This is a genomic window from Celeribacter neptunius (assembly GCF_900113955.1).
In the GTDB taxonomy this organism is placed as follows: Bacteria; Pseudomonadota; Alphaproteobacteria; order Rhodobacterales; family Rhodobacteraceae; genus Celeribacter; species Celeribacter neptunius.
Genome location: NZ_FORH01000008.1, coordinates 1 through 55,624, shown reverse-complemented (window position 1 = coordinate 55,624; position 55,624 = coordinate 1). Strand labels below are relative to the sequence as shown.

Genomic DNA, 55,624 nt, shown 5'->3' with positions numbered 1-55,624 from the left:
CCACGGTCGAACTGCATGCCTTCGACCACGGTGGTCTCGGTTTCCATGCCTTTGTTCTCTTCGACGGTGATCACACCGTCATTGCCGACTTTCTGCATCGCGTCGGCGATCTGCTGACCGATCTCGTGTTCGCCGTTGGCGGAGATGGTGCCAACCTGGGCAACTTCTTCCGAGTCGGCAACCGGACGGGCGGCGGCTTTGATCGCTTCGACGACATTGGCGGTGGCGAGATCGATACCGCGCTTCAGGTCCATCGGGTTGAGACCGGCAGCAACCTGCTTGAGGCCTTCCTTGATGATCGCCTGGGCGAGCACGGTGGCGGTGGTGGTGCCGTCGCCGGCCTCGTCATTGGTGCGGGAAGCGACTTCCTTCACCATCTGAGCGCCCATGTTTTCGAACTTGTCTTCGAGCTCGATCTCTTTGGCAACCGACACACCGTCTTTGGTGATGCGCGGGGCGCCGAAGGATTTTTCGAGGACCACGTTGCGGCCTTTCGGGCCGAGGGTCACTTTCACAGCATCGGCGAGGATGTTCACGCCCTTGAGCATGCGGTTGCGTGCGTCGACGTCAAACTTGACTTCTTTAGCCATTGTTCACTCCGTAAATTCTTGAGTTCAGGTCAGACGGGCTCAGGCGATGATGCCGAGGATGTCCGACTCTTTCATGATGAGCAGCTCTTTGCCGTCCACGGTGATTTCCGTGCCGGACCATTTGCCGAACAGGACAACGTCGCCTTCCTTGACGGAGGGGGCGATCAGCTCGCCGCTGTCTTTGCGCGCGCCTTCACCGACGGCGACAACTTTGCCCTCGGCGGGCTTTTCTTTTGCGCTATCGGGGATGATGAGACCACCAGCGGTCTTTTCGTCGCTCTCAACACGTTCGACCACAACGCGGTCGTGCAGCGGTTTGAATGCCATCTTCGAGGCTCCTTCGCTCAAAGTTTCAGTTATACGGGCCGCCCCTCCCGGGCGGTGTAAATTTGCCGTTAGCACTCACCTAAGGCGAGTGACAACGCCGCATAGTTAGGAAGAGGGATGGGGTGAGTCAACAGGGGAGATGGGGAAAAATCCGCCGCGGCGCGGCGAGGGAGCGGAAGCCTATCAAGACATGTTAGAAGCAGATACCGACGTGCCAGTTGCTTGATAATTTCTTAGAACGACAGAATTGAGCCCTTACCAGACATTCGCACGTAGCACCCTCGTGCGGAATCAAGGCCGTAGGCCGCCGCACATCGCTGACGCGTCCCGCGCGGCGGCGATTTTGTCAGGTTCAGGCAACGTGTTGAGCTTATTCGGATTTGGCTGAGATAAATCGAGAGGTTCAGCGGACAAGCTCGCCACCGCCCGCGTCATCGAGGTGCGGCTTCCGCCCAAATAACGAACGTCCACTTCGTCCGCAAACCTGACTTTCACTCCATCGCCCCATAAACCCCCGTCTCAACCTTTTCAAACCAGCCATAATGATTGTCCCGCATCATCCGGGTGGCGTGTTTGACGCCGGTGGCCTTCGCCACTTCCGCCCCTTTCGAGGGCCCGTGCTCCATCAGATAGGCCCGGCATTTCTCGGCATCTTGGCGGTAAGCGGTGACGCGTCCGCCCGCCGGCGTTCCGCCGAGGTTCGGGTCGCCGTCGCGTTTGTGGAACTCGGCCAGAAGTTTTTCGGTCTTGGCCTTGCTCTTGCGCGGCACAAAGGGACGCGGATCGTGATGGACCTGCACAGTGCCTTTCGCTGGGCCTTTCGCTGTCCCCCCCGCGACATGCACCGAGATCACGCCCAAGCCCAGCCGCTTGCACAGCCCAAGGTTTCCCTTGAACATCCGCCAACCGGCCTTGCCCTTCCACCGGGGCACGGCGAGATAGACGTGATCAGACATCGCCTGCCGCGCCACGCCTTGTTGCAAAAGCTGGAGGGTAAAGCCGGTTTTCAGCTCGACGATCACCGGAGGCTCACCGTCCTTCACCGCCACCACATCGGCGTCGCGTACCTCGGCTTTCACCTGATAGCCCAGCGCCTCGAAATGCGCTTTCACGGGCGGGTAGAGATCGGTTTCACGCAGCTTGGTCATGGCATCCGTGATACAGGCAAGCCGTGAGCGCTCACAAGTGGTGACAAGCCATGCTGCACTGCCTATAAGGCCGGTAAATTGACCATTTGCGAAGGACAGATCTGCATGACCACGCTTGTTTTCGGCCACAAATCCCCCGACACCGATTCCACCGGTTCGCCGCTCATCTGGGCCTGGTACCTCAATGAGGTGAAAGGCGTCGACGCCAAAGCCGTCCTTCTGGGCGAGCCGAACACCGAGGCCGCTTTCGTCATCGAGAAATGGGGTTTCGAGAAGCCGGAGATCATTTCCGAAGTGGCCGAAGGTCAGGATGTCGTCATCGTCGACACCAACAACCCGGCCGAGCTGCCCGACGCGATCAACGCCGCCAATGTGACCGCGATCATCGACCACCACAAGCTGGTCGGCGGTCTCGAGACCAAAGGCCCGATCGACATCACCATCCGTCCGCTGGCCTGCACCGCCACCATCATGTACGACCTGATGGGCGATGATGCCGACAAGATGCCCGACAATATCAAGGGCGCGATGCTGTCCTGCATCCTCTCCGACACGCTCGAGTTCCGCAGCCCCACCACCACCGACGTGGACAAGGCGCTGGCCGAGAAACTGGCCTCCGAGCTGAACATCAACTTGGGCCAATACGCGTCTGAAATGTTCGAAGCCAAATCCGACATTTCCGCCTTCTCCGACGCCGAGCTGATCCGCATGGACTCGAAGGAATACGAGGTCGAGGGCACCAAGTTCCGCGTCTCCGTTCTGGAAACCACCGCGCCGAAACTGGTGCTCGACCGCAAGGCCTCGATCATGGAGAGCTTCAAAGCGGTGGAAGCCGAAGATGGTGTCGATCAGGTGCTTCTGTTCGTCGTCGACATCCTCAACGAAGAAGCCACCTTCTTTGCTCCGAACGATCTGTGCAAAACCGTGGCCGAGAAAAGCTTCGGTGCCACCGTCGAGGGCGACAGCGTCGTGCTGCCGGGCATCATGTCCCGCAAGAAACAGATCATCCCGAACCTCAAAGTCTGATCGACTTTGTCCCGGCGATACGATTGAAAGGGGTGCGGTATCCGCGCCCCTTTTTCATTTGCCCATTCGAGAGCCCCCATGTCCGCCCCCCTGTTGTTCCGCCTCACCGCCTATCTGGCTTTCGCGCTCTGTGCCGCGCTGCTCATCGCCCCCGGGCTGTTTTCCGCGATCTTCGGGCTGGACGCGTCGACCGGCGGCGAGGTCATGGCGCGGCGAGCCGGCGTGCTTTTTGCGCCGATCGGGCTGATCTATCTGCAATTGGGCGCGTCCGGGAACCAGCAAGTGCGGCGCGCGCTTTTGTCGGCCGGGACGCTGTTGATGATCGCCATGGCCCTCCTAGGCCTCACCGAGCTGATCCTTGGCCGTGCCGGCCCCGGCATTCTCGTGGCGGTGTCCGTCGAGGTCATTCTCGCGGCCCTCTATTTGAAAGTGACCCGAGATGCTTAAATCCCCCGATTTCATGCGCGAGATGAAACGTGGCGAGGAGAGCGCCGTGAGCGCGCTTCTGACCGATGCTTTCGGGCAAAAAGACGAAGCCGCGCTGGTCGAAAGCCTGCGCAAATCGCGCGCCATCGCCGGCGAAATGGTTCTGCCGATGCGCACAGAAACAGGCACTGAGATGATCGGCTACGCGGCACTATCGAAAATGACCTCCCCCAAAGGCTGGCTCTGCCTCGCGCCGGTGGCCATCCGCCCGGACCTGCAAGGCCGAGGCTATGGCAAGCGTCTGGTGGGCATGATCACGCAATGGGCGGAACTGTCCGGCCAGACGTTGGTGGTGCTGGGTGACCCGGAGTTCTACAGCCGCTGCGGCTTTGCCCCCATCGCCGAGGGGTTCACCTCGCCCTACCCGCTCGACCACACGCTCACCGCCGGACCGGCCAAGACCAAGGTGAAAAGCCTGACCTATCCGAAAGCCTTCGGCTGAGGATTCGGCGGGGGATCAGTTCCGCGCGATTTTCGCGACAACCGGCTGATAGCCGCTGGCGATCTGTGCTTTCATCCCGCCGCTCACCGAGACGATCCGATTGGGGATCGTGCCGGCCAGAAGCTGTGCCGCGCGGCGGGTGCGATTGCCAGACCGACAGACCAGGATCAGGTCACGCCCGTCGGCAAGCTCCGGACCGATTTTGGCGAGAAAGCTCTCGGGATCGTTGAACGTGGCGAGTGTCGCGCCATCGATCACCCCGGTCTCGGCCCATTCCTCGGGCGTGCGGATATCGACGATCAACCCACCCGTGTCCTTCATCTGCGCCACGGTCATCACCTGTTCCTCAAACCCCGCAGGCTTGTGGCGCGCGCCCATGAAACCGAAGACGGCCGCGAAAACCGCGGCACCGCCGAACACGAGAAAGCGGCGTTTGCCCTGATCCGTCATGCGTATCTCCTTTGCATCCGGAAGAATTTGCCCGCAGTGCATCGGACAGGCAAGTCCCAAGGTGTCGCAGGGCGTGTCGCAGAAGCTATCACAGGCTTTCGCCCGCCTTCGAAGCTGACACTTTTCTTTCGCGCAACAGCCCTATAGCAAGGGGTCGAACCGAATACGGAGCCCGCACATGACCCGCCTGATCCAAGAGCTGTCCGAGATTTCCACCAATTACGACGCGCTGTTCGTCGATCTCTGGGGCTGCGTCCACAATGGCGTCACCGCCTTTCCCGAAGCCTGCGCGGCGCTGCAGAAATATCGTGCCGGCGGCGGCAAGGTGGTGCTGGTGACCAACTCGCCGCGCCCCTGGCGCTCGGTCGCCGATCAGATCCGCGACTTCGGCGTGCCGGACGACGCTTATGACGCCATCGCCACCTCGGGCGACTCCGCCCGCATGGCGATGTATCTCGGCGTCGTCGGCCAGAAGGTCTGGCATATCGGCGAGATGTTCGAGGCGGATTTCTTCCAGCCGATGGATATTCTCGACGAGGCGCTCGACGTGCAGGTGGTGCCGCTGAAAGAGGCCGAGGGCATCGTCTGTTCCGGCCCCGAGGACCCGCTGGCCGATCCGGAGCTCTACCGCCCGCAATTCCTCTACGCCAAACAGAAGGGGCTGAAGCTCTTGTGCGCCAACCCCGACATTGTCGTAGATCGCGGCGAGGTCCGCGAATGGTGCGCCGGCGCGCTGGCGGCGCTCTATACCGAAATGGGCGGCGAGAGCCTGTATTTCGGCAAGCCGCATCCGCCGATCTACGATCTGGCGCGGCGCCGTCTGGCACAGATCGCCCCCGTGGATGACAATCGCATCCTTTGCATCGGCGACGGCATCGGCACCGATGTCATGGGCGGCATCGGCGAAGGGTTCGACGTGTTGTTCATCACCGGCGGTCTGGCGGCGCAGGAATTCGGCCCCGACCCGGTGAACCCGGACCCGGAGCGCCTCAAGATCTGGCTGGCGGATCAGAACCTGTCGCCGACGGCGGCGATCTCGTTTCTGCGGTGAAGGGCTGTTTGGCGGAACCTTGCCCCGGTTCGAACGGCGCGGCAGCGCCCGGAATCAAGACGAAGCTGCCGGCAGGCCTGACACCACATTCGCGCAACATGCGGTCACCACGTAATTTTTGACCCAATATAGCGCCAACATAAAAATTTTATTGCGCGCAATATTGTTTCTTGGTGAATTCTTCGCTATGCTGCACCGCAACATACGAAGGATTCGGAGATCATGTTGGACAATCAGCCCCGCGGAACCATCTGCATCGAGGACATCGAGATCGGCATGACGCGCTCTTTGCGCAAAACCGTTACCGATCATGACATCGAGCTGTTCGGAGAGGTTTCGACCGACCATAACCCGGTGCATTTCGACGATGCCTATGCCAAGGACACGATTTTCGAAGGCCGGATCGCCCATGGCATGCTCACCGCCGGGCTGGTTTCCGCCGTGATCGGCGAACAGCTTCCCGGCCACGGCTCGATCTATCTCGGCCAGACGCTGAAGTTCATGGCGCCCGTGCGCCCCGGTGATACCGTAGTTGCGCAAGTCACCGTGACCGATATCGATCACGCGAAACGCCGGGTCGGCCTTGATTGTCAGTGCACAGTGGGCGATACCGTGGTGCTGAAAGGCGAGGCAAAAGTGCTTGCGCCGAGCCGTAAATTCGACTGACGACGCGGGGGCTCCCCGCGAGGAGCCCCATGCAGATCTACACGCACTGGACCGATATTCCTGAAACGGCGCGCGGTTGTTCCGCCGCCATTGGCAATTTCGACGGGGTCCACCGTGGCCACCGCCACGTGATCGATCTGTCACGCAATGATACGCCGCAGAAAAGCCCGCTTGGGCTGGTGACCTTCGAACCGCATCCGCGCGAATTCTTTGCCCCCGGCGCCCCCCCCTTTCGCCTGATGAATGCCGAGGCCAAGGCCAACCGGCTGGCGAAACTCGGCATCGAGCATCTGTTCCAGCTGCCCTTCGACGCCGAACTGGCCGCCATGTCGCCCGAAACCTTCGCCCGCGAAGTAATCGTGGAAGGGCTTGGCCTCTCTCATGTGGTCGTCGGCGCGGATTTCCGCTTTGGCGCGAAACGCGCGGGCACGGCCGAGGCGCTCAAGGCCTTTGGGGCCACCATGGGCTTTGACGTCACCATCGCCGAGCTTCTGGAAACCGACAGCGGCGTGTCGTCTTCCTCGGCGATCCGCGTCGCACTGGCCGAGGGCGAGCCGAAGAAGGCCGCGGATATGCTCGGGCACTGGCACCGGATCGAGGGCAAGGTCGGCCATGGCGACAAGCGCGGTCGCGAACTGGGCTTCCCGACCGCAAACATGTCGATCGAAGGGCTGCACGCCCCGAAATTCGGGGTCTATGCGGTCTTTGTCGATGTGCTCACCGGTCCGCACAAGGGCCAGTATCAGGGCGCGGCGTCGCTCGGCGTCAAACCGACTTTCGGCGCCAATCTGCCCTGTCTCGAGACCTTCATTTTCGACTTTTCCGGCGATCTCTATGACGAGCATCTCTCGATCGCCTTCGTCGAGTACCTGCGCCCCGAACTGGTGTTCACCGGGCTGGAGCCGCTGATCGAACAGATGAATGCCGATTGCGATCAAGCGCGCGAGATCCTCAAGGCGCACGCATGAGCCTGCGCAAGAGGTTCTGGGAGACCGTTCCCCTCAGCAAGATGAGCGAAGAGGAATGGGAAGCGCTCTGTGATGGTTGCGGCAAATGCTGCCTCAACAAGATCGAGGATGCGGACACCGGCGAGGTGTTTCTGACCCGCGTCGCCTGTCGGCTTCTGGATGATTATTCCTGCCAATGCGGGCAGTATCAGATCCGCAAGAAGCTGGTGCCCGAATGCATCCAGCTCAGCCCCTCGAATATCGAAGAGCACGCCTATTGGATGCCCGCCACCTGTGCCTACCGGCTGTTGTGGCAGGGCCGTTCCCTGCCCGAGTGGCACCCGCTTCTGACCGGGGACCCGGAAAGCGTCCATGCCGCCGGAATTTCCGTGCGCAACCGCACCGTGCCGGAATTCGAGGTCGACGAGGAAGATTGGGAAGATCACATCATCGAGGAGCCCAGCTGATGCAATTTGCCTCTGACAACACATCCGGCGTCCATCCGAAACTCATGGAAGCGCTGGCGAAAGCCAACGAGGGCTATGCCCCGGCCTATGCGGGGGACCGCTGGACCGCCGAGCTGACCGAACGTCTGCGGGACATGTTCCAGGCCCCCGATGCGCTGATCTACCCGATGACCTCGGGCACCGGCACCAATGCCGCGCTGCTGGCGGCGATGTCCCCGCCCTGGGGCATTCTCTATTGCCACAAGAGCGCGCATATCGAAGTGGACGAGCGCAATTCCGTGCCCTTCTATTCCGGTGGCGCCAAGCTCAAACCCCTGCCCGGGGTCGGCAGCCGCCTTGACCCTGAGGAGCTCAGGCAGGCGGTGATCGCGGACAGCGCCAAGGACGACATCCACGCCAGCCCACCTGTGGGCGTCTCGATCACCAACCTCACCGAATTCGGCGAATTGTACCGCCCGGCGGATATTGCCGCTCTGGCCGATGCGGGGCGCCTGCCGCTGCATCTCGATGGCGCACGCTTTGCCAATGCCATCGCCGCCTCTGGCACCTCGCCCTGGGAAATGACCCGCGAGCTGTCCGCGCTCTCGCTTGGCGCGACCAAGACCGGGGCGATGGCCGCAGAGGCCGCGGTGATCTTTGACCCAAGCCTCAAACAGGCCTTCGAGAGCCAGCGCATGCGCGGCGGGCATAACCTGTCGAAAGCCCGCTATGTCTCGGCGCAGATGCTCGCATGGCTCGAGGATGATCTCTGGCTGGAGCTCGCGACGCAGGCCAATGCCATGGGCGCGCGTCTGGCCAAGGGGATCAAGGAGATCGGTGGCGAACTGGCCTACAAGGTCGATGGCAATCTGGTCTTTGCCCGCCTGCCCCGCGCCGCCCATCTCAAGGCCAAGGCGAAAGGCGCCGCCTATCACCTCTGGGGCACTGGCACGGCGCTCACCGGCGATCCGGAAGAGCCGCTTCTGGCGCGTTTCGTGGCGAGCTGGTCGACCACCGAAGCCGATGTGGACGCGCTCTTGGCGGCACTAAGCGACTGAGGCGGCGGCGCTCGAACCGGCAGCGATGCGGGACTTTCCTGCCATTTGAACGAAGTGGTGTTCGGCACGGAACAAGGCCGAAGGCCGCCGCGCCTGCGCCTGCCCATCCCGGCGGGCTGGCGCATTGTCATCCGCGCGCAGACCTCAGATCATCGATGTATTTTGCACCATAAAGTGACCCGCTCAGCCGTTTGAGCGCCACCCCACGGGCAGGCTTGTCACGGCTTGAGCAGAAGGGGCAATGTCCCCAAAGGGCTCAATGCCGCCATCGGGCAAACACCCTCACAAACTCCCCAGATACGCGTCGAGCATATCGAGACGGTCCTGCCCCCAGAAGCGTTCATCCGTGTCGGTGATGATGTAGAAGGGCGAGCCGAAGACGCCGACACTCACCGCATCCTCGAGGTTCTTCGCATAGGTCTCGGCGCCTTTGAGCATGCCGGTCATCGACAGCATCGGGTCGAAACCGCTGGCTTTCAGCGCCTCGGTGATCACCGCGTCATCTGCGATGTCGCGATCCTCTTCCCAAACGGCTTTGAGCAGGCGCTGCACCAATCCGTCGAGATCGCCCTCGGCGCCATTCTCCAGCGCCTCCTGCGCCGCAATCACGGCATAGGAGCCAGGCGCCGCATTGGTCGGCCAGAAGGCCGGCTGAAACTTCATCGGCTTGCCAGCCTGCGCCGCGAAACGCTTGAGCTCCTGCATGCGGTAGATCTTGCGCCCTTCCGGGCGGTCCGCCGGGCGCGGGGCACCGAGACGGTCGAACATCGTCAGAATGTCGAAGGGCTTGTAACGCACCGTTGCACCGTGTTTTTCCGCAATTTCGGCAAAGCGGTCGCCAGCGAGATAGGTGAAGGAGGAAAGCAGGGAAAAATAATAGTCGATATGGGCCATTTGCGCGCTCCAGGGGCTGCCAGATGTTTGCAAGAAGCTAGCGGGGTGGTAAGCGGTGTCAACGTTACGATTCCGTGACGGTCCCCGCGCCAAATACGCCAAAACACCTTGGGAAAAGCTGCCATGCCCACATCTCATGAACCGAAACTCATCTCCGGCAATGCCAACCGCACGCTCGGCAATGCCATTGCCCGCCGCCTGTCGATGCATCGCGGCATGTCGATCGACCTGTGCGACGCCCGTGTCGAACGGTTCAACGATGGCGAGATTTTCGTCGAGGTCTACGAGAACGTGCGTGGTGAGGACATGTTCGTCATTCAGCCGACATCCAACCCGGCCAATGACAATCTCATGGAACTCTTGATCATCACCGATGCGCTGCGCCGCTCTTCGGCCGGTCGCATCACCGCCGTGGTGCCCTATTTCGGCTATGCCCGCCAGGACCGCCGCACCAAGGCCCGCACGCCGATCACCGCCAAGCTCGTCGCCAATATGATGGTCGAAGCCGGCATCGAACGGGTTCTCACCCTCGATCTGCACGCGACGCAGATCCAGGGCTTCTTCGACATTCCGGTCGACAACCTCTATGCTTCGCCGGTCTTTGCGCTCGACATCAAACATCATTTCAAGGACGGGCTCGAGGACATCATGGTGGTCTCGCCGGACGTCGGCGGTGTGGCCCGTGCCCGTGAGCTTGCCAAGCGCATCGACGCGCCGCTGTCCATCGTCGACAAACGCCGCGAAAAGCCGGGTGAGGTCGCCGAAATGACCGTGATCGGCAATGTCGAAGGCAAGAAATGCATCATCGTCGATGACCTCGTGGACACCGCTGGCACGCTCTGCAAAGCCGCCGATCTGCTGATGGAAAAGGGTGCGGCCGAAGTCCACGCCTATATCTCGCACGGTGTGCTCTCCGGCCCGGCGGTCGAGCGCGTGACCAACTCGAAACTCTCCTCGCTGGTGATCACGGATTCGATCGAAGCCACCGAAGAAGCCGCGAAATGCAAGAACATCCGCGTGGTCCCCACCGCGCCCTTGTTCGCGCAGGCGATCATCAACACCTGGAACGGCACCTCGGTGTCCTCGCTGTTCGAAGACAAGACGCTGGTGCCGCTCTATGAGGGTGTCTATCACCCGTAAGGCTTATGCAGCCCTGCCGGAAAAGACGACAGCGCGGAGGGCTCGGCCCTTCGCGCTTTTTATATGGGTCTGCTGTGCGGATGGGGCGGACGATTGAGAGGAGGGCCATTCGGCCGGAACAAGGCAAAGCCCCCGCGCACGCCCTCAGTACAGCTCCCAGTCATCCTCATGGCGCACCGGGCCGAAAGCGGTCCAGTCGGCGCGAACGCGGGCAATCTTTGTGTCGCCCCAGGTGCGGAAGACGATGACGAACCCGTCCTCGGTCACCATCTCGGCGGAAATATCGACGCGGTGATTGGTGGACTGATCGATGTCGAGCATCGACAGACTGGTCTGAACCACGGGCGGGCAGGTGAAATGCTCGTCGAACTCGACGATGCGGCGCAGCTCACGCGGCCCCTTGCCGGTCCACATCGCGCCCCCGTCCTGAAAATCGGAAAAGAGCAAAAGGGATCCCTGCGCAATCCCCAGCTGATGACTGTCAATTCTCAACATGCGTTTCTTGGTCTCATACCCCGAGGGCAGATTGCCCCGAAACGCGGGCGAAAGGGAAGAGGGAAAGGGTTAACGAGACCCGATCCTCAGAACTGCGGCTTTCCCGCATGTTTGGCCCGGATCTTGGTGATGATCTCGGGCCGGTCGATGCGGTCGAGTTCCTGTTGCCCCTCCCCCGTCATGTCGAGCCCGTTTGTGGCACAGAGCGACGCCAGGGTGACCATCACCCCGCCCACCTCTTGTGCCGCATCGCCGGGCGGGCGCGAGAACACATAGTCCACCAGCTGATGGGCAAACGCGCGCGTCGCCCCGAGCGATTGCACCAGCTCCAGGGATTCCTCGAGAAAGCGGCGGTTGCGCTCTGCCCCATCCATGGCCACCTCTTCGCCAAAACAGGCAAGCACCCAATCGTGGACCCGGTCCTGATAGTTCTTGTCCATTTCTCTCCCTCAAAACCGCGCCAAGATCCGCGCAAACAAAGCCGGAAATGCTCAGTTCAACAACCCGTGACTCTGTGGGGATACTCCAAAGGGCCCCGCCTCTCCGCGCACAGTAAGTGTCTGCCCGGGACGGGCGGCCTTCTCAAGCGCAGCCCCAACACAAACGATCCCGGTTTCCGTCTCCGGGACGAGCTGCACTTTCAAAGGGGTTTTACAGGTGAACTTTGATCGCATGGAAGCGGCCCCAAGCACACGGTACTCATGTGTCTCGACTGGGTTTTCCGTCACAAAGTTGCTGACCCAGACAATCGTACTGGCAGGGCGCATGATGAAGGGGCTCAACAGGTAGATCAGCGTCACCGTCCACGCAAAAATGGGTGTCTTGAGCCTCAAAGCAGGCCCTTCTCCACTGCACGCTTGCGCCCTAAGAAACACCAACAGAAGAAGAACAATGACATAGGCCGCATAGGCAAGGCCAAGAGACTTCATCAATTGAAACCCTCGTTCCGTCGGCAAGCTATGTAGAAAGATACCGCCGTAAATGAAGAACAGCGGCAACAAGGCCAACAGGTTGACCAAAAGACTTAGCCAGCCTTTTTGCCGCACATCCCGACGCGATTTGAACCACCGAAGTTCGCCCAGAATTCCCGGCGGTTTTACCCGTGCCTCCATCCCGCTATAGGCAAGGCCCGGTCGGACATGGCTCAGCAGGAAGCCGAAGGTCACCAGAGGCAAGGCCATCAGTGCAAGCTCCTGAAACCACGGTCCGAACAGATCCACGAAGGGTTGCGATTGAAACGTCAGCATGGTGAAAAACAGCCAGAGGAGAATAAACATCGCGAGCCGCAGGCGCCTGCCGGAGAAATAGCGCTCAAACCTGCTCAAACCAGACTGCAGCAGGAGCAATAGGGCAAACCCGCCCTGCAGCGCCGAAATCGCGGCGCTCAATCCGGCATTTCCCCAGTTTTCGTGATAGACCCAGCGCCCCGCTATTCCCAAAACGACGGATGCGGCCAGAAGGCTCAGCAACCCGGTCAACCAAGCGGAAAGATCGCTGAACAAACGTCTCCAAAGCATCGCATCACATCCAAATCTCTTCTTTCAATGGGCCCATGAAAGTCGGGAGATCTGGCATAAAAAAGGCCCCGGCGTGGTCGACGCGGGGCCTTTCGAATTTGCTGTCCGACCAATCAGAGATTGGTGTGGAACCCGAGATCTTCGGCGATATGCACCAGATCGGCGAGGAAGGAATGCGTGTCCGCCTGCTCTTCCTGAGACGCCTTGTCGTGCTGGGCACGCGCTTTTGCGATCAGATCGGTGACGATCTCCTGAGACATTTCTCCGCGCGGCATGGCCACTTCGGCCAGCACAGAGATGTTCTCCGGAGACAGTTCGGCAAAGCCGCCCGTCACGATGAACTCCAGCTCACCTTCCGGCCCGTTCGCGATCAGGAGACCGGGGCGCAGGGTGAGGATGGTGGGCTCGTGGCCCGCCATCGCAGTGAGTCGACCTTCGGAACCCGGGATCTGCACCGTCTCCACGGGAACGGAAGCCAGCTTCCGCTCAGGCGAGACGAGATCAAATTGGACTGTAGCCATCAGAGGCCTCCTTCCGGGGTTCTATTAAGCAGCTTCCGCGGCCAGTTTCTCGGCTTTCGCGAGCACTTCACCGATGCCGCCGACCATGTAGAAGGCCGCTTCCGGCAGGTGGTCGTATTCGCCGGCCACAACTGCTTTGAAGGACGAGATCGTGTCCTCGAGCGGAACCTGCACACCGTCGGAGCCGGTGAACACCTTCGCCACGTCGAACGGCTGGGAGAGGAAACGCTGGATTTTCCGGGCGCGGGCCACGGTCAGCTTATCTTCTTCCGAGAGTTCGTCCATGCCGAGGATGGCGATGATGTCCTGCAGCGACTTGTAGCGCTGGAGGATACCCTGCACGTCACGGGCAACCTGGTAATGCTCTTCGCCGACGATCTGCGGGTCGAGGATCCGGGACGAGGAGTCCAGCGGGTCCACGGCCGGGTAGATGCCGAGCTCGGAGATCGCACGGTTGAGAACGGTCGTTGCGTCGAGGTGCGCAAAGGTCGTGGCCGGTGCCGGGTCGGTAAGGTCATCGGCGGGCACGTACACAGCCTGGATCGAGGTGATCGAGCCGTTCTTGGTCGAGGTGATGCGTTCCTGCATCGCGCCCATGTCGGTGGCCAGCGTCGGCTGGTAGCCCACAGCGGACGGGATACGGCCGAGAAGTGCGGACACCTCGGAACCGGCCTGGGTGAAGCGGAAGATGTTGTCGACGAAGAACAGCACGTCGGTGCCGGACTGGTCGCGGAACTGTTCCGCGAGGGTCAGACCGGTCAGGGCAACGCGGGCACGGGCCCCCGGAGGCTCGTTCATCTGACCGTAGACCAGAGCCACCTGCGACTCGGACAGGTTGTCCGGCTTGATGACGTTGGATTCGATCATCTCGTGGTACAGGTCGTTGCCTTCACGGGTCCGCTCACCCACACCGGCGAACACGGAGAAGCCCGAGTGCACTTTCGCGATGTTGTTGATCAGTTCCATGATGAGAACGGTTTTGCCCACGCCGGCGCCGCCGAAGAGACCGATCTTACCACCTTTGGAGTAAGGCGCGAGAAGGTCGATCACCTTGATGCCGGTGACGAGGATGGAGGTCTCGGTCGCCTGTTCGGCGAACTCGGGAGCTTCCGCGTGGATCGGACGGGTTTCGGTGGCTTCCACCGGGCCCTTTTCGTCGACCGGCTCGCCGATGACGTTGAGGATACGGCCAAGCGTCGCGTTGCCCACCGGGATGGTGATCGGGCCGCCGGTGTCGGTCACGGACTGACCGCGCACGAGACCTTCGGTCGCGTCCATTGCGATGGTCCGAACGGTGTTCTCGCCGAGGTGCTGAGCCACCTCGAGCACCAGACGGTTGCCGTTGTTGTCGGTTTCAAGCGCGTTGAGAATTTCAGGAAGCGCATCTTCGAACTGCACGTCCACAACGGCGCCAATCACCTGGGTGATTTTGCCTTTTGCGTTTGCCATGTGTCTATACTCCGGGTCTTAGAGCGCTTCAGCGCCCGAGATGATTTCGATAAGCTCGTTGGTGATCACGGCCTGACGCGAGCGGTTATACTCGATGGTCAGCTTGTCGATCATGTCGCCTGCGTTGCGGGTGGCGTTGTCCATGGCGGACATCCGCGCGCCCTGCTCGGAGGCGGCGTTTTCCAAGAGAGCCGAGAAGATCTGCGTTGCCACACCACGCGGCAGAAGGTCGGCAAGAATGCCTTCCTCGGAGGGCTCGTAATCGTAGAGCGCGCCGGCATCCCCCTCTTCGGCCTCATAGGCCGCGGGAATGATCTGCTGTGCGGTCGGGATCTGCGTCACGACGTTCTGGAACTTCGCGTAGAAGATCGTCGCCACGTCGAACTCGGCCTCATCGAATTTCGCCAGAAGATCCTTGGCGATCTCCTGCGCATTCGCATAGCCGATTTTCTTGACCTCGGTGAGGTCCACGTGACCGACGAAAAGATCCGCATATTCCCGTTTCAGCTGTTCCCGGCCTTTTTTGCCGACGGTGAGAATTTTCACCACCTTGCCTTTGGCCTGGAGTTCAGCGATCCGGGTCTTGGCGAGCTTCACGATATTGGTGTTGAAACCGCCGCAGAGACCTTTCTCAGATGTCATGACGACAAGCATTTGCACATCGTCTTTGCCGGTCCCGGCCAAAAGCCGGGGCGCGGTATCGGAGCCACCAACCGAAGCCGACAGCGCACCCAGCACAGCGTTGAAACGCTCTGCATAGGGGCGCGAGGCCTCAGCCGCATCCTGGGCGCGACGGAGCTTGGCCGCCGCGACCATCTGCATGGCCTTGGTGATCTTGCGGGTCGATTTGACCGACGAGATCCTGTTTTTGAGATCCTTGAGGCTGGGCATAAAAGCGTCCTTTAAGGATTAAGCGTAGGTTTTGGCGAATTCGTCCAGAACCGCTTTGAGCTTGTCGGCGGGCTCGCCTTTGATCTTCGGATCCTCGTTGGTGATCCACTCGAGAACATCGGCTTTCTGGTTGCGCATGAAGTCCAGGAGCTGGGCTTCGAACTTGCCGACTTCGGAAACCGGGATGTTGTCCAGGTAGCCGTTGGTGCCGGCGAAGATGGTGACAACGATTTCGGCGTTGGTCAGCGGCGAGTATTGCGGCTGTTTCATCAGCTCGGTCAGGCGCGCACCACGGTTCAGCAGCTGCTGGGTGGAGGCGTCGAGATCGGAGCCGAACTGCGCAAAGGCCGCCATTTCGCGATACTGAGCCAGCGACAGCTTCACCGGACCGGCGACGGAAGACATGGCTTTCGTCTGGGCCGAGGAACCAACGCGGGACACCGAGAGACCGGTGTTCACGGCCGGGCGGATACCCTGGTAGAACAGCTCGGTTTCGAGGAAGATCTGACCGTCGGTGATCGAGATCACGTTGGTCGGAATAAAGGCGGACACGTCGCCACCCTGGGTCTCGATGATCGGCAGAGCGGTGAGCGAGCCGGCGCCGAAGTCTTCGTTCAGCTTGGCGGAACGCTCGAGCAGGCGCGAGTGGAGGTAGAACACGTCACCCGGGTAAGCTTCACGCCCCGGCGGACGACGCAGCAGCAGCGACATCTGACGATAGGACACGGCTTGCTTGGAAAGGTCATCGTAGATGATCAGAGCGTGTTTGCCGTTATCACGGAAATATTCGGCCATCGCGGTCGCGGCATAGGGTGCCATGAACTGCATCGGAGCCGGGTCGGACGCGGTTGCGGCCACGACGATCGTGTATTCGATCGCACCGGTTTCCTCGAGCTTCTTGACGAGCTGAGCCACGGTGGAGCGTTTCTGGCCGATCGCGACGTAGATGCAGTAGAGCTTCTTGTTCTCGTCGTCACCAGCAGCGTCGTTGTAGGACTTCTGGTTGAGAACGGCGTCGAGTGCGACGGCGGTTTTACCGGTCTGACGGTCGCCGATGATCAGCTCACGCTGGCCGCGGCCGATCGGGATCATGGCGTCGACGGACTTGAGGCCGGTCGCCATCGGTTCGTGCACGGATTTACGCGGGATGATGCCCGGGGCCTTGACGTCGGCGATGCGACGCTCGGAAGCCTCGATGGCGCCTTTGCCGTCGATCGGGTTGCCCAGACCGTCGACCACGCGGCCCAAAAGCGCGTCACCGGCCGGCACGTCCACGATGGACTTGGTGCGCTTGACGGTGTCGCCTTCTTTAATGTCACGGTCGGACCCGAAGATCACGACGCCGACGTTATCGGCTTCGAGGTTGAGCGCCATCCCGCGGATACCACCGGGGAATTCGACCATCTCACCGGCCTGAACGTTGTCGAGGCCGTACACACGCGCAATACCGTCACCGACGGAGAGCACGCGGCCCACTTCAGCAACTTCGGCCTCCTGGCCAAAGTTTTTAATCTGCTCCTTAAGGATCGCAGAAATTTCAGCTGCCTGGATTCCCATTATCCGACCTCTTTCATTGCATTCTGGAGGGAGTTGAGCTTGGAGGCGATCGAGGTGTCGATCATCTTCGAGCCCACCTTAACGACAAGACCGCCGATGAGAGTTTCATCCACGGTCGCATTGATGTTCACGGTCTTACCAAAGGTCTCGGAGAGGGTCTTGGCAAGTTTGGTGCTTTGCGTCTTGGTCAGCGCCTTGGCGGAGGTGACCTCGGCCGTCACTTCACCGCGCTCTTCGGCCAGAAGACCGGCGAGCCCGGAGACGAGCTGCGGCAGAGCGAAAAGACGGCGGTTCTGGGCCATGAGCGCCAGCGTGCTGGACACGAAATCCGTCAGGCCGGCCTTTTTGGCAATCGCGGTGATCGCGGCTTCCAGCTCTTCGCGGGTGTAGACCGGCGAAGAGATCAGAGCCTTGAGATCGTCGCTTTCGGAGAGCGCTGTCGACAGCGTCGCCACGTCCCCTTCAAGCGCCTTGATGGCGTTGCTTTCCTTGGCCAGTTCGAAAACGGCCTTTGCGTAGCGTGCGGCAATGCCGCTGGAGATCGAAGCTGGTTCGGACACGTCCACCCTTCCGATGTCTTAGGGCCCGAGCCCTCCCCGACCCTTTGAACAGGCTCTTTGGAAAAGTCCGGGCAGATTGTTTGTCCCGCGCGCGAGCCGCGCAGGCAGCAAAATCAGAGCGGATGTAGCAGAGGCTCCTCCTCCTCGCAACCATGTTGCGCCACTTTAGCGCCAACAGCGTAAAACTTGCTTCATTTACATTTCAGTAGCTTATCGGATTTGCGACACCGTGGCGCAAAAAAATGTCTCAGCCGCGGGCTGAGAGCCTCACGGAATCGTGTGATTCCTCCTGGCTTCGCCGGGAATCCACGTAGCGCGCCATTCAAAATGCCTCAAGATCGGGCAGCACATACGGCGCTGATATATTCGGCTCGATACGCCGTTTGCCCGCAAAAAGAAGCGGGAGCCCGAAGGCTCCCGCGATACCTGTATAGCCTGATATACACACTGCCCGATGAAGCCCCGAATTACTTGATGGCGTAGACCAGCGAGACGCCGAAAGTGTTGTCGGTCTTTTTATACCCGGCGAGGGGATCGCTATGATACTCGGTCAGCAAGGATGTGCGCAGAGCCAGCGGGCCGGACACCGAGACATTGAAGCCGAGCTCGTTGGTCACCGCGGTATCCGCGTCGGAGGTGATGATGTCGGTGTCATTGGTCAGGAACATGCCATTGCCCAGATCGTAGTAGAGTTTGGAGGCAAAGCTGCCCGCAACCTCATCGAGATCGTCGACATTGGCGCCCTCGGCCACTTCCGCGTAGCGCCAGCCCGGCCCGCCCTGAAGCGACCAGGTCACATCCTGGGTATTGACCACACGGTAGCCCAGACCGACGCCGACAAAGGTGTCTGTCTCGTAGGAGCTGAATTCATCATACGTGGTACGGATTTTGCCGTAGCCGTAGAAATCCCGGTTGAACATGCGGGTGTAGTCATAGGCCGCCGCCAGGGAGTTGGCCGTCGAGTCACCGTCATCTTCGCTATAGGTATAGCTCAGAGCGACATCGTGGCCGTTCACACCGTCCCCGTAGCCGAAGCGCGCCCCGACGCCGAGATCGGCCGTGTCGGAATTGCCGCTCGTGCCGTTGGCCGTCGCCGACACAGAACCATACCAGCCGCGCCGGCCGGAGCCATTGCCAAAATCGCGGGATGCGCGCGCATCTGCAAATTCGTCTTTGATATTTTCTTCGAGATCCGTGACGGCATCGTCCACAGAATCGACATTGTTAAAGACCGTGTTTTGCTGCGCCAGGGCAGGCCCCGAAAGCGCGGAGGCCAAGAGGACAGCGAAAGGGAGGGAGGTTTTTTGAAGACCCATTATGGGCTCCTTTCCGTAACTATTACTCAATCACGAGGTTGTCCGAAACAACCGCCGCAAGGCATGAACCTAGAGAAAGAGTTGCGGCAGATTATAGGGTGAGGTTTGAGGATATTTTCTCCCCCCGGAGGGCCAGAATAGGCAAAAACATGCCTAAATTCAGGCACATGAGAGACCTCGTCGGCGGAATTCAGCCATCTCACAGCGAGGTTGAAACCGGACGTCGCGTCACCCTGATCAAGGCCCCCCCGGCACGTAGGCCCGCTTCGCCTCTGGTCGGTTACACCGGCTTCGCCACAGTCTTGATTTATACCGGCTTCGCCACAGTTTTGATTTATACCGGCTTCGCCTCGGGCACCGGTCTCAAGCCCTCGAGCACACCGCCCTTGCGCCGCACCGCTTCAGGGCTGCCTGATCCTGTCTGGGCATAGACCTGTTTCGAGGCTTCGACGATCAGCACCCCGCCCGCCGGACCGCTCGAGATCTGTCGCCCGATCCTTTCCCACACCGGCCCCCAGCGCAGCCAGAAACGTTTGTGCGAGGGTGGTTGGAACAATACGGCGGTGTGGCGCTCCGGCACGAACCGCGCGCGACGGAGCTGGGTCTCGAGCTGCCCCAGCGAATAGGGCCGGCCATAGCCAAACGGCGTGCTGTCCGAACGCGACCAGAGGCCGGCCCGGTTGGGCACGACGAACATCGCCCGCCCGCCGGGTCCCAGAACACGCCAGCATTCTTCCAGAAGCGCATCTGGGCTGTCGCTGACCTCGAGCCCGTGCATCACCAGAAGCTTGTCCACGAAACCGGTCTGCAGGGGCCAGCGCGTCTCCGGCACCAGCGCCGAGACATTGGGCAGGCCCGCGGGCCAATGCATCACGCCCTGCTGATCCGGCATCATGCTGATCACCCGACGCGCATCGGCCAGAAACGGTCGCAAAAGCGGCACGGCAAAGCCGAAACCGGCGACACTCTGACGCGCGGCATCGGGCCAAAGCTGCACGACCTGATCGCGGATTGCCCGCTGAGCCGCACGGCCGAGGCCCGTCCGGTAGTAGAAATTTCTCAGCTCTACGACATCGAGATGCATTGCAATCCGTGGCTCTTGGCCCAATTCATAGGACAAACATAGTCATAAGCGCAGGGAGAACACCATGCTTGAGATCGTCACCATTGCCGCACTTTCCGACAATTACGACTTTCTTGTGCATGATCCTGCAAGCGGGCGCACCGCGCTGATCGATGCCGCAGATCCCGCGCCCGTTCTCGATGCGCTTTCCGAACGCGGCTGGAGCCTCGACGAGATCTGGCTCACCCATCACCATTGGGACCATATCGACGGCGCAGCCGGGATCATCGAGGCCACCGGCGCAAAACTCACCGGCGCCAGGGCCGACCAGCACCGGCTGCCGCCGCTCGCCCGTGTGGTCGAACCGGGCCAGAGTTTTGAGTTTGCCGGCCATGAGGTGCGGGTGATGGCGGCCGACGGCCACACCGTCGGTCACATCGCCTATTATATCGAGAGCGCCAAAGCCCTGTTCACCGCCGACAGTCTGATGGCTCTGGGCTGTGGCCGCCTGTTCGAAGGCACACCGGAACAGATGTGGCAGACGCTCTCGGGCTTTGCCGCCCTGCCTGAGGACACGGTCGTGTATTCAGGCCATGAATACACCGCTACCAATGCACGCTTCGCCCTCACCATCGAGCCGGAGAATACCGCGCTTGTGACCCGCGCCAAGGCGATCGAGGCGGCACGCGCCGAAGGCACGCCCACCGTGCCCTCGGCCCTGTCTCTGGAGCTGGCCACCAACCCGTTCTTGCGGGCAGGTCTCGCCCCGGTGAAAGCCGCCCTCGGCATGGAAAACGCCCCCGATGCGGCGGTGTTCGCCGAGATCCGCGCCCGCAAGGATCGCTTCTGAGAGACCGGAAAGACTCGGGTTTGAAACACTTCTGCCCTTGTTTTCCTGTCAAGTCTGCATAGATATTTTTCAACGAATGAGGGAATGCATCCGCAGAATCCGCCCAAAACTTGACGCCTCACAAAAATTTACGCGCGTTAACCAACTTTTTCCTTGAAGCGCGCGCATTTCAATCGAACTTTAAGAGTATGAGGCCACGGTTGAGGTTGCGGGGCCATCGCAATGCCCCCCTCCAGACCCCGAATGCGAAGGAGCACAGAAGACGTGCCGTCATTTTCGAACACCCTTGAGCAAGCCATCCACGCAGCCTTGGCGCTGGCCAATGCCCGTCGCCATGAACTCGCGACCCTGGAACACCTGTTGCTGGCCCTGATCGACGAGCCCGACGCGGCCCGCGTGATGCAGGCCTGCAATGTCGAGCTTGAGGAGCTGCGAAAAACCCTTCTGGATTATATCGAGGACGATCTTTCGACCTTGGTCACCGATGTCGAAGGCTCCGAGGCGGTGCCCACCGCCTCCTTCCAGCGCGTGATCCAGCGCGCCGCGATCCATGTGCAGTCCTCTGGCCGCACCGAGGTCACCGGCGCCAATGTGCTTGTCGCGATCTTTGCCGAGCGCGAGAGCAACGCCGCCTATTTCCTGCAGGAACAGGACATGACCCGCTATGATGCGGTGAATTTCATCGCCCATGGCGTGGCGAAAGATCCGGCCTTTGGCGAACAGCGTCCGATCACCGGCTCCGACGAGCCGGCGGAAGAGGCGCAGGCGCAACAGGCCCAGCCCGCCGGCGAGGACAAGGAATCGGCGCTGGCGAAATACTGTGTCGATCTGAACAAGAAAGCCATGAAAGGCGATGTCGATCCGCTGATCGGGCGCGCCCACGAGGTGGAGCGCTGTATCCAGGTGCTCTGCCGCCGCCGCAAGAACAACCCGCTTCTGGTGGGCGACCCGGGCGTCGGCAAGACCGCGATTGCCGAAGGTCTGGCCAAGAAGATCGTCGACGGCGAAACCCCCGAGGTGCTGTCGAAATCCACGATCTTCTCGCTCGACATGGGCGCGCTTCTGGCGGGCACCCGCTACCGTGGCGATTTCGAGGAACGCCTGAAAGCCGTGGTCAAGGAACTCGAGGATCACCCGGATGCGGTGCTGTTCATCGACGAGATCCACACGGTGATCGGCGCCGGCGCCACCTCCGGCGGCGCGATGGATGCCTCGAACCTGCTGAAACCCGCCCTGCAAGGCGGCAAGCTGCGCTGCATGGGGTCGACCACCTACAAGGAATTCCGCCAGCATTTCGAGAAAGATCGCGCCCTGTCGCGTCGGTTCCAGAAAATCGACGTCAACGAGCCGTCGGTCGATGATGCGGTGAAAATCCTTCAGGGTCTCAAACCCTATTTCGAGGAACACCACGACATCCGCTACACCCATGATGCGATCAAGACCGCGGTGGAGCTCTCCGCCCGCTACATCCATGACCGCAAACTGCCCGACAAGGCGATCGATGTGATCGACGAGGCCGGCGCGGCCCAGCATCTCGTGGCCGAGAGCAAACGTCGCAAGACCATCTCACCGAAAGAGATCGAAGCGGTGGTGGCCAAGATTGCCCGCATCCCGCCGAAGAATGTCTCGAAAGACGATGCCGAGGTTCTCAAGGATCTCGAGGCGACGCTCAAACGCGTGGTCTTCGGCCAGAACAAGGCGATCGAGACCCTCAGCTCCGCGATCAAACTGGCGCGTGCCGGATTGCGCGAACCGGAAAAACCCATCGGCAACTATCTCTTCGCCGGTCCCACGGGCGTCGGCAAGACCGAGGTTGCCAAACAGCTCGCCGATACGCTGGGCGTGGAACTCTTGCGCTTCGACATGTCCGAATACATGGAGAAACACGCGGTCTCGCGCCTGATCGGTGCGCCTCCGGGCTATGTCGGCTTTGATCAGGGCGGTCTTTTGACCGATGGCGTCGATCAGCATCCGCATTGCGTGCTGCTCCTGGACGAAATCGAGAAAGCCCACCCGGATGTCTACAACATCCTGTTGCAGGTGATGGACAACGGCAAGCTCACCGATCACAACGGCCGCACCGTGGATTTCCGCAACGTGATCCTGATCATGACCTCGAACGCCGGGGCTTCCGAGCAGGCGAAAGAGGCGATCGGTTTCGGTCGCGACCGTCGCGAGGGCGAAGACACCGCCGCGATCGAACGCACCTTCACGCCGGAGTTCCGCAACCGTCTCGACGCCGTGGTCTCCTTTGCGCCGCTGCCGAAAGAGGTCATCCTGCAAGTGGTCGAGAAATTCGTGCTGCAGCTTGAGGCCCAACTGATGGACCGCAATGTGCATATCGAACTCACCCGCCCGGCCGCCGAATGGCTCGCCGAGAAAGGTTACGACGACAAGATGGGGGCGCGTCCGCTGGGCCGCGTCATTCAGGAGCACATCAAGAAGCCGCTGGCCGAGGAGTTGCTGTTTGGCAAGCTCGCGAAAGGCGGCGTGGTCAAGGTCGGCGTCAAGGATGGCGAGATCGAGCTTCGGATCGAAGAGCCCGGCGCGCCGCGCATCGGCCGCTCGAAAAAGCCGCCATTGCTGACCGCCGAGTGATCTCGATAGAGGTGATCTCGACAAGGGCATGAGGATCGAGGCCCCGTCAGAAATGGCGGGGCCTTTTCTATAAGTCCGTGCGGGCCGCTATGAGCCCAGGCCAGACATTCGAACGTCGTGCAACGCGAGCCACGACAAGCCTGCCCGTGGGATGGCGCCGTGACGACTGTGCGGCGCTCTTTATGGTGCAAAATACATCCATGATCAGAGGTTTGCGTGCCGATGAAATGCGCCAGCCCGCCGGGACGGGCAGGCGCAGGCGCGGCGGCTTCGCCTTATCCCGCGCCCAGATCTCCGTCCCGCAAAGCAGGCATTCGCAACACAGCCCCACGCTTTTCCCCCGGCCCAACCGGTTGTGATCTCTCGCCTGTTGACGGCGCGCCGCGCATCGGCAAGCTTGTCGCCATGATCCGCACGTTTTTCTCCCTCGCCCTTCTCACCATCGCCACGCCAGCTCTGGCCAAGGACCCGATCCTCAGCCCGCCGATTGACTGCACCCTGGGCGAAACCTGCTATATCCAGAATTACGTCGATGCGGACCCGGGCCCGGGGGCCGCGGATTTCACCTGTGGCACGCTCTCCTATGACGGGCACAAGGGCACGGATTTCGCCCTGCCCGCCGTGATCGACATGTGGCAAGGTGTCGATGTCCTGCCCGCCGCCCCCGGCACGGTGATTGCCACCCGCGACGGCATGGAGGATGTCCCGCAAGGCACCGAGGGTGCACCGGACATCACCGGTCGCGAATGCGGCAATGGCGTGGTGATCGACCATGGCGACAATTGGACCACGCAATATTGCCACATGATGAACGGCACGATCGCCGTCGAAAAAGGCCAGAAAGTCTCGAAAACCACGGTGTTGGGTCAGGTCGGCCTGTCCGGCATGACGCAATTCCCGCATGTCCATCTGGCGGTGCGCCATGACGGCAAGGTCGTTGACCCGTTCAACCCCGGCGGGCTGATTTCCTGTGGCATCGAGGCGATCATGGGCGGCACGCTCTGGGATCGCGACATGGTCTATCATGCCGGCGGGCTGCTCTCGGTCGGCATCGACACCCAGGTTCCCGATTATCAAAGCGTCAAGGCCGGCACCGCCGGCGCCAAGCGCCTCACCACCGAGAGCCCGGCGCTCGTGGTCTTCGGCTTTGCCTATGGCGCGCTCTCCGGGGACATCCTGCGCATGTCGATCTTCGGCCCCGAAGGCGAAGTGATCGGTCGCGACGTGACCATCGACAAGGAACAGGCCCAGCTCTACCGCGCCATCGGTCGGAAAAATCCGGGCAGCTGGCCCGCCGGCGGCTACAGCGCCACCGTGCAGCTCATCCGCAAGGATCAGGAAATCGACCGCCGCGAGGAACGGTTCCAGATCAGCAATTGATCCTGCGTCTGGTTATTTCTCTGTCAGCTTGAATTCGATCCGGCGGTTCATCGCCAAGGTCTCCGGATTGTCGCCGATCGCCACCGGACGATATTCACCGAACCCCGCCGCCAGAAGCCGCGAGGGATCGAAGCCGAGATCATTGACCATGTAGCGCACGACGGAGAGCGCCCGGGCCTGCGACAATTCCCAGTTGTCGCGATATTCCCCGGTGCCCGAAAGCGGCGTCTTGTCGGTGTGGCCGTCGACCCGGATCACCCAATCGATGGTGGGCGGGATCTCGGAGGCCACGTCGGACAGGATGCGCGCCACGCCCGCGATCTGGCGTTTGCCTTCGGGGCCCAGTTCTGCAGATGCCGGTTCGAACAGCACTTCAGAGCTGAACACGAACCGGTCACCGACGATGCGCACGCCCTCGCGGTCTCCAAGGATCTCGCGCATCCGCCCGAAGAACTCGGAGCGGTAGTTTTGCAGCGATTTCGCCTCTTCCTCGAGCCTGATCCGCTCCGCCTCTTCCAAAGCCGCGCGCGCTTTCTCCTCGGCCGCGACCTGGGCCAGAGCAGCGTTCAGCCGCTGGGTCAGGCTGTCAATCTGCACCTTGCTCTCGGTATCCGCCGCCAAGCGCACATCGAGCGTCGATTGCAGCGAGGAAAGCTGTTCGCGCATCTGGGCGATCTGGGCGTTCAAAAGTGCCAGCTTGCGCTCGCCCTCGGCCGACTTCGCCTCTTCTTCCGCTAGAGATTGCTGCGCCACGGCCAGAAGCGCGGCTTGTTTTTCGCGATCCGTGACCTGTCGGTCGAGCTGGCCCTGCAACTGATCGCGGGCCGTGCGCGCCGCCGCCAGAAGCGTCAGCGTTTCCTCGGCATCCTTGCGGGCTTCCTCGAGCGCCAGCGTCATCGCCGTGAGTTCTTCGGTAGACCCGGCAAGCCGCTCCTGCAGCGCCTGCAAGGCCGCCGCATCGGCGAGACGGTCCTGTTCCGCCTGCGAGAGATCCGCCTGCGCCGCCTCGAGCGCCACTTGCCTCTCATTCGCCTCGGATTTCAACTGTGCCACCAGCGCATCCAGCGCCTCGCGCCGGGCGGCGGCCAGCCGGGCTTCTTGTGTGGCGGTGTCGATCTCGTCGCGGGCTTTCGCCAGGGCGAGCTGCGCCGCTTCCTGTTCCGAAATCAGCTGGGCCTTGGCGGCTTCCAGATCCTCGATCTGGGCGGCGAGCTGCGTGCCGTCGCTCAGGGCCGCGTCGCGTTCGGCGATCAGGCTTGCCACCTGTTGTTCGAACGAGGCGATGCGCCCGGTGAGCGCAGCGTTTTGCGCCTCGAGCCCCTGGATCGTTTCGGCCTGAGCCTCGGCCCGCGCGCGGCTCCGGGTCAGAGTGGCTTGCAGCTCGCCCAACTGGGTCTCCAGGCCGGAACTCTTCTGCTGCTCGAGCCCCAGCGCATTGGCCAATGCGGTCAGCTCGGTGGTGAGCGCGTCGAGCTCGTGTTCCTGTCCGGTGATCTGATCGCGCAGCATCGATTGCACCACCATGAAAATCGTCAACACGAACATCAGCACCAAGAGAAGCGCCGTCATCGCATCGACGAACCCCGGCCAGATCGAGCCGGACATGCGGGCGGAAGATCGGCGCAGCACGGCCATGGATCACCTGCCCTGATCGCCGAGATCGCGGAGTGTCCGGGTCAGACCGGCAATCTCGGCGCGCAATTCCGCGAGGCTCTCCTGACGCCCGGCGGAGAGCTCTTCGAGAATGCGCAAAAGCTGCACATCAATGGAGCGCAGGCGCATCCGGCTTTCGGCGTCGATGCCCTCGCCGCCGCCGCCGGACTCGCGATTGTCCAGCACAGTCACCAGACGCTCCTGCCCCTCGGCGACACGGGTCATGACATGGGCCAGCTCTCTTTCGCCCGAGAGTTCCACGACCATCCGGTCGACCGAGATCGCCAGCTGTTCCAGCCGCGCTTCGGTCGTGGCGCGCCCGGCATCGGCGCGGGCAAAGAGGCCTTGCAGTTCGTCCATCTGACGCCCCATGTGATCGAGAACCGCCACGGCGCCGGACATATCGCCGCCCTCGCCATCGCCCGCCACCCCGAGACGCGTGATGGTGGACAGCCATTCTTCGAGCTCACGGAAAAACCGGTTCTGACCATGCGAGGCGAACAGCTCGAGCATGCCGACGACGAGCGAGCCGGCGAGGCCCAGAAGCGAGGAGGCAAAGGCCGTGCCCATGCCGCCCAACTGGCTCTCGAGCCCGCTCATCAGCTGCGTCAGCACATCACTGGCCCCTTCGCCAGCCGAAGGTGAGAGCGAGCGGATCGTCTGCACCAGCGCCGGTACGGTCGTGGCCAGCCCGTAGAACGTGCCCAGAAGGCCAAGGAAAATCAGCAGATTGGCAATATAGCGCGTGATGTCGCGCGCCTCGTCGATGCGGGTGGCGACCGAGTCGAGGATCGAACGCGCCGAGGTCGAGGAAATCTGGGTCCGGGCATTGCGGTCGCGCAGAAGTGCCGCCAGCGGCGCCAGAAGACGCGGCGCCTTCTTGCCCGGAACGCGCGGTCGTTGCCCGGTAAAGCGTTCGATCCAGTTGACCGAGGCGACCAGCTGTACCACCTGAAAGAAACAGGACAGGATGCCGATCACGAAGACGATGGCGATGAAGCCATTGAGATAGAGATTGGCGAAGAACACCGGTCCGACCCGCGGCAGCGCGATGTTGAAGCCAAAGGCCACAAGCCCGAGCACGATCACCATCAAAGTGATCTGACGCACCGGCTGGGAAAAGAATTTCAGCTCGCCCTCGCGATCGGGTTGGTCCATCGACCCTGTCCTGACCTGTCGTTGATTTCTTGGCTCACGATAGGGGCAAGACCCCCCGTCTGCCAACACGCGATTTCGTGTGTTGCCGGATAATCCGGTGGGATCGCCGCGAAATCAGCGGTGCAGCTGAATATGGTGGCGCACCAGCTCCGACAGCTCGGTCAGTTCGGGATCTTCCATGCCCAGCTCAGAGAGATGCATGGCGGTCGAAAACAGATAGTCGCAATTCGGCCCGCGCCCGCCACAGGCCCCGGCGATCACCTCGGCCTGGCGTTCGAGGCTCAGGGCGCCGGTATATTGGTCGTGATCGGGATCGACGACATAGGCCAGCGCGCGTTGCCTGCGCCCGTCATCGACATGGAGGATGACCTCGCGTTCGAGATAGGCCGAAGACACCAGCTCGCGTTCGCGCAGATCGGCCAGCGCCTGTTCGGCAACCTCCGGTCCGATGTGAAATCCGAGCCCCTGGCATTGCCCGGCGGCGTCTTCGTCCAGCGCCAGCACCAGCCCCGGCACCTCCGGCGTGCCGCGATGATGGATCGACCACATGCAGAAAGACCGACTGTACCCCATCAGCCGGGCGGGATGACGTTCGAGGAACTCGAAGCCGGGGTTCCACATCAGAGAGCCATAGCCAAAGACCCAAAACCCGTCCCGGATCAACTCGTGATCGCTTGTCATCGCCCTGCCCTCTTTGTCGGCTTTCTTCTTGAGATCGTCCCCGTTAAACACGGGCCGAGCGGGAATGAAAAGACCACCCCGCGCTGACAGTCGAGACATGAGGACCCGTTGATGCGCAAATTGCTTTGGCTCGTGCTGGCCGCCGTGCTGATCTATACCGCCTATTGGATGATCGGGGCGAAGAGCACGGAAACGGCGATCTCCGCCTGGATCGACGCCCGCGCCAGCGAGGGCTGGCAGGCCGAGGCGGAAGAGATCAAGACGCGCGGTTTCCCGACCCGGTTCGACACCGAAATCCTCGCCCCGAAACTCGCCGATCCGCGCACCGGTGTGGCGCTCTCGACCCCGCGCATCGACATTCTGAGCCAGAGCCACCGCCCGACGCGCTTCACCCTGCGCATGGCGCCCGAGGTCACATTGGCCTCGCCGTATCAGCGGCTCGACATCACCCAGGAGCTGGCCGAGGCGCAGCTTTTCGTCGCGCCCGGCCCGAGCCTGACGCTCGACCATGCTGCCGCGACCCTCACCGCGCTGACCCTGCAATCCACCGCGACCTGGGGCTTTACGCTGCAATCCGGCACGGTGACGACCGAGCGCCGCGACGACGCCCCGCTCACCCATGACATTTCTGCCTCGATCGAGGGCTTTGCGCCCACCGGCGGCCTCATCGAAGAGCTCGACCCCAAGGGTCTCCTGTCGGATCGGTTCGAGACCCTGACCCTCGCGATGAGCGCGACGTTCGACGGTCCCTGGGACATTCACGCGCTCGAAGGCCCGCGGCCGCAACCGACCCATATCGAGCTCGAGGAACTGGCCGCGAAATGGGGCAAGCTCGATCTGAAACTTGCGGGCACGTTTGACATCGACAGACGCGGCTATCCGCAGGGCACGCTGGCGGTGAAGGCGAAAAACTGGCGCGAGATGGTCGAGCTGGCGATTTCCACCGGGGCGATCCCCGAAAACATGAGCAATCTGGCCCTGCGCGGCGGCGAGATGCTCGCAGGCCTGTCGGGGCGCAAGGATTCGATCGACGCGGAGCTGACCTTGAAGGACGGGATGATCTCGCTCGGCTTCATCCCGCTGGGACCGGCGCCACGGATCGTGATCCGCTAGGGGCACCTCATACGAACTGTGGCCGCTGGTAGAGATGCCCCTTGGGGACATGGGTCACGAGGGCGAACGCCGGACCGTGGGCTGGCGCATCCGACATTTGAACGAAACGCTTTATCCCATTCAGATCCGGAAAAGATCAGATCGCACGCGCGGGGGCGGCAATGCGCCAGACCGACGGGACGGTCCGGCGCACGCCCGAACAACTACGTTGCTGTTCCGGGCGGTTGCGCAAAGTTCGAACGTCTCCTTGGTTCCTCAGATTTGACCTGCATAATTCAGGTCGCAGCCAATCTCAGCGGCAATAGCTGCCCGAGCGATACCGCGCCGTGTCGAAATGGAAATGATCCTTGTGAAAGCGGTCGCTTTCGGGGCCGAGCACCGTGCCGAAAGGTCCGCAGGCCGAGCTGTGCAACCTGCGCAGGAGCTTGCCCTGCACCGGATCATTCCACCCCGATTGCACCGAAAGCACCATTCCGTTCCGAAGCCGGAGCGCGGCGATATCGACGGCGTGCCCCTTGCCATGTTCGGAGATTTTCGCCCCGGGCTGATTGTTGCGCGGACGACAGGCATAGCTGGCTGCGACCTGCAGTTCGGCAAGCCCGCCGCCCAGACGGCCGATCACGGGCTTGGCGTCTTTCTCGACCCAATTGCGGAGCGTCTTGGCGGTGGTGCAATCCACCACCGCAGGGCGCGAAAGCCGCACCCCCGCCAGCTCTGTCACCTGCACCGGCTCTGTCACGCCACAGCCCGCGATCTGGCCCGGAATGCGCCCGAGCTTCTGACCGCGAATGTCACGGACGCCGCAGAGCGCAGCCGCGCGTGCACTGGCATTGACCGGGGCGACCGCCGGCTGGCTATATGCCGGGCCGGAGGTCTGGCGCGACAGCCCTGCCGGACGCGGGACCGGTACGGGCGAAGCAAACCCACGCCTGCTCTGAACTGGCGCCTGCGCAACCACGGCAACGCCGCGCGATCCAGGACGGAGGACCGGAGAATGACTCGAGACAGCTTTCGGCGCGGTCTTGAACTCTGCCGTGGGCAAAGGAGAACCAGAACCGGGACGCGCCACTGGAATGATCGAATACTCCAGCGCGGCGGCAGCGCCTGCGCAGAGCACGAGGCTCAGGGCAAGGGATATGAGCCCCCCGGCCCTCATGCGCCTTTCTTGTTGCCGCGACCGAAATCCGGGGCGTCGGTATCCTGACCCGCTTCGATGATGCCGCGGCGGATCGCCCGTGTGCGGGTGAAATAGTCGTGCAGATGATCGCCGTCACCGGTGCGAATGGCGCGCTGAAGCGCGAACAGTTCTTCGGTGAAACGTCCGAGGATCTCCAGCGCCGCATCCTTGTTCGTCAGGAACACGTCGCGCCACATGGTCGGGTCCGAGGCGGCGATGCGGGTGAAATCCCGGAACCCCGCGGCGGAGAATTTGATCACCTCCTGATCGGTCACCCGACGCAGGTCGTCGGCGACGCCCACCATGGTATAGGCGATCAGGTGCGGCACATGGGACACCACCGCACAGACCGTATCGTGATGCTCCGGGTCCATACGTTCGGTATTGGCGCCCAAAGCGGCCCAGAAGCTTTCGAGCCTCTTGACCGCGCGCTCGTCGGCCCCTTCGGGGGGAACGACAAGGCACCAACGGTTGTCGAACAGCTCGGCAAAGCCCGAGCGTGGCCCGGAATGTTCGGTGCCGGCCATCGGGTGGGTGCCGACGAACTCGACCCCCTCGGGGATATGCGGCATCACCGCCTCGAGAACCGAGGCTTTGACGGAGCCGACATCGGTGACCACCGCGCCCGGTTTGAGCGTCGCTTCGATCTCCTGCATCACCGGCCCCATGGCGCCCACAGGCACGGCAAGCACCACGAGATCGGCGCCCTCGACCGCCTCGACCGCCGTATCACAGACCCGATCCACGAGGTTGATCTCGCGCGCCGTGTCGCGGGTGGCCTGCGAACGGGCATAGCCGGTGATCTCGCCCGCCACACCGGCGCGGCGCATCGCCAGAGACATCGAGCCGGCGATGAGGCCAAGCCCGATCAGCGCGACACGGTTGTAGATCACCTCAGCCACCGCTCTGATCCTCGCTGGCCGCGTCCGTCAAACCCTGTTCGCCCTTGACCTTCTGATCCTTGAATTGCCCGATCACATGGGCGACCCGGCGGCAGGAGGCCTCATCGCCGACGGTGATGCGCAGGCAATTCGGAAGACCATAACCCGCCACCCGGCGCACGATGATGCCGTTCGACTTCAGGAAGTCGTCACAGGCCTCGGCCTCGGCCTGGTCCTGAAACCGCGCCAGAATGAAATTGGCACAGGAGGTGTCCGAGGGCACGCCCAGCTCCATCAGCGCCTCGGCGAGCCAGGCCCGCAGACGGGTGTTGTCGTCGCGGCATTTCTCGACCCAATCACGATCCTTCACCGCCGCCTCGGCAGCGGCGATCTGCATCTCGGAGAGATTGAACGGCCCGCGCACGCGGTTCAGCACATCGATGATGTCCTTGGGCCCGTAGCCCCAGCCGATGCGCACACCGCCGAGACCGTAGATCTTCGAGAAGGTCCGGGTCATCACCACATTGTCGCGCGTTTCCACCAGCGCCGCGCCACCGTCGAAGCCTTCGACAAACTCGGCATAGGCGCCGTCGAGCACCAGAATGCACTGCGGCGGGATGGCATTGGCAAGCCGCGCGATGTCGCGCTGACCGATCATCGTGCCCGTGGGATTGGCCGGGTTGGCGATAAAGATCAGCTTGGTGCGCTCGGTGCAGGCGGCGAGAATGGCATCGACATCGACCACGCGTTCGCGTTCCGGCACACAGACCGGCTGGGCACCGGCGGCCCGGGCCGAGATCTTGTACATGGAAAACCCGTGTTCGGTATAGATCACCTCATCGCCGACGCCGGCATAGGCCTGGCACAGGAAGGTGATGATCTCATCCGAGCCGACGCCGCAGATGATGCTCTCCGCATCCAGCCCGTGCACATCGGCGATGGCCTTGCGCAGGGAGGCATGATCCGTGTTCGGATAGCGATGCAGATTATGCGCCGCCTTGGCAAAGGCTGCCTTCGCGCTTTCCGGCGCCCCGAACGGGTTCTCGTTCGAAGACAGCTTGATCACATTTTCGACGCCCTGCACATGGCTGGCACCGCCCTGATAGAGCGCGATGTCAAGAATGCCGGGTTGCGGTTCGATCAAACGGGTCATAGGTCCACTCGCTTAGAATTTCCCGCTTCTCATAGCGTCCGGCGCAAGACATTGCCAGCAAGATGAACAGCCAAAACGCGGCTGTTGCCCGCACGCGTCGGTTTGCACAAATGCACGGAGCGCGCGCGCGCCGACGCCCGGACCGCGCCTCAGGCCAGGGCGCCCTCCGCCGGTTTCCATTTGAACCCGACACGCAGGATGCCGTGATCATTGGTGCCGCTGGCTTTGTGATCCTCGAGATTGAGGTGATCATTGTCGACGGTCATCTCGTCGAAGGCCCAGAGCCGCTTTTTCGAATGATCGTAGAATTCCTGCGAAAACAGGATGTGATCGAGGCTCTCGCGCTCTTTCTTGAACACATGGGTGTAATAGACATCCCGGGTCGAGCGATATTCCTGCAAGGTCTGCGCGGTATAGAGCGCATTGTCGCCGCCGCCCTCGGAGAGCCCGGTGAGATATTGCGGCTGCTCAGAGAGAATATTGAGCGTATTCGACAATTTTCCGTCGTTCATATCGCCGATCACCACCACCGGCGTGTTCGTCCCCTTGGTGATATTGGTGATCAGCATCCTGAGCGCCGTCGCCTCTGCCGTGCGGCGGATGGTCGAGACCGCATAGCCCAGGGCGTTGAGATGCGGCTTGTGGACGTCGCGCTCATACCAGTCCTCGCGCCAGAGCTCGGTCGGGCGCCGCGATTTGAAATGGCAGACGAAGACATGGATCAGCGGCGTGTCCGGATGCGGCCGCACCGTGAAATGCAGCACGGGCCGCGAAAACGTCGTGAGCGCCACGGCAATCCGGTCCTGTTGCGGATCGTCGCCGCCAGAGGCCAGCATCATTTCCTCCGGAAAATCGGTGATCCACTCCGGCTCGCCCTCCAGAATCCCGTTGCGCACCAGACCGGCGCAGGTGATCCGTGTCCCCGGGTGGCCCGGCGGCACCAGCGCGGTATGGCTGTCTTCCATACCCGCGACCGACATCGCCTCTTCGAGCGCGGCGCCGGCCCAAAGCTCCTGAAACCCCACGACATCCGCCTGAATCCGGTAAAGCACGGCGCCGGTGTAGAACACCTTGGCCTCATATTCGGCCTCGGACCAACGGGAGCCGGAATACATCGGCTGACCCGCCAGCTGCAGGTTGTAGAGATTGAACGATCCGAAAGAAATATCCCGCTGAGCCATGACCCGACCCTCCCTGACACTGATACCAACCGGTTCAGTATAGCGCGAAACGGGATTCGGTTCAGGTGGGGGAAACCGGCAGGCGGGAAAGTTTGGGCATGCGCCCTTTGGCGACATTGGGAGCTTTGCGCACCCGCCCGGAAGGGCAACCAGGAGCCCCGGCCTGCGCCCCAAAGCAAAAGGCCGCCCCGAGAGGACGGCCTTTCGAATGTCTTGTCGATTTCGGCTCAGAAAAGCGCGTGGCTTAGTTCTGAGCGTAGAATTCGATGACGAGGTTCGGTTCCATCTGCACAGCGTAGGGCACATCGGAGAGGCCCGGCTTGCGCACGAAGGTCGCGGTCATTTTGGAATGGTCGGCGTCAACGTAATCCGGAACGTCACGCTCGGCGAGACCGACGGCCTCGAGCACGACGGCGAGTTGTTTGGATTTGTCGCGGACCTCGATCACGTCACCCTCTTTCACACGGTAGGAGGGGATGTTGACGCGCTGGCCGTTCACGAGCACATGGCCGTGGTTGACGAACTGACGGGCCGCAAACACGGTCGGCACGAATTTGGCGCGATAGACGACGGCGTCGAGACGGGATTCCAGCAGACCGATGAGGTTTTCACCGGTGTCGCCTTTGAGACGCTCGGCGTCGGCGAAGATGCGGCGGAATTGTTTCTCGGTCAGATCGCCGTAGTAGCCTTTCAGCTTCTGCTTGGCGCGGAGCTGCAGACCGAAGTCGGAGAGCTTGCCCTTGCGGCGCTGACCGTGCTGGCCCGGGCCATATTCACGACGGTTGACCGGAGATTTCGGACGACCCCAGATGTTTTCACCCATGCGGCGGTCGATTTTGTACTTGGCAGACGTGCGTTTGGTCACGATCTGGATCCTTTCAGTAGGAATGAAAGGTGCTGTCCTTTCCCGCCGGGTGACATCCCTTTGGGCGACAGGTCATCCTCTTGCGAGGGCCACCAACACCAAATATGGTCGCGGCGCGCAAGGCTCCCTGCACACCGGATGGCGGGCTTATACAACCGAAGCGCCGGGAGTCAAGCGCGGCAGGCGGGAAATCGGAAGAATCTCGGTACGACCAGCTTTGGAAACCTCGAATGGCCGGTTTGAGCCCATGTCGGACATTGGGAGCAGAGGGCGTGCGCCGGACTGTGGGCAGGCGCGGCAACGCTTGAACGTTGCGCTTTATATTTGCCAAATCCGGAAAAGATCAGAACGGTGCGTGCGGCCCCAAATGCGCCTGACCGGTCGTGCTGAAAGCACGCCTCTGGCGTGACACGGTCCAGCGCACGCCCGGGCAACTGCGTTGCTGTTCCGGGCGGTTGCATATGGTTCAAACCTCCACTCCGTCCCGCAAAGCAACCACGCCCCTCACGCCACATTATGCATGAGGATCGCCGCCTCCGCGGTGGAGAGCGTGCGCCGCGCCGCCGGACCGTAATTCTCCGGCGTCTCCCCCAGATGCGGGAAACGCTCGTAGAGCTCCGCCTTCTGGGCTTCGGGCACCTGGCCGAGATCGGCGAAGGCCGGGTGGAAACTTTCGGTCTCCATGCCATTGGCAAAGATCACCTGATGGCAGTCGAACAGCAGGTGGATATACTCCAGTTGGCGCATATGCCGCTCTTTGACGATCGAAGTGTCATTGACCAGATCCTTGGCCGCCACCAGCACCTCATCGGCATTGAACAGATCCCGCGCCGCCTGCCCGCCGATCAACATGCGATGCTGCGGCGAGACGATGAGATCTTCGTCCGGGACACCCGCGCCCAGCGCATTGGCACGAAAGCGGATCGGGCGCAGCTCCGGCATGGCATAGAGCCGGGCACCGGAGACGTGACGCCGTCCGATCCAGCGCAGCTTCTGCACACCGTTGTCCTTGGTCTGGACCGCATCGCCCTCGGACAGCTCTTCGACGAGGCCCGGCCCGTCAGGGGTCAGGATTCTGGTGCCGGGGGTGAAACAGATCACCCCGCCGGGGGTCACCTCGCTGTCTTTCGGGGCGGCGGCAATATGTGAGGAAACGATCCAGAGATCGGTGTCCGGCGGCGGCACCTCTCCGAGGAACATCAAAAGCGGCGTGCCCAGCTCCGGTCGGTCGATCAGGGTAATCTCATAGAGATTGATGCCGTCGGTGACATCGAAACCACCGTCGAACAGCCGCGTCCGCACCCGGCGGTCGCGATAGACCGGCCCGTCCGAGAGCGCCGCACCGATCAACCGGCGCACCGATTGTGCCGCGCGCTGATGCAATTCGGCGCGACCGATTGCCTTGTCCAAAACGTAGACATCACGCGCACCGTCGACGCAAACGGCCTCACCGGTCCAGCGCCATGTGGCGCCGAGCGTGAGAGCCGAAAGCGGCGCAGGGGACATACCGTCGAGTTCCCCTTGCGTCCACGCGATGACAAACGTGCCTGAAGAGCCCGTTCTCATTGCCTATATGCCTGCCATATATTTTTTTATTATCTGCAGGCTAGCACAGGCGATTCGCTCTGTTAACGGTTTTTTCATTTCGAAAAGCAATTCGAAAAAGAGCATGGCAGCGAAGTCACGCCGATCCCGCGCGCAGATTTTCGCCGAGCGCCGAAAAACCTCGCTTTCCCGCATGTTTACAAAGTTACTTCGGGCTTTGAGCGGCCAATTCCCGCGCTATTGGCTGACCGCGGCGACTTTCGCGCCCAGCGCCTCGATCGCCGGCACCGGATCGAGGCAGACCATCAGCCCGCGCTTGCCACCGTTGATCACCACAGGAGCGGGCACTTCGGTCACCGTCGCGTCAAACACGATCGGCACGCGTTTCTTCTGGCCGAACGGGCTGATCCCGCCGGTGTGAAACCCGGTCAGACGCTCGGCTTTTGAAGGGTCCATCATCTGTGCCGATTTGCCCTTGAGCGCGGCGGCGAGCTTTTTCATCGACAGGCTGCGGTTCGACGCGAGCACGGCACAGGCAGGTTTGCCGTCCAGCTCGACCATCAGCGTCTTGAACACGCGCCCCGCCTCCCAGCCGATTGCCTCGGCCGCGTTGAGCCCGATCGGCCCCTCACCACCGGCGCCATAGTCATATTCGAGCCGCTCGAAAGACAGCCCTGCGCGTTCGAGAAACCGTGTTGCCGGGGTTGCAGTGCTCATGTTGTCTTTCCTTTCGCCTCGAACGCCGGATCAGCCAGGGTCGCTTGCCAATTATATAAGCAATTCCCGGGATTTCCGCCCATATTCCTGTCTTTTGACCCTTTGGCAATCAGCCATGACAGAAACGCATAGCGGGGCTGTCGGGAGAGCATTTGCTTTCACAAACCGCCCACACTACATGCGGCGAAGATCCATATGCGCTCAGATATTGAGCAAAATGAAAACTCTTTCCTTCAAGGACCGACTGACATGATGACCCTGACCAAACCGATGTCCTCGACTGTTTCGTCGAGCTCCAAAGGCCTCACCACTTCTTTCTTCTCCGGCTTTTCCGCCTACCGCAACGCGATGAAGACCCGCAAGGCGCTCGAGGCTCTTTCCGATCACGAGCTGAACGACATCGGCCTGACCCGCGGCGATATCGCCCGCGTGGCCGAAGGCGGCTTCCGTCGCGGCTGAGACGCTCGCCGTTGAACTGCTGAAAGACAAAACACGCGCCCCCGGCCCCCGGAGGCGCGTTTTCCTTGTCCCCCCAAGTGTGCCCTAGCCTTTTTCGGCCTCGGCCACATTGGCCTTGACCGAAAGATAGCTGTCCGGCGTCACCGAGATCGTGTCGATTCCGGCCTCGACCAGAAGCCGGGCGAAATCGGGATCATTGCTCGGCGCCTGACCGCAGAGCCCGACTTTGCGGCCCGCGGCATGGGCTTTCTCGATCACCGTTTCGATCATCCAGAGCACCGCCGGATCGCGTTCACGGAACAAGGACGCCAGCGCCTCGGAATCGCGGTCGATGCCGAGGGTGAGCTGGGTCAGGTCGTTGGAGCCGATGGAGAACCCATCGAAACGTTCGGCGAAATGTTCCGCCTCGATCACATTCGAGGGGATTTCGCACATGACATAGACCTGCAGCCCGTCCTTGCCGCGCTCCAAGCCGTTCTCCGCCATGACCTCGAGCACCTTGTCGGCCTCTCCGACGGTGCGGCAGAACGGGATCATCACGATGACATTGTCGAACCCCATCTCTTCGCGCAGCTTGTGAATGGCCTGGCATTCCAGCGCGAACCCGTCCTTGTAATCGTCCGAATAATAGCGCGACGCGCCCCGGAACCCGATCATCGGGTTGCCCTCCTTGGGCTCGAACTGCGCCCCGCCCAAGAGATCGGCATATTCATTGGTCTTGAAGTCGCTCATCCGGATGATCACCGGGTTCGGGTAGAGCACGGCGGCGATGCGCGAGAGCCCCATGGCGAGCTTGTCGACAAAATAGTCGGAGCGGCTGCCGTAGCCTTTGGTCAGGGCATCGATCGCCGCCTTGTCGTCCTTGGAGCTGAGCTGATCATAGCGGGTGAGCGCCAGCGGGTGCACCTTCACCTCATTGTTGATGACGAATTCCATCCGGGCGAGCCCGACCCCATCGGCGGGCAGACGCCACCAGCGCATCGCGGCCGACGGGTTGGCGAGGTTGAGCATCACCTTGGTCCGGGTCTCCGGCACATGATCGAGATGGATGTCTTCCACCGTAACCTCGGCCGCGCCGTCATAGATCACGCCCTCTTCGCCCTCGGCGCAGGAGACGGTGACCATCTGATGATCGTGCAGCACATGGGTGGCATCGCCGGTGCCGACGATGGCCGGCACGCCCAGCTCACGACTGATGATCGCGGCATGCGATGTCCGCCCGCCGTGGTCGGTGACAATGGCCGAGGCGCGTTTCATGATCGGCACCCAGTCCGGGTCGGTGGTCGAGGTGACCAGAACGGCGCCATCGACAAACCGGTCGATATGTTCGGCGCTCTCGATGATACAGACCTCACCGGTGGCCACCGCGCCGCCAACGCTCAGCCCGGTCACCAGTTTTGCGCCATGACTGCCGAGATGATAAGATTTCATCTGGCCGGCAGCGGCATGCGATTGCACAGTCTCGGGGCGGGCCTGCACGATGTAGAGCTTGCCGTCGATGCCGTCGCGCGCCCATTCCATATCCATCGGACAGCCGTAATGCGCCTCGATGGTGGTCGCCATGCGCGCGAGCTCGAGGATTTCCGCATCGCTCAGCACCCAGCGTTCGCGCTCGGCCAGCGAGGTCGGCACATTGCGCGTCGCCATATCCCCGTCGCGGCCATACACCATCTTGATCGTCTTGGCGCCCAGTGCCTTGTGAATGATCGGCGTGGTCTCTGGCCGGTCGAGGAAAGGCTTGTAGACCTGATATTCATCCGGGCTGACCGCGCCTTGCACGACGTTTTCGCCCAAGCCCCAGGCGGCGGTGATCAGCGCCACCTTGTCAAACCCGCTTTCGGTGTCGAGCGAGAACATCACGCCGGAGCCGCTGATGTCGGAGCGCACCATTTGCTGCACACCGATCGAGAGCGCCACTTCGAGATGATCGAAGCCCTTGAGATTGCGATAGGTAATCGCCCGGTCGGTAAACAGCGAGGCATAGCAGCGCCGGCAGGCGGTGAGCAGCGCCTCTTCCCCGACAACGTTCAAAAACGTCTCCTGTTGCCCGGCGAAACTGGCGTCCGGCAGGTCTTCGGCCGTGGCCGAAGAGCGCACGGCAACCGACGGGTTCTCGCGCCCGATCCGACGCCCCAATTCGCGATAGGCCTCGCGAATATCCGTTTCGATCTTCTCGGGCCAGACGCCCGAGCGAATGGTGTCGCGGATCGCCTTGCCCGCCTCGGCCAATGTCGCCCGCCCGTCGGCGAGCTTGCCGAGCTCGTGTTTCAGCACATCGCCGAAACCGTTCTCGGCGAGGAAGTCGCGATAGGCGTCCGAGGTGGTGGCAAAGCCCGGCGGCACGCGAATGCCCGCCTCGCCCAGCGTCTGCAACATCTCGCCCAAAGAGGAATTTTTCCCGCCGACCTTGGCCACATCGCCGCGTCTTAAGGTCTCGAGCCAGATCAGGGACTGGCCTCCCATCGCCACACTCTGTGTCATCACATCTCTTCTTTTCGGCTGCGTTCCATGGGGCGGAGTGTACAAAATCAGCACCTTCTTCCCATTGACGCCGATCAAACCTGATCCAAAACGATCCGAAAACCCCGATCTCCTGTGCCAAAACAGACCAAAATAGCGATATCACAGGTCCCCCCGTTCCAGAGCCCAGCCAGCCTTGGCCAATCAGCCAGGCCAGTCATTCAAGGCCAGTGCCGACGCCACCCGGTCGGAGGAGCCGCCCAAAGCCCCTGTCCGAGCATATGCTCTGCGGGCTTTGGACGGCCCCTCGGGCCAGATCAGATCAGCTCAGCTCAGCGCACCGCTCTGCTTGGCGATATGGGTGGCAATGGCGTCCATCAGCGGCGGCGACAGCGCGTCATAGGGCTCGAGCCCCAGCTCGTGCAACCGGCCACGAATGCCCTCCATGCGCTCCGGCGCAACACCGGATTCGATCACCGAAGAAACGAAAGCCGCGAATTCGGCGGGCGACCAGCCCTCGGCATCCGACAATTCGGTATGGATGAAATCCAGCCCGTAGAACGGGTGATCCTTGTTCTCGATCCGGCCATACATATGCACACCGCAGTCTTTGCAGGCATGGCGCTGGATCGCGGCGCTGGCATCGATGATGTCGAGCTTGTCCTCATTCTCGGCCACCCGCAGCTTGTCCCGACCGACAACCGCCACCTGGCTGAAAATCGCGCCATTGGGCTTCCAGCATTTGGTACAGCCACAAACGTGGTTATGCGCGGTCTGCGCATCCACCACCACGACCACCGGATCGCTGCTGCAATGGCAGCTCAGCGTGCCACCGGCGAAACCCGCCTTGCCGGGTTTCACACCATTGTCGACCTGCGGGTGGATTTTCACGTCCCCGTATTGCGAAGTGCTCATCTGTTGTTCTCCTCCTCCAAAAATCTTGCTGAGAAATCCCATCTGTCTGTTTCCCTCCCTTGTCCGGCCTTGTCGGGCCTTGCCGGGCCGCGCTTTCTGCGATGCCCTCGCGAAAGGGTGCGCCCTGAGAAGCCACATGACAATTTAGCCGATGGTATCGGCTGAGCGGTGGGCCGCCCGGGCGGAAATTCGCGAAAAACGACAGGGAGACACCGCAACGAGAGAAGGGCTGAAGCATGTATATTCTTCAGCCCTTACAAACCGTTACAGATATAAGTCGGTTACTCGGCCGGGACTGGCGCCGCGCTGCCCGCCGCATCGCGATAGACCAATGCGGCCTCCTCGCTGGCGGCATGGGCCTCGGCGCGGCTTTGCAGGGCGGCATGATCGGGGGAGTGGTGACAGACCGGATCGGTGGCAGACGCGTCACCGGTCAGTGCCATGGCCTGACAACGACAGCCTCCGAAATCCACGGTCTTTCGGGCACAGCTCTTGCACGGGTCGCGCATCCACTCTGTGCCGCGATAGGCGTTGAAGGCTGCCCCCTCGTACCAGATCTCCTTGAGGCTCCGGTCCCGCAGACTGTCAAATGTCAGATGCGGGATCGTCTGTGCTGCATGACACGGCAGGACCAGCCCTTCCGGGGTGACATTGAGCCCGGTGGAACCCCAGCCGCCCATGCAGCGTTTCGGCACATCCGAATGGTAATCCGCCGGCACGTAATCGATCACCAGCACATCTTTTAACCGCGCCCGCGCCGCCTCCACCAGACGGGTGGCCTCCTGCGCCTGCACGCGCGTCGGCATCAGCGCATCGCGGTTTTTCAGAGCCCAGCCATGGAACTGCACCGTGGCAACCTCGATCCGGCGCGCGCCCATCTCCACCGCCATCTCCAGCGCCCGCGGCAATTGATGCAGGTTGCGCCGGTGCAACACCGCGTTGAGGGTCAGCGGAAAGCCGATCTCGCCGATCCACTGCGCCACCTGCATCTTGCGCTTGTAGCCGCCGCGATAACCGCCGATCTCATCGGCCATTTCCGGCGTGGTGCCCTGCAGGCTGAGCTGGATATGATCGAGCCCGGCCGCATCCAGCGCCCGCAACCGCCGCTCGCTCAACCCGATGCCGGAGGTGATCAGATTGGTGTAGAGCCCGGCGTCGCGCGCCGCCGCCACCAGCGCCTCGAGATCACGTCGGCTGGCGGGCTCTCCGCCCGAGAGATGCAGCTGCAACACCCCGAGGTCGGCGGCCTGGCGGAAGATACCGGCCCAGGCCTCGGTGTTCAATTCGCTGTCCTGACGGGTCAGCTCCAGCGGGTTGGAACAATAGGGACAGGACAGCGGACAACGATGGGTCAGCTCGGCCAGCATGGCAATCGGCGGGCGCGTATCGCTCATGTCGCCACCTCGGCCGTGACCTCTGTCACCACCTCGAGAAACCGTTTCGACCGCAGCGCCGCGAGAAATCCGGCGCTGTCCTGCATGATCTGATCTTGCGGCGCATTGTAAGCCTCGGCCAGCGCGGCGGTGATCTCACTGAGGCTGCGTTTGCCATCGACCTCGGAAAGGATCGCATGGCCGACCTGATCCAGCGCCACCGTGCGTTCAGGCGCCAAAAGCACCCAGCCGCCGCGCACCCGATCCTGATGCAGCCGCACGCCACGCGGCAGGACGGGGATCTCCTCCCCTCGCATCGCGCCCCGCATCACGCGGCTCTCGCGTCGGCCATGCCCTCGCCCGGGACCCAGGCCCCCGGCGGGATGCGGCCCGGTTCGACATAGGCGCCCCAGAGCGCGTCCAACTGGGCCCAGAGCACATCGGTCTTGAAGATCAGCGCCTTGGCGGCCTGATCCTGTTTCTCCGCCGTATCCGCATGATCGAGCACCCATTTGAGGCCAAAGGCCACGTCTTTCGGCGCTTCGCTCAGGCGTTTGCGGAAATAGGACAGAGACGAGTCATCGGCGAAATCGTAATTCTGCAAGAGCCCTTCGATCCGGCTGGCGTGGATCGCCGGGGCAAACAGCTCGGTCAGCGAGGCGGCCACCGCCTCCAAAAGGCTCTTGTCGCGGACATAGCGCACATAGGCATCCACCGCGAACCGCGTCGCCGGCAACACGCCCTCGCAGGAGGCGACATAATCCGGGTCGAGCCCGACAGCCTCGGCGAGCCTGAGCCAGCGGCGAATGCCGCCCTCATTGCCCGCGCAGCCATCGTGATCCTCGATCCGCGACCGCCAGGCGCGCCTGAGATCCGGGCTCTCGACCCGCGACATGAAGGCCGCGTCCTTCATCGGGATCGAATGCTGGTAATAATAGCGGTTGATCACCCAGGCCCGGACCTGATCCGGGCTGCATCCGCCGCCATGCAACAGCCCGTGAAACGGGTGCAGATCGTGATAACGCTCGGCGCCGATCCGGCGCAACCGCGCCTCGAAGTCTTCGCGTGCCTGTGCCTGTGCCTGTGCCTGTATCTGCGGCGCAACCTGTGTCATAGTGCAATCTCCATTCCGTCCTGACCGATGGTCCATCCCGCCTGCTGCGCGACCCGCCGCTCCGGCGCATCGGGGCGCAACACCGGATTGGTGTTGTTCATATGGACAAAGACCTTTTGCCCGAGCTCCAGATCGGCAAAGGCGGCGAGGCTGCCGTCCTCGCCCGACATCGACATATGTCCCATGCGCTTGCCGGTCTTGGCGCCGAGGCCAGCGCGGATCATCTCGTCATCGCGCCACAGCGTGCCGTCGAAAAACAGCAGATCCGCGCCCGCGATCCGCGCCCTGAGCGCGTCATTCAGACGGGCACAGCCGGGGATGTAGTAGATCCGTCGCTCACCGTCGCCGTCGCTCACCCGCAGCTCCACGCCGACGGTCTGTTCGCCGACGAGATCAGTTTCGACCACCTCGCCTTCGAGATAAAGCGGCACTTTGCCGGGCACCGCAAACAGCGTCGCCATGAGCCCCGGAACGATCTCGAACGGCCGCTCCAGCGCGACCTCGGCGCGGGGCACGACATCGGGGTTTACGGCGTTGAAAATCGGATTTTTCGCCAGCACCTCATGGATGCCCGGCGTCGCATAAAGCGTGAACCCCTGCATCTCGCGCAGGGTCAGAAGACCGGCCACATGGTCGATATCGCCATTGGTCAACAGGACCGAGCTGAGCGGCATCTCGCGCAGCCCTGTCGGATAGAGCTCCGGCGTTGCCGCGATTTGGCTGCGAATGTCAGGAGAGGCGTTCAGCACCGCCCAGTCCCGGCCATTGCCGGAAACCGCCAGCGAGGATTGGCTCTGGGCCGGGATCTCTCCCACCCGCGCCAGCCGGCAATTGTCACATCCGCAATTCCATTGCGGCAGACCGCCCCCGGCCGCAGCTCCCAGAATACGCGCGCGGAAAACCATGATATCCTCCGCGCACGGGGTCTCAGAACAGCACGCCGTGATCGTCGTCGTGATCCGGGCCGTACATGTTGATTTCCATGCCGCATTCGATTTCGCGGATGACGGGTTTGTTCCAGGCCATGGGGTCTCCTCCTCAGAATTGGCAAACAGGGTTGGCATAGTGGCTTGATCCCGCGTGCCTTTCGCAATTCCCCCGGAACGGGTTCGCCGCGAAAGACACTCTCAAGGCGGGACATGTTCGCGCTCTCAGCTTGCCGCAAGGACGTGGATCAACGCGATACTTAATTTCTAAGAAAACCTCAGACTTTGGTCTGAACCCAACCGCTTCTGAGCGGTGCAATCCCGTCCAGAACGAAGCCGCGATGCCGCACCGTGCGGATCTCGAATCCGAAATCCATCGAGGGTTTCAGTTTCTTGCGCAGATAGCCGACATAGACGTCCACCACGTTTTCCGAACCGGAGGTCCCCGCCCAAAGCGCGTCGAAAATCTCGCCGCGCGGCACCGGGCTGCCGCAATGTTTCGCCAAAAGCGCCAGCACCGAATATTCCCGATCGGTCAGCTGCACGGTGCGTGCGCCACAGGACAGGCTGCGGGCCGGGTCCGACATGCGCGCCGGCGCCGGACGCGTCTCCGCGACACGGTGTTGCTGAACTTTCAGCCGCGCGGCCAGCTCATCGAAGCTGAAGGGTTTGACGATATAGTCATCCGCCCCGGCTTCGAGCCCGGCGGCGCGATGTTCAACCTCAGAGAGCGCAGAGAGCATCACCACGGGGATCTGCACCCCGGCGGCGCGGGCGCGGCGCACCAGATCGAGCCCGCTGTCGGCGCCCAGCATCACATCCACTACCGCCGCCGCGAACCCGCCGGTCAACAGATGCGCCAGCGCGGTATCGGCACGATTGTCGGTCTCGACCGCATAGCCATGCAGGCTCAGACCGCGGGCCAGAGCCGAGGTGATCTGCGGATCATCATCCACGACGAGAAGCTTCACAGGAGCCGCCATGCGATCAGCCTAGCCCATGCGGAGCGGCATGCGAACCGTGAATTTCGACCCGGCGCCGGCGCCCAGAGCGCGCTCCGGCGGCAGCGGGCTCTCGATCGCGATCTCTCCGCCCTGCTGCGCGACCACCCAATGGGCCAGCGCCAGACCCAGCCCGAAGCCTTGCCGATGGCTGGCGCCACGGCCGTCGCCACCCTGTGCGAACCGGTCAAAGATACGGGCCTGATCCTCGGGCGCGACGCCCGGACCGTTGTCGAGGATCGCGATCTCGCAACACGGACCCTGCCGCCGCGCCTCGAGCCGGATCAGCCCGCCCGAACGCCCATGGCGAATGGTATTGCGCAACAGGCCGACGATGACCTGGCGCAGCCAGTTCCGGTCGCCGGTGACGGGCAGCGGCTCGAACTCCGACAGGCTGAGTTCCATGCCCGCATTGACGATTTCCGCCCGGGTCTCAGCGGTCGCCTCCCGGGTGAGTTGCGCCAGGTCGAGCGCCTGCTCTTCCAGTGTCAGTTGCCCGGTTTCCGAGCGCGCGATACGCAACAGATCGTCGATCCGCCGGTTCAGCCGCGTCGCCCGTTCTTCGATCGTGGCAAAGGCCTGCTCCGGCTCCGGTGCCCCCGCCTTGCCAAGCTGCGCCTCCATCAGAATGACCGTCAGGGGCGTGCGCAACTCATGGCTGATGTCGGCAAAGAAACGGCGGCGGTCCTCGTCGATCCGTTCCAGCCGGGTCTTGGCCGCGCGCAGATCCTCGGTGCGTTGACGGATGGTCTCGTTCAGTGCGGCACGGTCCGCGGCGACCTGCCCGGCGCGCGTGGCAAGGGTCTGTGCCATGCGGTTGGTCTCGGTCGACAGCTGGCCGATCTCGTCCTGGCCTGCGTCGGGCAGAGCGATGGAAAAATCTTCCTGACCGATCCGCTTGGCCGCGTCACGCAACAGATCCAGCCGGCGCAACTCCGGCCGCACCAGCCGGAAATAGAAGGCGAAAGACAGCAGAACCGCCGCCACGCCGATGCCGATCGCGAGCCGGGTCAGACGCTGTCGCAGCGCTTCGATGCCGGTCAGGATCGCCGCGCGCAGCCGCTTTTCCTCATTCACCGCCTCCGACAGAAGCGGATCAATGCCGCTGGCAAACCCGTCGAGATAGGCACGCAGCCGCACCGGGTCCGCTGTCGGCGCCGTCAATCCGCTCTGAGTGGTCTCGAGCAGAGCCTCCATCCGGGCGATGGTCAGCGACCGGGCGGCACGACGGCTCTGGGCATCCAGCCCGGCCCGCGCGGCGCTGGCCACCTCGGCATCGAGACCGGCCCGCAACGTGGCAAAACTCTGTCCCAATGTCGCCGCAAGGACCTCCGTGCGCTGACCGCGTGCCTCCGGGGAGAGGCCGGATTGGATGAGTTCCGCCACCACGATGTAATAGGTCGAGACCTGGGTGGAGAGCGCGGAATATTGCTCGAGCCGGCGTTCCGATGCCAGGGCGATTTCCACCCGTTTCGACACCTGCGCCATGCCGACGGTCAAAAGTCCGGCGGTCAGCAATGTCGCCAACCCCAGCAAGCCGGCCCCGATCCCGAGCCGGGCCTTCAGTGAACCGTGTCGCAGCATCGCCTCGGGCCATATCCTTTCTCAACCTGCACAGATTTTAAGACTGTTCCGCCTCCGGCAAGCAATCTGAGCGTAAAACTTTGCCAAAATGCCGCATTGCAGCATTTGCAAAGGACGATTTACCCTGCCAAGGGCAAAACGGTGCTACCCTGTCCGGCATCGAGTCAATCGAGTCTTTAGTATCGGGGACTATGCTCGTCCCCTCTTGTCAGTGTCCCGATGGAGTTGCCCATGATCGAACTTCTTTTCGTTGCCTGCCTGTCCACCTCGCCGGACGCCTGCGAGGAACGCAGCCTGCTGTTCACCGATATCACGCCGATGACCTGCATGATGGGGGCACAGCCCGAGCTGGCGAAATGGACGGAACAGCACCCGGCCTATACCGTGTCGCGCTGGTCCTGCCACATGCTGCGCCAGGGCGAACAAAAGACCTGAGGCGCGGAGCTCTGCGGTGTCAACGCACCGTGTCTAGCCGTGTCTATACGCCCTTCGGATGAATTGACGCCACGCGCCAAAGACGGCAGCATTCGTGCCAAAGGGAGGCGCGCGTGCAGCATCAGGACACCGCAGACCGCAGGACGGGGCAGAGCCCGGGTCCCGCGGCAAGACCGTTCGACAGGGTCGACCAGATCGGTCAGATCGGCAAAATCGGCACGACGGGCACCTCTCTGGCATTGCTGCTGCTGATCTGGGTCGTCGCCGCCACGCTCACCCGTGACCCCGCCACCCTGCCGCAGCCCTGGGCCCTGATCTCGCCGTTTCTATCCGAATTGCGCTCGGGGGAGCTGATGTTTCATCTCGGGAAGACCTTGTCCCGGGTGATCTGGGCCTTTGTGCTGGCGATGAGCCTGGGCATCGCGCTCGGGCTCGCCATGGGGCGCAACCCGCGGCTCAACCGCTGGCTCGATCCCTGGCTGGTGATTTTTCTCAACCTGCCGGCGCTGGTGCTGATCGTGCTCTGTTACCTGTGGATCGGGCTCAACGAGACCGCCGCGATCCTCGCCGTGACGCTCAACAAGATCCCCAATGTGACCACGATGATCCGCGAAGGTGCGCGCGCACTCGATCCGGCGCTCGACGCCATGGCCAGCGTCTATCGCCTGCCCTGGCGAAAACGCATGCGCCATGTGGTGCTGCCGCAGCTCGCGCCTTTCATCACCGCCGCCGCCCGCTCCGGCATCGCGGTGATCTGGAAAATCGTTCTGGTGGTCGAATTTCTTGGCCGCTCCAACGGGATCGGCTTTCAGATCCACCTGTATTTCCAACTTTTCGACGTGGCCATGGTGCTGATTTACGCCCTATCCTTCGTCACGGTGATGCTGGCAATGGAATGGCTGGTCTTGCAACCCGTCGAGCGGCGGGTACGGCAATGGCGACAGGAGTGAGAGGCGCGTGAGCAGAACCGGGATGAACACATTGGAGGTCTCTGATCTCAGCTATCGCTATGGCGAGAAACAGGCACTCAAAGACGTGAGTTTCCGCCTGCACGAGGGGCATTTCACCGCCCTGCTCGGCCCGAACGGCGCTGGAAAATCGACGCTGTTTGCGCTTTTGACCCGGCTCTTCGTCTCGGATCAGGGGCGGATCAACATCGCGGGCCATGATCTGGCGCGTTCCCCGCGCGCGGCGCTCTCAAAGATCGGCGTGGTGTTTCAGCAACCGACCCTGGATCTCGACATGAGCGTCATGATGAACATGCGCTATTTCGCGGCGCTGCACGGGATCAAGGGCCGCGATGCCGCACGCCGGATCGATCAGGCGCTCGAGCGGCTCGACATGCGCGAGCGGGCCGGAGAGCGCGTGCGCAGCCTCAATGGTGGACACCGGCGTCGGATGGAGATCGCCCGGGCGCTCTTGCATGAGCCGGCGGTGCTGATGCTCGATGAGGCCACCGTCGGGCTCGATTTCAAAAGCCGTCGTGCGATCGTCGATCATGTCCACGATCTGGCCGACGCCGGGCTGACCGTGTTCTGGGCCACCCATCTGGTCGATGAGATCCGCACCGAAGACGCGGATAGCGATGATGTGATCGTGCTGCATCAGGGCCGGGTTCTGGCGCATGAACCGGCTGCCGATCTGCGCGGCACACAGAGCCTCGCCGACCGGTTCATGGAAATGACCGACACCGAGAGCCCGGCCGACGCCGAGACGATCGAGAGCAGCGCGGAGGCCCTGACATGAGCCTCTATCTCACCGCGCTTCTGGCGATCATGCGGCGCGAGTCGCTGCGGTTCTTGCAACAACGCAGCCGGTTTCTCGCTGCCCTGGTGCGGCCGCTGATCTGGCTCGTGGTCTTTGCCGCCGGATTTCGCGCAGCACTCGGCCTATCGATCATCCCGCCCTATGAGACCTATATCACCTATGAGGTCTATATCCTGCCGGGGCTCTGCGGCATGATTCAGCTGTTCAACGGCATGCAAAGCTCGCTGTCGCTGGTCTATGATCAGGAGATGGGCTCGATGCGGTTGTTGCTGACCGCGCCGCTGCCGCGCTGGTGGCTCCTCTTGTCGAAACTGCTGGCCGGCGTCGCCGTGTCGATCCTGCAATGCTACACGTTTCTGGCACTCGCCGCCCTGTTCGGCATCACCCTGCCACCACTGGGCTATCTCTTCGTCCTGCCCGCGCTACTGATCAGCGGGCTGATGTTGGGGGCGCTGGGACTGTTGATTTCCTCGACCATCCGACAATTGGAGAATTTCGCAGGCGTGATGAATTTCGTGATCTTCCCGATGTTCTTTCTCTCCTCGGCGCTCTACCCGCTGTGGAAAATGGCCGAAAGCTCGGACTGGCTGCGCGACATCTGCGCGGTGAACCCGTTCACCCATGCGGTGGAGCTGATCCGTTTCGCGCTCTATCAGCAGTTCAACGGCATGGCGCTTCTCTGGGTGGGGCTCAGTTTCGCGGTGTTTTTCGGACTGGCGCTTCTGGGTTATGATCCGGCCCATGGCATGACCCGGCGGCGCCGGGGGTAGAGGCTTTCGGAAAGCACAGGCCCTTCCGGCGCGGAACAAGGCGCAGCCGCCGCGCCTGCACCAGCCCGTGTCACGCCGGAGGCGTGCTTCCAGCACGACCCGAGAGGCGCATGGGAGCCGCGTACAGACCTCACATGATGGATGTCGTCTGCACTATAAAGCGCTTGGTTCAACCCTGTGAGCGCCCCCCCACGGGCAGGCTGGTCACCGCCCGCGTCATCGACGTGCAGCTCACACTCACCGCGGTTGCGGTTCGCGGGGCACAACCTGTTCCAGCGGATAATCGTAAAACGCCCAGCCATCGGTGCCTTCGGGCAGCCAGTAAACATGGCTGTAGCCATACTCGAGCGCGCGTTTGGCGGCATTCCAGCTCATCCAGCACTCCTCGAGACAGAAGAACAGCACGGGATGCGCCGTATCCCCGCCGGTTGCCGCGCTGAGCCCGGCGCGGAAATAGCCATCGGTCTGCGGGGCAAGGGCGCCATAGCCGACATTGGGCAACCAGATGGCACCGGGGATCGACAGCCGCGGCTTGTCGCGCCAGATCGTGCCCTCGGGCAGGTTGGCGGGCTTCGGCGCCTGCGGCAACACGTCGATGAAACCCACCCCGCCCGCAGTCCACAACTCATAAGCCGCCTCCGGGCCAATCACCGTTGCACCCGACAGGCTTTCCGGCACGGGGCCGCGATAATGTTCCATCCGGTAGCCCTCCGGTTCCGCCTCCTGCGCCCCGGCGCAGAGAGGAAGCAGGAGCAGCACGATGAGTGCCTTGAGCACCACGGCAAGGGACCGGGCGGCTCTCATTGCCCCACATCCAGCATCGCATCCCCCATATCGGTCAACAGAGGCACGCCGGCCTCGGTCAGGATGGCGTTGATCTCCACCTGGTTGCGGCGGATGAGCGAATTGAGCTTGCGCTGCCAGACCTTTTCGCCCTGCCGCACCCCCATGGTAATGCGGTAGAAAAGCTTCGGCGCGGCCTCTTCCTTGATCAGGGGAATGAGTTTCAGACCCGGATGATCGCGTTTCACCAGAGGTCCGGCAATCGGGCCCCAGAGCACCGCGGCATCGATCTCACCCGTCTCCAGATCCGCGAGCATATCGAGCGCCGGGCTCTCGTGCCGCCGGTCGACAAACAGGCGATAGGGCCGCGCCGCGCCGATCAACCCGTATTTCGCCATATGCGTGGCCGGCGGCGATCCGGCGATCACCCCGAGATGCAGCCCCTGAAGGCGCGGGTCCGACAATTGCGCGACATTGGCCAGCGGCCCGTCCGATTTCACCACGAGGGCATAGGCCGAGGTCATGTAGTGATTGGTGTTCAAGACCAGTTCATGACCCTGAGCATAGCCCATCACCACATCGCATTGTCCGGTTTTCAGGGTCTTGCGGATGAACCCCGTGGCCATGGGAAACCAGCTATACTGCACCGGCAGTTCCAGCTTTGCGGCAATCAGATCGGCGAGCTTGTTCTCATAACCGGACCCGTCCTGCAGCGACATCGGATCATTGGCCGGATCGGCACAGACCCGCAGGGCGCTGTGCGACACCAGATCCGCGGTCTGCGCCCGGGCGGGCACGGCCGGCAGAGACCAGAGCACCGACAGGCTCAGCGCCAGCGCCGCATGCCGGAGATTTGGCCGGAGATTTGGCCTCAGATCACGAGCCCATGCAGGCATTTTCATTCTCGACGAAGACATCGCTCTTCCGATCTTTCTTGGCCGGCCGCCCACGCGGGACCGCCTCCATGCCGCGGGCCTTGAGATAGGTGTAGATGTCGTCGATGTAGCACATCACATTGGCATTGGTGCCAAAGGCCGGCATCACCGAATTTTCGGCCGCGTCCACCTTCTGGCGACCATTGGTCACCACATCGAGAAAATCATAGTAATCCAGCGTGAGCGCGGATTGTTTCAGTGCCGGCGCATAGGTCGAGCCTTCGCCGTCGGGACCGTGGCAGACATGGCATTCCGCATGATAGCGGCGAAACCCGGAAAATGTCGGCCAATCCACCGTTCCGTCCGCCTTCACGTTGAAGGTCGGGACACCGTCATCGGTGTAATAGCGGCCGTCCTCTTCATAAGCGACAGCAATGTTCGGATCGTCCATAGTGATGTTTTCGGCAGCGCAAAGACCGCTGCTCGTGAGCATCAAAGCGGCGGCCGCGATCAGGGGAAAGGGTCGGGTCATGGTGTGCGTTATCCTGAAATCTGGGGGAAGGGCCGGCAAGGTCCGATGACCTCGCCGGTCCGAAGGAGCTGCGGATCAATCCGGCAGGGCGAAGACGGTCAGCTGACCACCCAGCGCGGTATAGTCGCTCAGGGCGGCATAGCCCCCCACGGCGCCCAGACCGTCATTGGCCTTGGTCAGACCGGCCGCCAGACCGATGCCGGCCCAGCCACCAACACCCGACAGGATGCCGATATATTGCTTGCCGCCCTGCTCGAAGGTCATCACGTTGCCGATGATGCCCGACGGGGTCTTGAAGCGGTAAAGCTCTTCGCCGGTTTCGGCGCTCACGGCTTTCAGGTAGCCTTCGAGCGTGCCGTAGAACACCACGTCACCCGCAGTGGCCAGAGCACCGGACCAGACCGAGAACTGTTCCGGGATGGACCATTTGATCTCACCCTTGATGTTGTCCCAGGCAATGAAATTGCCCATGCCACCATGGCTGTCCGGCGCCGGGTACATCGACAGCGTCGCCCCGACATAGGGCTGGCCCGCGGTGTAGCTGACACGGAACGGTTCATAATCCATGCAGACATGGTTGGTCGGCACATAGAACAGCTCGGTCTTGGGCGAATAGGACGCCGGCTGCTGGTCTTTCGAGCCAAGCGCGGCCGGGCAGATGCCGGTGGAATTCTCGTCCTCGCCATTCTGCTCGGTCGAATATTCGGCCACAACAGAGGGACGGCCATAGGTCGCGGAATTCGGGTCCATATCGACACCGGTGGTCCAGTTCACCGCCGGGTCGTATTTCTCGGCGACCATCAGCTCGCCGGTGATCCGATCCATCGTATAGCCGAGACCATTGCGGTCGAAATGCGTCAGAAGCTTGCGCATCTGGCCATCGACTTCCTGATCCGTGAGGATCATCTCGTTGATCCCGTCGTAATCCCATTCGTCATGCGGGGTCATCTGATAGACCCATTTGGCCATGCCATCATCGGGGTCGCGGGCAAAGATGGTCATCGACCAGCGGTTGTCGCCCGGACGCTGGGTCGGGTTCCAGGTCGAGGGGTTGCCGGAACCGTAATAGATCAGGTCAGCTTCCGGGTCATAGGAATACCAGCCCCAGGTGGTGCCGCCGCCGATCATCCACTGATCGCCCTGCCAGGTGTTGGTGCCGGAATCGGCGCCCACCGGCTTGCCCAGCATCGTGGTCTTTTCCGGATCGAACAGGATGTCGCTGTCCGGTCCCATGGAATAGGCCCGCCAGGCCAGAGAACCATCGGCCATGTTATAGGCCGTCACCGAACCGCGCACGCCGAATTCGCCGCCCGAGATGCCGACGATCACCTTGTCCTTGACCGGCATCACGGTCGCGGTGTTGGTCTCGCCCTTGGCGGCATCGCCGTTCATCACTTCCCAGATCACCTCACCGGTGTCGGCATCCAATGCCACCACCTTGGTATCGGCCTGATGCAGGAAGATCTTGCCATCGGCATAGGCCACACCACGGTTCACCGTGTCACAGCACATCACCGGAATGACATTCGGGTCCTGTTTTGGCTGGTATTTCCACTTGATCTTGCCATCTTCGTTCAGATCGAGCGCATAGACGATATTGGGGAACGGTGTATGCACATACATCGTGTCGCCCACCACCAGCGGCGAGCCTTCATGGCCGCGCAACACGCCGGTCGAGAATGACCAGGCCACCTGCAGATCACCCACGTTGTCGGCATTGATCTGATCGAGTTCGGAATACCGCTGGTTGGCGTAATCCCCGGTCTGGATCGCCCATTGCGTCGGGTCTTCCATCTTGGTCATCAGATCCTGGTTCGCCATCGCCGCCGTGCCGGAACACAGCGCTGCGCCCAGGATCAAAAGCTTGAGCTTTTTCATGTCCTACTCCCTTGATATGCGGCCCTGTTCTTGATGTGACCGCGATAATGTCAGTCCGGGTGCAGCTCCTCTTTCCTCCAGCCGATCCCGGATAGTCCGTGTCGTGTCGAACGCTCCTTTCTCACTTCAATGTTGCCAGATATGCGATCACATCGGCGCGCTCTTCCTCCTTGCGCAGCCCTGCGAAAGACATTTTCGTGCCCTTTACGAAATCGCGTGGTTTGGCCAGGAATTGCGCCAGCTCCTCGGGCGTCCAGACGCCGTCCTGCGCCGCCAGCTCGTGCATCGCATCCGAATAGGTGAAATCCGAAACCGAGGCGATCGCGCGCCCGACCACGCCGTTGAGCACCGGACCGACCTTGTTCTGGGCGCCTTCGCCAACCGCGTGGCAGGCCATGCATTTGCGAAAGACCTTTTCGCCCTTGGCGGGGTCACCCGCCATATCGGCCAGAGCCGCACCGGCCGGCAGCATCATCGCCAAAGCCAATCCGAGATAGTTCCTAGTCATAGCGTTCCTTCCTGTTCATTGTTCAGCTGAGCCGCGCGGCGTGCCAGGCGACATGGTCGGCGGCAAAGGAATTCACGAAGAAATACGAATGATCGTACCCCTTCTGCATGCGCAGCTCTCCCGGCTGCCGGCGGCGCGCCATCGTGGCCGCCAGAGCCTCCGGCTGCAGCAGCTCGAGGAACTGGTCGCTCGCGCCCTGATCCACCAGCAGCTCGCCTTTCCAGCCATGCTCCTCCAGGAGCAGCGTGGAATCATGGGCCGCCCAGCAGCCTTCGTCATCGCCGAGATAGGCCGACAATTGTTTGCGCCCCCAATCCGATTGGGTCGGATGCGCGATCGGCGCAAAGGCCGACAGGCTGTCATACATATCCGGATTGCGGATCGCGATGGTCAGCGCGCCGTGCCCGCCCATGGAATGGCCGGTGATGCCGTGACGGTCCGCGAGCTTCAGCTCCGAGATCACCAGGCCGCGCAATTCCTCGGTGATATAGTCATACATCCGATAATGCGGCTGCCAGGGATCGCGGGTGGCATTGACATAGAAACCGGCGCCCTGCCCCAGATCGTAGGCCTCGTCATTGGCGACATCTTCACCGCGCGGCGAGGTATCGGGAAACACGATGGCCAGCCCGTGTTTCGCCGCATGTTCCTGAAACCCGCCCTTGGTCATGGCGTTTTCATGGGTGCAGGTCAGCCCCGACAAGTACCACAGAACCGGCACCGGGCCGTCCTTCGCCTGCGGTGGCGTATAGACCGCAAAGGTCATCTCGCAACCGCAGCTCTCGGAGGGGTGTTTGTACACCGTCTGGCGCCCTCCGAAGCTTTGATTTTCGGACAAGACCTCCATCGATCAGAATTCCACGACGGCGCGGATGGATTTGCCTTCGTGCATGAGATCGAAGCCGTGGTTGATCTCGTCGAGGGTGAGCTTGTGGGTGATCATCGGGTCGATCTCGATCTTGCCGTCCATGTACCATTCGACGAATTTCGGCACATCGGTGCGGCCCTTGGCGCCGCCAAACGCCGTGCCTTTCCAGACCCGGCCGGTGACCAGCTGGAACGGACGGGTCGAGATCTCGGCCCCCGAAGGTGCCACGCCGATCACGACGGAAACGCCCCAGCCGCGGTGGCTGCATTCGAGCGCATCGCGCATCACCTTGACGTTGCCGGTGGCATCAAAGCTGTAATCCACGCCGCCGATCTGATCGGCGCCACGCTTGGTCAGGTTGACGATCTCCTCGACCACGGTGCC

At 62.2% G+C, this 55,624-nt stretch carries 59 protein-coding genes (1 of these 59 cut by a window edge); 18 read left to right on the top strand and 41 right to left on the bottom strand.

Annotated features, from left to right (window positions below; translation table 11 throughout):
* The 3 genes from groL to BM151_RS17545 form a co-directional block, all read right to left on the bottom strand.
* Positions 1–590 carry the 5' end (the start) of a chaperonin GroEL gene (gene groL, locus BM151_RS17555; RefSeq protein ID WP_090062062.1) on the bottom strand. 1,057 nt of this gene lie to the left of the window's left edge, so only the first 590 of its 1,647 coding nucleotides appear in the window; it begins with the start codon at positions 588–590; its stop codon lies off the left edge, out of view.
* 39 nt (positions 591–629) lie between these two features.
* The gene (gene groES, locus BM151_RS17550) at positions 630–917 is read right to left on the bottom strand and encodes a co-chaperone GroES (RefSeq protein ID WP_090062061.1); all 288 of its coding nucleotides are present in this window, start codon (positions 915–917) and stop codon (positions 630–632) included.
* Between the two features lie 491 nt (positions 918–1,408).
* Positions 1,409–2,065: a DUF2161 domain-containing phosphodiesterase gene (locus tag BM151_RS17545; RefSeq protein WP_177213203.1), complete on the bottom strand. Its 657-nt coding sequence runs from the start codon at positions 2,063–2,065 to the stop codon at positions 1,409–1,411.
* A 105-nt stretch (positions 2,066–2,170) separates the two neighbouring features.
* Between BM151_RS17545 and BM151_RS17540 the strand changes: the two genes are divergently transcribed.
* The 3 genes from BM151_RS17540 (at position 2,171) to BM151_RS17530 (ending at position 4,019) form a co-directional block, all read left to right on the top strand.
* Positions 2,171–3,091: a manganese-dependent inorganic pyrophosphatase gene (locus BM151_RS17540; protein WP_090062060.1), complete on the top strand. Its 921-nt coding sequence runs from the start codon at positions 2,171–2,173 to the stop codon at positions 3,089–3,091.
* 78 nt (positions 3,092–3,169) lie between these two features.
* On the top strand, positions 3,170–3,538 hold the full coding sequence (locus BM151_RS17535; protein WP_090062059.1) for a hypothetical protein: 369 nt from the start codon (positions 3,170–3,172) through the stop codon (positions 3,536–3,538).
* Complete coding sequence (locus tag BM151_RS17530; protein WP_090062058.1) at positions 3,531–4,019, top strand: GNAT family N-acetyltransferase; 489 nt, start codon at positions 3,531–3,533, stop codon at positions 4,017–4,019. The genes BM151_RS17535 and BM151_RS17530 overlap by 8 nt, the downstream gene beginning before the upstream one ends.
* Before the next feature lie 15 nt (positions 4,020–4,034).
* On the opposite strand, the gene BM151_RS17525 is transcribed toward BM151_RS17530, so the two are convergent.
* Positions 4,035–4,469 carry a rhodanese-like domain-containing protein gene (locus BM151_RS17525; protein ID WP_177213202.1) on the bottom strand — a complete coding sequence of 145 codons (435 nt, stop codon included), beginning with the start codon at positions 4,467–4,469 and terminating at the stop codon, positions 4,035–4,037.
* Positions 4,470–4,647: 178 nt separating this feature from the next.
* Between BM151_RS17525 and BM151_RS17520 the strand changes: the two genes are divergently transcribed.
* From BM151_RS17520 to BM151_RS17500, 5 genes are all read left to right on the top strand, one after another.
* Positions 4,648–5,520, top strand: a complete 873-nt coding sequence (locus tag BM151_RS17520; protein ID WP_090062056.1) for a TIGR01459 family HAD-type hydrolase — start codon at positions 4,648–4,650, stop codon at positions 5,518–5,520.
* 222 nt (positions 5,521–5,742) lie between these two features.
* On the top strand, positions 5,743–6,186 hold the full coding sequence (locus tag BM151_RS17515) for a MaoC family dehydratase (protein ID WP_090062055.1): 444 nt from the start codon (positions 5,743–5,745) through the stop codon (positions 6,184–6,186).
* A 29-nt stretch (positions 6,187–6,215) separates the two neighbouring features.
* Complete coding sequence (locus BM151_RS17510; RefSeq protein WP_090062054.1) at positions 6,216–7,154, top strand: bifunctional riboflavin kinase/FAD synthetase; 939 nt, start codon at positions 6,216–6,218, stop codon at positions 7,152–7,154.
* Positions 7,151–7,600 (top strand): YcgN family cysteine cluster protein, encoded by a 450-nt coding sequence (locus BM151_RS17505; protein ID WP_090062053.1) that lies wholly within the window; start codon positions 7,151–7,153, stop codon positions 7,598–7,600. The genes BM151_RS17510 and BM151_RS17505 overlap by 4 nt, the downstream gene beginning before the upstream one ends.
* A complete protein-coding gene (locus BM151_RS17500; RefSeq protein ID WP_090062052.1) occupies positions 7,600–8,637 on the top strand; it encodes a threonine aldolase family protein in 1,038 nt (345 codons plus the stop codon). The genes BM151_RS17505 and BM151_RS17500 overlap by 1 nt, the downstream gene beginning before the upstream one ends.
* Positions 8,638–8,919: 282 nt before the next feature.
* On the opposite strand, the gene BM151_RS17495 is transcribed toward BM151_RS17500, so the two are convergent.
* Positions 8,920–9,531: a 2-hydroxychromene-2-carboxylate isomerase gene (locus tag BM151_RS17495; RefSeq protein ID WP_090062051.1), complete on the bottom strand. Its 612-nt coding sequence runs from the start codon at positions 9,529–9,531 to the stop codon at positions 8,920–8,922.
* A 123-nt stretch (positions 9,532–9,654) separates the two neighbouring features.
* On the opposite strand from BM151_RS17495, the gene BM151_RS17490 reads away from it, so the two are divergent.
* A complete protein-coding gene (locus BM151_RS17490) occupies positions 9,655–10,671 on the top strand; it encodes a ribose-phosphate pyrophosphokinase (protein ID WP_090062050.1) in 1,017 nt (338 codons plus the stop codon).
* Between the two features lie 144 nt (positions 10,672–10,815).
* Here BM151_RS17490 and BM151_RS17485 read toward each other — a convergent pair whose 3' ends face one another.
* The 10 genes from BM151_RS17485 to BM151_RS17440 all read right to left on the bottom strand — a co-directional run bounded on the left by BM151_RS17485 (position 10,816) and on the right by BM151_RS17440 (position 20,061).
* Positions 10,816–11,166: an H-type lectin domain-containing protein gene (locus BM151_RS17485; RefSeq protein WP_090062049.1), complete on the bottom strand. Its 351-nt coding sequence runs from the start codon at positions 11,164–11,166 to the stop codon at positions 10,816–10,818.
* Positions 11,167–11,252: 86 nt separating this feature from the next.
* Entirely contained in the window at positions 11,253–11,606 is a 354-nt protein-coding gene (locus BM151_RS17480; RefSeq protein WP_090062048.1) for a hypothetical protein, read from the bottom strand.
* A gap of 51 nt (positions 11,607–11,657) precedes the next feature.
* Positions 11,658–12,668: a hypothetical protein gene (locus BM151_RS17475; RefSeq protein ID WP_143093124.1), complete on the bottom strand. Its 1,011-nt coding sequence runs from the start codon at positions 12,666–12,668 to the stop codon at positions 11,658–11,660.
* 128 nt (positions 12,669–12,796) lie between these two features.
* Positions 12,797–13,204, bottom strand: a complete 408-nt coding sequence (gene atpC / locus BM151_RS17470; RefSeq protein ID WP_245781250.1) for an ATP synthase F1 subunit epsilon — start codon at positions 13,202–13,204, stop codon at positions 12,797–12,799.
* Positions 13,205–13,228: 24 nt separating this feature from the next.
* A complete protein-coding gene (gene atpD / locus BM151_RS17465; protein ID WP_090062045.1) occupies positions 13,229–14,653 on the bottom strand; it encodes a F0F1 ATP synthase subunit beta in 1,425 nt (474 codons plus the stop codon).
* Between the two features lie 18 nt (positions 14,654–14,671).
* The gene (locus BM151_RS17460) at positions 14,672–15,544 is read right to left on the bottom strand and encodes a F0F1 ATP synthase subunit gamma (RefSeq protein ID WP_090062044.1); all 873 of its coding nucleotides are present in this window, start codon (positions 15,542–15,544) and stop codon (positions 14,672–14,674) included.
* An 18-nt stretch (positions 15,545–15,562) separates the two neighbouring features.
* Positions 15,563–17,101, bottom strand: coding sequence for a F0F1 ATP synthase subunit alpha (atpA, locus tag BM151_RS17455; RefSeq protein ID WP_090062043.1), 1,539 nt, complete (start codon positions 17,099–17,101; stop codon positions 15,563–15,565).
* Positions 17,101–17,661, bottom strand: coding sequence for a F0F1 ATP synthase subunit delta (locus BM151_RS17450; protein WP_090062042.1), 561 nt, complete (start codon positions 17,659–17,661; stop codon positions 17,101–17,103). The genes atpA and BM151_RS17450 overlap by 1 nt, the downstream gene beginning before the upstream one ends.
* Before the next feature lie 467 nt (positions 17,662–18,128).
* Positions 18,129–18,977, bottom strand: coding sequence for a DUF481 domain-containing protein (locus BM151_RS17445; RefSeq protein ID WP_090062041.1), 849 nt, complete (start codon positions 18,975–18,977; stop codon positions 18,129–18,131).
* A gap of 334 nt (positions 18,978–19,311) precedes the next feature.
* Complete coding sequence (locus tag BM151_RS17440) at positions 19,312–20,061, bottom strand: methyltransferase domain-containing protein (RefSeq protein ID WP_090062040.1); 750 nt, start codon at positions 20,059–20,061, stop codon at positions 19,312–19,314.
* Between the two features lie 64 nt (positions 20,062–20,125).
* Here BM151_RS17440 and gloB point away from each other — a divergent pair, with 64 nt between their 5' ends.
* The 3 genes from gloB to BM151_RS17425 all read left to right on the top strand — a co-directional run bounded on the left by gloB (position 20,126) and on the right by BM151_RS17425 (position 24,868).
* Positions 20,126–20,890 carry a hydroxyacylglutathione hydrolase gene (gloB, locus tag BM151_RS17435; protein WP_090062039.1) on the top strand — a complete coding sequence of 255 codons (765 nt, stop codon included), beginning with the start codon at positions 20,126–20,128 and terminating at the stop codon, positions 20,888–20,890.
* A gap of 264 nt (positions 20,891–21,154) precedes the next feature.
* Entirely contained in the window at positions 21,155–23,488 is a 2,334-nt protein-coding gene (gene clpA / locus BM151_RS17430; RefSeq protein WP_090062038.1) for an ATP-dependent Clp protease ATP-binding subunit ClpA, read from the top strand.
* A 405-nt stretch (positions 23,489–23,893) separates the two neighbouring features.
* Complete coding sequence (locus tag BM151_RS17425; protein WP_090062037.1) at positions 23,894–24,868, top strand: M23 family metallopeptidase; 975 nt, start codon at positions 23,894–23,896, stop codon at positions 24,866–24,868.
* Between the two features lie 12 nt (positions 24,869–24,880).
* On the opposite strand, the gene BM151_RS17420 is transcribed toward BM151_RS17425, so the two are convergent.
* The 3 genes from BM151_RS17420 to BM151_RS17410 all read right to left on the bottom strand — a co-directional run bounded on the left by BM151_RS17420 (position 24,881) and on the right by BM151_RS17410 (position 28,360).
* Positions 24,881–26,503, bottom strand: a complete 1,623-nt coding sequence (locus BM151_RS17420) for a peptidoglycan -binding protein (RefSeq protein WP_090062036.1) — start codon at positions 26,501–26,503, stop codon at positions 24,881–24,883.
* Positions 26,504–26,506: 3 nt separating this feature from the next.
* Positions 26,507–27,679: a biopolymer transporter ExbB gene (locus BM151_RS17415; protein ID WP_090062035.1), complete on the bottom strand. Its 1,173-nt coding sequence runs from the start codon at positions 27,677–27,679 to the stop codon at positions 26,507–26,509.
* A gap of 114 nt (positions 27,680–27,793) precedes the next feature.
* On the bottom strand, positions 27,794–28,360 hold the full coding sequence (locus BM151_RS17410) for a gamma-glutamylcyclotransferase (RefSeq protein WP_090062034.1): 567 nt from the start codon (positions 28,358–28,360) through the stop codon (positions 27,794–27,796).
* A 111-nt stretch (positions 28,361–28,471) separates the two neighbouring features.
* Between BM151_RS17410 and BM151_RS17405 the strand changes: the two genes are divergently transcribed.
* Positions 28,472–29,473, top strand: coding sequence for a DUF2125 domain-containing protein (locus BM151_RS17405; RefSeq protein WP_090062033.1), 1,002 nt, complete (start codon positions 28,472–28,474; stop codon positions 29,471–29,473).
* Positions 29,474–29,765: 292 nt separating this feature from the next.
* On the opposite strand, the gene BM151_RS17400 is transcribed toward BM151_RS17405, so the two are convergent.
* The 7 genes from BM151_RS17400 to BM151_RS17370 form a co-directional block, all read right to left on the bottom strand.
* On the bottom strand, positions 29,766–30,431 hold the full coding sequence (locus BM151_RS17400; RefSeq protein ID WP_245781249.1) for an extensin-like domain-containing protein: 666 nt from the start codon (positions 30,429–30,431) through the stop codon (positions 29,766–29,768).
* Positions 30,432–30,625: 194 nt separating this feature from the next.
* Entirely contained in the window at positions 30,626–31,552 is a 927-nt protein-coding gene (locus BM151_RS17395) for a prephenate/arogenate dehydrogenase family protein (protein WP_090062031.1), read from the bottom strand.
* Positions 31,545–32,684 (bottom strand): histidinol-phosphate transaminase, encoded by a 1,140-nt coding sequence (hisC, locus tag BM151_RS17390; protein WP_090062030.1) that lies wholly within the window; start codon positions 32,682–32,684, stop codon positions 31,545–31,547. The genes BM151_RS17395 and hisC overlap by 8 nt, the downstream gene beginning before the upstream one ends.
* 149 nt (positions 32,685–32,833) lie before the next feature.
* Entirely contained in the window at positions 32,834–33,865 is a 1,032-nt protein-coding gene (locus BM151_RS17385) for an endonuclease/exonuclease/phosphatase family protein (RefSeq protein WP_090062029.1), read from the bottom strand.
* Positions 33,866–34,109: 244 nt separating this feature from the next.
* The gene (rpsD, locus tag BM151_RS17380) at positions 34,110–34,730 is read right to left on the bottom strand and encodes a 30S ribosomal protein S4 (RefSeq protein ID WP_090062028.1); all 621 of its coding nucleotides are present in this window, start codon (positions 34,728–34,730) and stop codon (positions 34,110–34,112) included.
* 504 nt (positions 34,731–35,234) lie between these two features.
* The gene (locus BM151_RS17375) at positions 35,235–36,236 is read right to left on the bottom strand and encodes a Hint domain-containing protein (protein WP_342714590.1); all 1,002 of its coding nucleotides are present in this window, start codon (positions 36,234–36,236) and stop codon (positions 35,235–35,237) included.
* 276 nt (positions 36,237–36,512) lie between these two features.
* On the bottom strand, positions 36,513–36,992 hold the full coding sequence (locus BM151_RS17370) for an aminoacyl-tRNA deacylase (RefSeq protein ID WP_090062026.1): 480 nt from the start codon (positions 36,990–36,992) through the stop codon (positions 36,513–36,515).
* 249 nt (positions 36,993–37,241) lie between these two features.
* Between BM151_RS17370 and BM151_RS17365 the strand changes: the two genes are divergently transcribed.
* Complete coding sequence (locus BM151_RS17365) at positions 37,242–37,451, top strand: DUF1127 domain-containing protein (protein WP_143093123.1); 210 nt, start codon at positions 37,242–37,244, stop codon at positions 37,449–37,451.
* 84 nt (positions 37,452–37,535) lie between these two features.
* On the opposite strand, the gene ppsA is transcribed toward BM151_RS17365, so the two are convergent.
* From ppsA to BM151_RS17320, 9 genes are all read right to left on the bottom strand, one after another.
* Positions 37,536–39,932 (bottom strand): phosphoenolpyruvate synthase, encoded by a 2,397-nt coding sequence (gene ppsA / locus BM151_RS17360; RefSeq protein WP_090062024.1) that lies wholly within the window; start codon positions 39,930–39,932, stop codon positions 37,536–37,538.
* A 306-nt stretch (positions 39,933–40,238) separates the two neighbouring features.
* Positions 40,239–40,826 carry an S-(hydroxymethyl)glutathione synthase gene (gene gfa, locus BM151_RS17355; RefSeq protein WP_245781248.1) on the bottom strand — a complete coding sequence of 196 codons (588 nt, stop codon included), beginning with the start codon at positions 40,824–40,826 and terminating at the stop codon, positions 40,239–40,241.
* A gap of 281 nt (positions 40,827–41,107) precedes the next feature.
* The gene (gene pqqE / locus BM151_RS17350; RefSeq protein WP_090062022.1) at positions 41,108–42,220 is read right to left on the bottom strand and encodes a pyrroloquinoline quinone biosynthesis protein PqqE; all 1,113 of its coding nucleotides are present in this window, start codon (positions 42,218–42,220) and stop codon (positions 41,108–41,110) included.
* Positions 42,217–42,516, bottom strand: a complete 300-nt coding sequence (gene pqqD, locus BM151_RS17345; protein WP_090062386.1) for a pyrroloquinoline quinone biosynthesis peptide chaperone PqqD — start codon at positions 42,514–42,516, stop codon at positions 42,217–42,219. Before pqqD ends, pqqE begins: the two co-directional genes overlap by 4 nt.
* Positions 42,517–42,527: 11 nt before the next feature.
* Positions 42,528–43,313: a pyrroloquinoline-quinone synthase PqqC gene (gene pqqC, locus BM151_RS17340; RefSeq protein WP_090062021.1), complete on the bottom strand. Its 786-nt coding sequence runs from the start codon at positions 43,311–43,313 to the stop codon at positions 42,528–42,530.
* On the bottom strand, positions 43,310–44,218 hold the full coding sequence (gene pqqB, locus BM151_RS17335) for a pyrroloquinoline quinone biosynthesis protein PqqB (RefSeq protein ID WP_090062020.1): 909 nt from the start codon (positions 44,216–44,218) through the stop codon (positions 43,310–43,312). Before pqqB ends, pqqC begins: the two co-directional genes overlap by 4 nt.
* Positions 44,219–44,240: 22 nt before the next feature.
* Positions 44,241–44,339, bottom strand: coding sequence for a pyrroloquinoline quinone precursor peptide PqqA (gene pqqA, locus BM151_RS17330; protein ID WP_090062019.1), 99 nt, complete (start codon positions 44,337–44,339; stop codon positions 44,241–44,243).
* 178 nt (positions 44,340–44,517) lie between these two features.
* The gene (locus tag BM151_RS17325; protein ID WP_090062018.1) at positions 44,518–45,222 is read right to left on the bottom strand and encodes a response regulator transcription factor; all 705 of its coding nucleotides are present in this window, start codon (positions 45,220–45,222) and stop codon (positions 44,518–44,520) included.
* 9 nt (positions 45,223–45,231) lie between these two features.
* Entirely contained in the window at positions 45,232–46,824 is a 1,593-nt protein-coding gene (locus tag BM151_RS17320; RefSeq protein ID WP_090062017.1) for a sensor histidine kinase, read from the bottom strand.
* Positions 46,825–47,055: 231 nt separating this feature from the next.
* Between BM151_RS17320 and BM151_RS17315 the strand changes: the two genes are divergently transcribed.
* From BM151_RS17315 to BM151_RS17300, 4 genes are all read left to right on the top strand, one after another.
* Entirely contained in the window at positions 47,056–47,259 is a 204-nt protein-coding gene (locus tag BM151_RS17315; protein WP_090062016.1) for a hypothetical protein, read from the top strand.
* A 113-nt stretch (positions 47,260–47,372) separates the two neighbouring features.
* Complete coding sequence (locus BM151_RS17310; RefSeq protein WP_090062015.1) at positions 47,373–48,209, top strand: ABC transporter permease; 837 nt, start codon at positions 47,373–47,375, stop codon at positions 48,207–48,209.
* A 22-nt stretch (positions 48,210–48,231) separates the two neighbouring features.
* Positions 48,232–49,005 (top strand): ABC transporter ATP-binding protein, encoded by a 774-nt coding sequence (locus BM151_RS17305; RefSeq protein ID WP_090062014.1) that lies wholly within the window; start codon positions 48,232–48,234, stop codon positions 49,003–49,005.
* Positions 49,002–49,796, top strand: a complete 795-nt coding sequence (locus BM151_RS17300) for an ABC transporter permease (RefSeq protein ID WP_090062013.1) — start codon at positions 49,002–49,004, stop codon at positions 49,794–49,796. The genes BM151_RS17305 and BM151_RS17300 overlap by 4 nt, the downstream gene beginning before the upstream one ends.
* A 237-nt stretch (positions 49,797–50,033) precedes the next feature.
* On the opposite strand, the gene BM151_RS17295 is transcribed toward BM151_RS17300, so the two are convergent.
* The 7 genes from BM151_RS17295 to BM151_RS17265 all read right to left on the bottom strand — a co-directional run.
* Positions 50,034–50,600 (bottom strand): PQQ-dependent catabolism-associated CXXCW motif protein, encoded by a 567-nt coding sequence (locus tag BM151_RS17295; RefSeq protein ID WP_090062012.1) that lies wholly within the window; start codon positions 50,598–50,600, stop codon positions 50,034–50,036.
* Positions 50,597–51,475 (bottom strand): substrate-binding domain-containing protein, encoded by an 879-nt coding sequence (locus BM151_RS17290; protein ID WP_090062011.1) that lies wholly within the window; start codon positions 51,473–51,475, stop codon positions 50,597–50,599. Before BM151_RS17290 ends, BM151_RS17295 begins: the two co-directional genes overlap by 4 nt.
* Positions 51,456–51,986, bottom strand: a complete 531-nt coding sequence (locus BM151_RS17285) for a c-type cytochrome, methanol metabolism-related (protein WP_090062010.1) — start codon at positions 51,984–51,986, stop codon at positions 51,456–51,458. The genes BM151_RS17290 and BM151_RS17285 overlap by 20 nt, the downstream gene beginning before the upstream one ends.
* A 75-nt stretch (positions 51,987–52,061) precedes the next feature.
* Positions 52,062–53,864 carry a methanol/ethanol family PQQ-dependent dehydrogenase gene (locus BM151_RS17280; protein WP_090062009.1) on the bottom strand — a complete coding sequence of 601 codons (1,803 nt, stop codon included), beginning with the start codon at positions 53,862–53,864 and terminating at the stop codon, positions 52,062–52,064.
* Between the two features lie 121 nt (positions 53,865–53,985).
* Positions 53,986–54,372: a c-type cytochrome gene (locus BM151_RS17275; protein WP_090062008.1), complete on the bottom strand. Its 387-nt coding sequence runs from the start codon at positions 54,370–54,372 to the stop codon at positions 53,986–53,988.
* 22 nt (positions 54,373–54,394) lie between these two features.
* The gene (gene fghA, locus BM151_RS17270) at positions 54,395–55,219 is read right to left on the bottom strand and encodes an S-formylglutathione hydrolase (protein WP_090062007.1); all 825 of its coding nucleotides are present in this window, start codon (positions 55,217–55,219) and stop codon (positions 54,395–54,397) included.
* A 3-nt stretch (positions 55,220–55,222) separates the two neighbouring features.
* Positions 55,223–55,624, bottom strand: a 402-nt coding sequence (locus BM151_RS17265; protein WP_245781247.1) for a zinc-binding dehydrogenase, incomplete at its 5' end; no start/stop codon positions are given.

What these genes read in the sequence shown, in the direction of transcription:
- groES (WP_090062061.1), bottom strand. Translation starts at nt 917, where the DNA reads ATGGCATTCAAACCGCTGCACGACCGCGTTGTGGTCGAACGTGTTGAG.
- BM151_RS17545 (WP_177213203.1), bottom strand. Translation starts at nt 2,065, where the DNA reads ATGACCAAGCTGCGTGAAACCGATCTCTACCCGCCCGTGAAAGCGCAT.
- BM151_RS17540 (WP_090062060.1), top strand. Translation starts at nt 2,171, where the DNA reads ATGACCACGCTTGTTTTCGGCCACAAATCCCCCGACACCGATTCCACC.
- BM151_RS17535 (WP_090062059.1), top strand. Translation starts at nt 3,170, where the DNA reads ATGTCCGCCCCCCTGTTGTTCCGCCTCACCGCCTATCTGGCTTTCGCG.
- BM151_RS17530 (WP_090062058.1), top strand. Translation starts at nt 3,531, where the DNA reads ATGCTTAAATCCCCCGATTTCATGCGCGAGATGAAACGTGGCGAGGAG.
- BM151_RS17525 (WP_177213202.1), bottom strand. Translation starts at nt 4,469, where the DNA reads ATGACGGATCAGGGCAAACGCCGCTTTCTCGTGTTCGGCGGTGCCGCG.
- BM151_RS17520 (WP_090062056.1), top strand. Translation starts at nt 4,648, where the DNA reads ATGACCCGCCTGATCCAAGAGCTGTCCGAGATTTCCACCAATTACGAC.
- BM151_RS17515 (WP_090062055.1), top strand. Translation starts at nt 5,743, where the DNA reads ATGTTGGACAATCAGCCCCGCGGAACCATCTGCATCGAGGACATCGAG.
- BM151_RS17510 (WP_090062054.1), top strand. Translation starts at nt 6,216, where the DNA reads ATGCAGATCTACACGCACTGGACCGATATTCCTGAAACGGCGCGCGGT.
- BM151_RS17505 (WP_090062053.1), top strand. Translation starts at nt 7,151, where the DNA reads ATGAGCCTGCGCAAGAGGTTCTGGGAGACCGTTCCCCTCAGCAAGATG.
- BM151_RS17500 (WP_090062052.1), top strand. Translation starts at nt 7,600, where the DNA reads ATGCAATTTGCCTCTGACAACACATCCGGCGTCCATCCGAAACTCATG.
- BM151_RS17495 (WP_090062051.1), bottom strand. Translation starts at nt 9,531, where the DNA reads ATGGCCCATATCGACTATTATTTTTCCCTGCTTTCCTCCTTCACCTAT.
- BM151_RS17490 (WP_090062050.1), top strand. Translation starts at nt 9,655, where the DNA reads ATGCCCACATCTCATGAACCGAAACTCATCTCCGGCAATGCCAACCGC.
- BM151_RS17485 (WP_090062049.1), bottom strand. Translation starts at nt 11,166, where the DNA reads ATGTTGAGAATTGACAGTCATCAGCTGGGGATTGCGCAGGGATCCCTT.
- BM151_RS17480 (WP_090062048.1), bottom strand. Translation starts at nt 11,606, where the DNA reads ATGGACAAGAACTATCAGGACCGGGTCCACGATTGGGTGCTTGCCTGT.
- atpC (WP_245781250.1), bottom strand. Translation starts at nt 13,204, where the DNA reads ATGGCTACAGTCCAATTTGATCTCGTCTCGCCTGAGCGGAAGCTGGCT.
- atpD (WP_090062045.1), bottom strand. Translation starts at nt 14,653, where the DNA reads ATGGCAAACGCAAAAGGCAAAATCACCCAGGTGATTGGCGCCGTTGTG.
- BM151_RS17460 (WP_090062044.1), bottom strand. Translation starts at nt 15,544, where the DNA reads ATGCCCAGCCTCAAGGATCTCAAAAACAGGATCTCGTCGGTCAAATCG.
- atpA (WP_090062043.1), bottom strand. Translation starts at nt 17,101, where the DNA reads ATGGGAATCCAGGCAGCTGAAATTTCTGCGATCCTTAAGGAGCAGATT.
- BM151_RS17445 (WP_090062041.1), bottom strand. Translation starts at nt 18,977, where the DNA reads ATGGGTCTTCAAAAAACCTCCCTCCCTTTCGCTGTCCTCTTGGCCTCC.
- BM151_RS17440 (WP_090062040.1), bottom strand. Translation starts at nt 20,061, where the DNA reads ATGCATCTCGATGTCGTAGAGCTGAGAAATTTCTACTACCGGACGGGC.
- gloB (WP_090062039.1), top strand. Translation starts at nt 20,126, where the DNA reads ATGCTTGAGATCGTCACCATTGCCGCACTTTCCGACAATTACGACTTT.
- BM151_RS17425 (WP_090062037.1), top strand. Translation starts at nt 23,894, where the DNA reads ATGATCCGCACGTTTTTCTCCCTCGCCCTTCTCACCATCGCCACGCCA.
- BM151_RS17420 (WP_090062036.1), bottom strand. Translation starts at nt 26,503, where the DNA reads ATGGCCGTGCTGCGCCGATCTTCCGCCCGCATGTCCGGCTCGATCTGG.
- BM151_RS17415 (WP_090062035.1), bottom strand. Translation starts at nt 27,679, where the DNA reads ATGGACCAACCCGATCGCGAGGGCGAGCTGAAATTCTTTTCCCAGCCG.
- BM151_RS17410 (WP_090062034.1), bottom strand. Translation starts at nt 28,360, where the DNA reads ATGACAAGCGATCACGAGTTGATCCGGGACGGGTTTTGGGTCTTTGGC.
- BM151_RS17405 (WP_090062033.1), top strand. Translation starts at nt 28,472, where the DNA reads ATGCGCAAATTGCTTTGGCTCGTGCTGGCCGCCGTGCTGATCTATACC.
- hisC (WP_090062030.1), bottom strand. Translation starts at nt 32,684, where the DNA reads ATGACCCGTTTGATCGAACCGCAACCCGGCATTCTTGACATCGCGCTC.
- BM151_RS17385 (WP_090062029.1), bottom strand. Translation starts at nt 33,865, where the DNA reads ATGGCTCAGCGGGATATTTCTTTCGGATCGTTCAATCTCTACAACCTG.
- BM151_RS17375 (WP_342714590.1), bottom strand. Translation starts at nt 36,236, where the DNA reads ATGTCCCCTGCGCCGCTTTCGGCTCTCACGCTCGGCGCCACATGGCGC.
- BM151_RS17370 (WP_090062026.1), bottom strand. Translation starts at nt 36,992, where the DNA reads ATGAGCACTGCAACCCCGGCAACACGGTTTCTCGAACGCGCAGGGCTG.
- BM151_RS17365 (WP_143093123.1), top strand. Translation starts at nt 37,242, where the DNA reads ATGATGACCCTGACCAAACCGATGTCCTCGACTGTTTCGTCGAGCTCC.
- ppsA (WP_090062024.1), bottom strand. Translation starts at nt 39,932, where the DNA reads ATGACACAGAGTGTGGCGATGGGAGGCCAGTCCCTGATCTGGCTCGAG.
- gfa (WP_245781248.1), bottom strand. Translation starts at nt 40,826, where the DNA reads ATGAGCACTTCGCAATACGGGGACGTGAAAATCCACCCGCAGGTCGAC.
- pqqE (WP_090062022.1), bottom strand. Translation starts at nt 42,220, where the DNA reads ATGAGCGATACGCGCCCGCCGATTGCCATGCTGGCCGAGCTGACCCAT.
- pqqD (WP_090062386.1), bottom strand. Translation starts at nt 42,516, where the DNA reads ATGCGAGGGGAGGAGATCCCCGTCCTGCCGCGTGGCGTGCGGCTGCAT.
- pqqC (WP_090062021.1), bottom strand. Translation starts at nt 43,313, where the DNA reads ATGACACAGGTTGCGCCGCAGATACAGGCACAGGCACAGGCACAGGCA.
- pqqB (WP_090062020.1), bottom strand. Translation starts at nt 44,218, where the DNA reads ATGGTTTTCCGCGCGCGTATTCTGGGAGCTGCGGCCGGGGGCGGTCTG.
- pqqA (WP_090062019.1), bottom strand. Translation starts at nt 44,339, where the DNA reads ATGGCCTGGAACAAACCCGTCATCCGCGAAATCGAATGCGGCATGGAA.
- BM151_RS17325 (WP_090062018.1), bottom strand. Translation starts at nt 45,222, where the DNA reads ATGGCGGCTCCTGTGAAGCTTCTCGTCGTGGATGATGATCCGCAGATC.
- BM151_RS17320 (WP_090062017.1), bottom strand. Translation starts at nt 46,824, where the DNA reads ATGCTGCGACACGGTTCACTGAAGGCCCGGCTCGGGATCGGGGCCGGC.
- BM151_RS17315 (WP_090062016.1), top strand. Translation starts at nt 47,056, where the DNA reads ATGATCGAACTTCTTTTCGTTGCCTGCCTGTCCACCTCGCCGGACGCC.
- BM151_RS17305 (WP_090062014.1), top strand. Translation starts at nt 48,232, where the DNA reads ATGAACACATTGGAGGTCTCTGATCTCAGCTATCGCTATGGCGAGAAA.
- BM151_RS17300 (WP_090062013.1), top strand. Translation starts at nt 49,002, where the DNA reads ATGAGCCTCTATCTCACCGCGCTTCTGGCGATCATGCGGCGCGAGTCG.
- BM151_RS17295 (WP_090062012.1), bottom strand. Translation starts at nt 50,600, where the DNA reads ATGAGAGCCGCCCGGTCCCTTGCCGTGGTGCTCAAGGCACTCATCGTG.
- BM151_RS17290 (WP_090062011.1), bottom strand. Translation starts at nt 51,475, where the DNA reads ATGCCTGCATGGGCTCGTGATCTGAGGCCAAATCTCCGGCCAAATCTC.
- BM151_RS17285 (WP_090062010.1), bottom strand. Translation starts at nt 51,986, where the DNA reads ATGACCCGACCCTTTCCCCTGATCGCGGCCGCCGCTTTGATGCTCACG.
- BM151_RS17280 (WP_090062009.1), bottom strand. Translation starts at nt 53,864, where the DNA reads ATGAAAAAGCTCAAGCTTTTGATCCTGGGCGCAGCGCTGTGTTCCGGC.
- BM151_RS17275 (WP_090062008.1), bottom strand. Translation starts at nt 54,372, where the DNA reads ATGACTAGGAACTATCTCGGATTGGCTTTGGCGATGATGCTGCCGGCC.
- fghA (WP_090062007.1), bottom strand. Translation starts at nt 55,219, where the DNA reads ATGGAGGTCTTGTCCGAAAATCAAAGCTTCGGAGGGCGCCAGACGGTG.